We start from the raw sequence: 57,671 nt of genomic DNA, 5'->3' as shown, positions 1-57,671 counted from the left end.
TTTCTTCTGCAGCTTGCCAGGTAGGGGTATCACTAAAGCTGCCACCATTACTGGAGTATGCTAATACGTTCCCACTCCAAGTATCACCTTCAAAGCGAGTTTGATACAAAAATGCCCCACTATTAAGAAAAGTATTGTTAAACACAGGTGAAGTAGATGATTGGTCATCTCCAAATGTACTTTCCAAAGCTTTGCCAATTTGAGCCTCTAACTCTCCAGCATTCGTTACAGGAAAATATGAATCCGGTTCCCCAGAGTTATTTTTGTCCCACTCACCAGCGTCGGGGAAATGGTTAGTGTTGTCTTCTGCTTCTTCAAAGCCCCCCCATTTTGCGGCATACCATAAAGGGGAAGGCAATAGATTAGCCGACGAGCTATTAGGAAAGAAATGCCTAGTCCGAGTTAACTCTAGGTCATCTACATTTGCATTTAGTGTTCGATTTCTGGAATTAAGTGGAAAGGCTGAATCTGACTGCTCTGGTGTATCTAGATAGTAGTTAACTTTGCTGCCACCGATATCTTTAACATCTAAGTAAATACCATCCTTTTCAGTACCAGAGATAACGTACCCAGCGTGCTGGTCAATACTGCCAGCAGCATACAATGAGTCTAAGGTGAGTTTTACCCCAGGAGTTTTGGTGCAATCGTCTTCATCGTCATCCACATTTGGGCAAAGATCTTTAACTTCATAGGTATATTGAACAATCATGTCCATATCATGATCAGCCCCCTGCTCTACATCTTCGAAGTTAATCCTAAATATCCCTTTAGTACTAGAAAACTCTTCCACATAATAGTCAACAATTGTGTTTGTTGGCTGAAACTCACCTTGAGCGCGATTAATACTGTATCCACCTACAGACTTAGCGAAAGGTACTATTTTAATAACATCGTCACCAACCTCAACTTCCACTTCTGGTAATGGAGAGGAAATTGCTACAACCATAGTATTAATATTCTGCTTACCTTCTTTAGTAGGAAATAAGTCAGTTTTATGCCCATAATAAGCCACCCCGGCTACGGAATAGCTCCCCTCTTTAGTGGGTTCAGCGGGTGACAAACCTCGAATAGCAGACAACGAGCTAACTGTTTTGGCCGTAGGGGCACTCTTAGTATCTGAGATATCTCCGACTGACTCACCTACAAAATAACTACCAGAAATACCTTCTTTTGTAGAAATAGTATCGAGCAAATCGGTTATATCGAAATCAGTAAGTTCGCTACCCTGGTAAGGTAAAGAGTTACCTGAAGCATCAAGTTTAATGAAATCATTCAGAGCTCCAGGAAGCTCATCAGAGTCATAAGAAGGGTTTATATCACTAATAACTAAATTATAAGGCGCCGCACAATAAGAGCGCTTCGCTATGGCGGGATCAGCCCAATTTTCGTAAGGATCATCCCAAGTTGCATACGGCAGGCCTAAAGATGCATCGATAGTTCCACTCCCTGCAGAGTAACTAGAGCTAGCACTATTTTCACCATGAAAATAACGAACACTTTCATAAAGCATTTCACCGATTGGGTTACCCCAGGATGTACACTCCCCATTGGCAATTGCTCTAGTTGCTACCCAACCACAACCATACTCTTCCGAACTATAGTTATAGCCGTAAATCTTGAGCTTGTTGATCGTACTCACAATGCCATTAACTGCGCTATCAAATACTCCAGAACTTGGATCAACTTCAGTCGAAAAATCTCCAACAGCTTTACGGAGCACACCACCAGATAAGTTTTTATCGTAACTTCCGGTGATTAGACCAAATTCGATACTGCCATTCTCGCCGTAATCGTGAAGTACACCGGTAGGTTTATAATTACCTTCTGAGTATTCCTTACAATTGTCTTCCAAGCTATCTGCCACACACACCTCAACTCTAACATTAAAAGTGTTGTGAATAGTTCGACCACTGCTGCTTAATACTGGGCGTTCAGTACTCGCCCACTCCCAAATGTTACCTGTCGGTTCTTTAGGGCTAGTTGCGCTAGGAGCCACCTCTTGTCGCACTCTTAACTGAGGAGTTCCTCCATCGGCAAAAGATGCGGTTCCAAAAAAGTGTTTAGTACCATCACTAGGTAAAGAGAATGGTGAATACATTCTAATGTTGTATTTATCAACCGCAACTGAGGTATACATCTTTCCCCAACTGTGAGCATCTTGAGGGATGAACACTCTCTCTAACACCGTTTGACTATTTTCAGTTCCGCTAGCGGCGGTATCGGTTGAGCGATAGCCGCCATACAAAACTTTTCTTAAAACATCCATACGCGACATAGTCAGATAGTTTAAAAAGTCACCACTCCAAGAGCCAACACCAGATTGAGCACAGGTTTTGTAATTAGTTGTATCGCTATCTGATTGAGCAATACCAGAATGAACAACAGATTGTTCGGGGGAGAACTTGCCCGATGCGTAGGAGTAGCAGCGATTACTATCGAAGTAACCCGCATAGTTAATCTTGTTAGGCGAGTAACGAATATCAAGTTCACCGTCACCATCTAAGTCCGAGGCATCATTATAAGCTTCGTAATAAAGTGTATGGTCTCGCCCCATTACTAACATTACCAGTGGAGGTGGGGAGCTTGCAGTATATAAAGGCGCATCAGCTAAATCTAAATTGGCCGCTTGTGAAAGCAAAGACACTGAGCTAAAGGCTAATGAACTAATGGTTGTTTTTAATAAAAATTTCATTACCAACACCCTCCAGTTGCAGCTGTAGTGCTACCAGTACTAGATATAGTGAGCGCACCGCAAGAGTCCCCACTTTGAGGACCTTTAGGGGTAGCCGTTAGCGTATAAGAAGTACCAGTAGAATTAGCCACTGCAGTTAAAGTATAAATTTCGCTAAAATCGCTACTTGGCGTATAGATACTTAAGGATGTTGAGCTTACTGCACCGCTATAATTAAGGTGCATCGCATAGTAACTTTCCATATGCTGAGCGGCTTCGACTAAAGTTCGTTTACCTTCTTCGCGCTTGGTGCTTTGCACATGGCTTAAATAACTCGGGTAGGCAATACCCGCTAGTATGGCTACGATGGCGACTGTTATCATCACCTCTAGTAACGTAAATCCTTTTACTTGTTTCACTCTATTACTCCATGAACGCTACATAAGATTGTAAATAAGTTACTGCTCCACCAGTACCTTCTGCTTTCGAGGTAATTCTTAAGAAACGACGTTTAGGTACGTTTACCCCAAGAACTAAGCCAGAATCGACACCACCATCCTCAATGATATAACGAGGTTCTCCAGCAAGAGAACTCCCTGCAGAATCAGTTACTGATGTCATTTTATTACCAACAACCCAATTATCTTTGTCTTGCCACCATTCGTCATTACTAACCACTACACCACCTTGAGTATGAGTAAAAGCAGGAGTAACCAAATTGTTTGCTGTATCTGGATTCAATAGAGCATCTTCGTGGTACGCCTGCTGGCGAACAACGAACTCCGCCTCATGAATACCAGAGGTTGCACGCGAAAAACTCATTGAATGATCTTGGTGAACGGCAGAACTTTTTCGCCCACTGGACACCTGCTGAGCAATAGCAATACCGATCATTGCGATGATAACCACCATCACCAAGGACATAATCAGCGCCATTCCACGCTGCGGAATATTGGTAGGCATTTCTAGCTTCCTTGATTGAGTAATAAGATGGTTTCGTTCACCACTTGACGAAGCCGCTTGTCATTCGCAGCGGCTATCGTTTGATCAAGTACGTTATAGCTCTTTGTATTGCTTAAGTTCCCCATAGAAACTTCTTGCGAGACCAATAAGCCTACTTTTACACGGTTAACCAGATTCCAATCAGGTACTTCATTGGCTTTATAATATTTGAACGTAGTGTCATCAACACTGCCGTAAAGCAGTTGTAGATTATCCATATCTTCATCAAATATAGTGTTGCCACTGCTGTCACGACACATCAGTTGGTTACTTGTAGAAATGTAGAAAATAATGGTTGTAACTGTATCGGCAGCCAATACTTCGCCGTCGCATTTATAGATACTTGCATTGGGTGCAGCCGCGCCATAAAAGCGAATACCGACGACATCAGTACCAGCCTTAGCGTCGGTGAAAGTACCCCGATTATCGATCCCTTGAACCATTTGACCTTCTTCCCAGGTAAACCCAAAAGCGTCAGTATTAGGCACCAAAGGTAGTAAGGTATTCTGGTAGAGTTGGTTATAGTCTCGAAAACCTGCCTGCTGTAAGTAAAGGCGCAGTGTTTGTATGCTCATACGATTTTTGCCCACTAGAAGATGGCTAGCTCTAGTGGCTTCATAGCTTTTTTGATCGCCAATTAGTGCCGCGTACAAACCGCCAACGACAATCAGAGACAGTATCAAAGCGATCATTAACTCAACTAAGCCAAAACCGGCTTGTTTTCGTATTATCTTACCCATACCGCCACCTCGCTGCATTGATGAGCGTTACCACTAGCGTCGGCTGTACAATCTTCGGCTCCTACACCACTTAAATTTGCATCCCAGGTCATTTTTACAGTGACTAAATTACTGACGTGTTGAACAGAGAAACGTAATTGGGGAATGTAAACTTTATGACTCATGAACCATTCTCGAATTTCATATTTAGCAAAATTTGAACGAGAACAAGCAGATGTAAGACAATCCATATCATCAGGCGCACTGCCATCAGCCAAATTGCTAAAATTGAACTCATTATTAATAGTAGCTTCTGGCATCGCGCTAAAACGCTGCACTAAATCCAACATAGCAACGTTAGCTGTTTGCGCAAAACGAGCTTGATGTGCAGTATTTACAGACTGAATTTGCAAAGCAGCGTGACCAAGCAAACCAATGGCAACGATAACCACCGCAATCAATAGCTCAATTAAAGTAAAACCTTGCTGTCTATGGGCAATATGTTGTTGATGGCGCAGCATATTCAATCCTCCCCATTCGTGACACAGCGATACGCTGGTCGTCATAATCATTTGAGGGGGCGCAAACGGTTAGTTCGCCCGCTAAAGCATGGCCTGTCGGAAAAAATCTGACCAAGGTACTGGTACTGCCACTGGCCGACGGGCTGTACTTGAGCTCCGCAGATTTAGGGCTAGGATATGCGACAATAATGGTATCATTAGACTCTAAACTTCCGGAACGAGTCTCATCTAAAAACACTAACCAGCCTTTATTTGCACCCCAAGCAGTTTCGCATGAAGAGCCATTTGTTGTAGGGCAAACATAAGTTGAGAGGTTACTTCGAATAGCTTCTTGCTGAGCCACCATTAGACTGTTAGCCAACAAGTCACGGGTGACTTTTTGCTTATTGTCTTGCATAAAGCCTTGAAGGGAGGGTACGGCCACCACCATCACAATTACCAATATGGCAACGGCAATCATTAACTCGATTAAGGTAAAACCTCGAGCGGTATAGCGTTGTTTGGGTATACCAAGCATTGCTTATCATCCATAACAGCGAATAATCTCACTTAACTTCCGAAAAGCAAGATGCATAGCAACTACTTAGAAACCAGTAAGATTATATATAAAAAAATCAATATATAAGCCGAACAGTTTGACAAACATCAATGACTTACACAATAAGCAAACAGGCAATAGTTGACAGATATCATATTTCCAACTACCACTTCTGTAATGCTAGCTTGACAGCAAAATTTTTTGTCTCAAATACCCAACACTTTTTCGCATAAGCATCGGCTTTAACTGATAATTATTGGCCAATAATACGCTAAAACCATTGGTGAAAAATCGTTAAAATGTGTACTCTAAATTCACGATTAATTACCGCTACTTTTTATGAAACTTCAGTCCTTACCCAGCTACGTTGATGACGCTTATGTTAATGATGTTGTCAGCGAGTGCATCAGTTTTATGAAAGGTGCTGCCCCTTGGTGGGTGAAGCAGTCTTGTTTGGAATGTCGCGAATCTAAACGCCTATTACATATCTTCTTAATTGCTTTTAGCTCTTGGCGAAAGCGACAGGCTCAACCTTCTCATAAACGAGGCGCTGGCCCAAATAACCGCTTTGACCTAGGCCCGCTTATTTATGATTTAAGTTACACGATCAATCAACTGGTCAATCAAGATATTAGTTTACTTAACGATCAACTAAAAATGTCTCTCACTGCAATTTGCCATGACTCTCAGCAATTCCTTAAAGACTGGCACAACTTAGACGTTGAGCAGTTTACCGAGACTCCTCTGTCTAACGTTTCATAACTTAACAATACACAGGTACTATGCGCTTATCTTTTCAGGCCATTGAAAACTGGCCACTTTACAGCAACGACTTAGCTAAAATCTCACCAAATGTTGAACAGGAGCAATGGCTTAGCTGGCAACAATCTAATCAACTCTACGTGGCTATTTTTAATCAGCGAGTTGTCGCATATTGTGTCTTGAGCGAAACCGATTCTTTACTGCAAATCAGCAAGTTTATTGTGCGGGATGTTACTCAGCGTCGCGGCATTGGTTTGTTTATGTTCCAGCAGTTATTACAAGTCTCTAAAAATCGCCAACTAACAGGTCTACAGTTTCCTCATAGTAACGACCCAGTGGTGCTGAGTTTTTACCAGCACTTAGGTTTAAATAATCAGTTCATATTTCAGCTATAAAAAAACCAGAGCCTAGGCTCTGGTTTTTTTAATCGCATATTCAGACTTACAGAATAATCGACTTAAGGTTGTCGTTCTTACGGTCTAAATAGTGAGTTGATTGAATCTTCCGGATAGTACGCGTTTTACCACGAACCAATAATGTCTCTGTGGTCGCAATGTTACCTTGTCGATTAATCCCTTCGAGTAAATCGCCTTTGGTAATACCGGTAGCCGAGAAAATTACATTGTCATTTTTGGCTAAATCACCCAGCTGTAATACGCTGTTCACTTGAATGTCTTCAGCTTCACAACGGCGAGTTTCTTCTTCGCCAATAGCACGGTTTTCTGGCGTATCTTCTTTCACTTGATGACGAGGAATCAAACGACCTTGCATGTCGCCACCTAATGCGCGAATAACTGCCGCAGAAATCACCCCTTCAGGTGCGCCGCCCACACAGTACATCATGTCCACTTCACTCAATGGCATACACGATAGAATCGAAGCTGCTACATCACCATCAGGAATAGCAAATACACGCACACCTAAGGTTTGCATCTCTTTAATCACGGCGTCGTGACGCGGTTTAGCCAAGGTGATAACCGTCATATCACTCAACTCTTTGCCTAATACCGACGCTACCATTTTGATGTTGTGTTCTAAAGGCATATTTAAATCAATACAACCCTTAGCTTCTGGGCCAACAACCAGCTTTTCCATGTACATGTCTGGGGCACGTAAAAACGCGCCTTTTTCACCTACAGCGAGCACAGCCACTGCGTTGTTTTGACCCATCGCGGTCATGCGAGTGCCTTCAATAGGATCAACGGCAATATCTACGCCTTCGCCGCCGGTGCCTACGTGCTCACCAATGTACAGCATGGGCGCATCGTCGATTTCACCCTCACCAATTACCACTTCGCCATCAATATCAATATCATTAAGCATGATACGCATAGCTTCTACTGCTGCATTATCAGCAATATTTTTGTCGCCACGGCCCAACCACTTGTAGCCAGCTAATGCTGCGGCTTCAGTTACGCGGGAAAAACGAAATGCCAGATCTCTTCTCATCGGAAACGCCTAATCAACTTAAAATCGTGGCGAATTCTAGCACACAATTACGTTTTATTCAGCCGAGATACTAAGCTAAAGCTTGTTGCACCAAGCTAAGCGCCTCGTCAGATAAATCCAAGGCTAATGCGGCTTGCTGCCCTTCTGGAGACATTTTCCCCCAGGTTTTTTGTACAATGCTAATGATTTTTTCGTGCTGGTGTTTGTTAGCAAATTCTACGAAGTAAAACTTCAAAAATACCAAACAGATAACATCTTCTAGAGCTTGAGTTAAGGGGTTACGTTTTAGCTTTTCTTTACGTAACAAACTGCAAGTATCGTCAATAAAACTTTCTGCCAGCTCATGTTTGCGCATAATCTCGGCAGTCAATTCTGCATGTTTCTTACCTAAATCTGTGCGCCATTTCAGATAACCCGCTCTTCCTTCGGGATAATCACTACGTAACGATAACCAACGACCAATATGCTGGGCACGAGCGGCAATTTGCAACTCTGCGGGTGGGTTTAGCATGAACTCATGTAAGCAATTGGACATTCGCTTGCCATACAAAAACTCCTTGGCATGTTCATCGCCGAGCTCATCAAAGTCTTTATTTGGGTCGTAGAGGTTAAATTGATCAATATCGTTTAATACTTGATTCAGAATATTTTGCTGCATGATTCCGGTGTTTCCCATAACTTTGTTTTATCCTTTAACATGCGCACAACATATCCTACCAAAACCACAAAAACAACACAGACAGTTACACCAAAAAAATATTGTAAAAACAGCTTATTTAACTATATGTTAAATAACGGAGCGGCATATATGACCAACATATATATCAATAAAGGAGTTAATCGCTATGCTGATTGGTGTACCTAAGGAAATAAAAAATCACGAATATCGTGTGGGCATGACACCCGCTAGTGTTAACGAGCTGGTTCAACACGGGCATCAGGTTATTGTAGAAACCCATGCCGGCGAAGGCATTGGTTTTAGTGACGCTGATTACCAAGCCGTTGGAGCGAATATTTCTAGCACCGCTGCTGAGGTGTTTGCCGCCGCCGACATGATAGTTAAAGTGAAAGAGCCGCAAGCGGTTGAGCGCGCAATGCTGCGCGAAGATCAGCTGTTGTTCACCTACCTTCACCTTGCCCCCGATCCAGAGCAGACCCATGATTTAATAAAATCGGGCGCAGTGTGTATTGCCTATGAAACAGTCACTAGCCCGCGTGGTGGCCTACCATTACTGGCACCGATGTCAGAAGTAGCAGGGCGTATGGCGATTCAAGCTGGAGCCTTGGCGTTAGAAAAATCTAAGGGTGGCCGTGGCGTATTACTGGGCGGTGTGCCCGGTGTAGAGCCAGCTAAAGTGACAGTAATTGGCGGAGGAATGGTGGGCAGAAATGCCGCGCAAATGGCAGTGGGCATGGGCGCAGACGTGACCATACTAGACCGCAGCATTGATGTGCTTCGTAGCATTGATGCAGAGTACCATGGCAAACTCAAAACCGTTTACTCAACCAGCTCGAGTATTGAGCAGTATGTACTTGAAGCAGACTTAGTAATAGGCGGGGTATTACTACCCGGTGCAGCAGCACCTAAGTTAATCACCAAAGACTTAGTCAAGCGTATGAAAAGTGGCAGCGCCATCGTTGATGTAGCCATCGATCAAGGCGGTTGTGCAGAAACATCTAAAGCAACTACTCACCAAGATCCTATCTACATTGTTGATGAAGTAGTGCATTACTGCGTAGCCAATATGCCAGGCGGCGTGGCTCGCACCTCAACCATGGCACTAAACAATGCCACCCTGCCCTACATTATCACCCTAGCCAACAAAGGTTACAAGCAAGCCTTGTTAGATGATGAGCATCTACGTAATGGCTTAAATGTTATGCACGGCCAGCTAACCTGTGCCGAAGTAGGAGAAGCTTTAGAGTTAGCTACGGTAGAACCACTCACTCTATTAGCTTAAACCAAGCAGAAACTAAAAAAAGAGCGCTTAGCGCTCTTTTTTATGGTGTACTCATTAAGTCTAAATAGGCTTAACGCTTTTTGCCGTAGCCACGATCTTTAAGACTGCGACCCCATTTATCAAGCCAAGCATCCAAACCGCTACGGGCATTGCCGGCGATTAAGCATGCCGCCGAACTAGGGCTAGAAAATTGATAATCACGCATAAACTCGTAACCTTCGCCTTGGCGACACACTACATGCTCTTCGAGTAACTGCTCACGCAATGCCAGCACTGCCGGGCGTAATGACTCTGCACCGCCGCCGTTAGCGGTTGACCCCTTCACTACCATAAAACCTGGTTTGTTTTTCGCACCTACCGGATAACCATGCGCCACTGCTTGTTTAACACTAAAAGAATAATCAGCAGTAATGGTATGAGCGCTACTCTCTACCACCAATTCACGCAGCGAAAGCAATTGTTGGTATAATTCAATAGGCAAGATAGCAGCGGTTTTTCGACCATCACTGTCTATAACAAAGTTAACTTTAGAGAGTTCGAAAGGACCGTCCATGTCAGACCTAGTGTTGAAAAGTTTGTGCAAATCTAACACAAGCAACGGGCAGATTTGAATATAAAAAAACCTCGCTAGGCGAGGTTTTTAATAAGTTTCTATTCCATGGCTGCTTTGAGCTTCTTCATGGCATTTTTTTCTAACTGCCTAATCCGCTCTGCTGAAACTTGATACTGGTCAGCCAGTTCTTGCAAGGTGGCTTTATCTTCATCTAACCAACGGCGTTGCACAATATGCGCATTACGCTCGTCTAAGGTCGCTAAAGCAGAACGCAAGCGATTTGCCGCGGCCACTTCCCAGTTCTCTTTCTCAACAAACTGGGCAACATCTGAAGACTTATCTTCTAAGTATTGAATTGGCGCAAAGCTGCCTTCACGTTCATCATCGTCGGCGGCCAGATCAAAGGCTTGATCTTGGGCACTCATACGAGATTCCATTTCCAATACATCCTTAGTGGTAACACCAAGGTTTTCTGCCACCATGTTCACTTCATCGTTACTAAACCAACCTAAGCGCTTTTTAGACTTACGTAAGTTAAAGAACAATTTACGCTGCGCTTTAGTGGTGGCAATTTTTACCATCCGCCAGTTACGCAATACGTATTCGTGAATTTCCGCTTTAATCCAATGCACAGCAAAAGATACCAAACGAACGCCTACATTAGGGTCAAAACGTTTTACGGCTTTCATTAAGCCTACGTTGCCCTCTTGAATCAAATCGGCTTGAGGCAGGCCATAACCTGCATAGTTTTTAGCTACGTGGGCCACAAATCGCAAGTGCGACATCACTAATTCACGTGCGGCCTTTAAGTCACCTTCTTCAAACAGGCGAGTAGCTAATGCTTTTTCACGCTCAGGCGTGAGCATCTCAATCCGATTAACTGATTGGATATAGGCTTCAATGCTCCCTTGTGGGACTAGCGCCATAGATGCATTTACTTGATCCATATCAACCTCAAAATATTACTCGATTAGCGAGTCTATCATAGCGTTTAGCCAAGATCTAACCCCTTCATTACTGGACCCAAGGCCTATGCGTTGGCTCACTGGCTTCCACTTGTATGACGCTCTAAATAAGAGATAGTTCACACTTTTAAGCACTTTCTAGGTGCGCTATTTTACCAAATAGGTGCAAGTTATCCCTTAAGGAGTATAGAGCGTTAATCTTCAACAAAAATTTCAAAAAGGGCTAAGTCGTTGAATAAAAATGACTTTGATCAACTTTTAAGGTTTTTTTTGCTACTGGCATCATGATTGCGTCATAGCTGACATAAGCAGTTTTAGGGTAGTGACATGAGCATACAAAGAATTAGCCAACATCCAAATAAGCACCACAATCAACAGGTTAAAGCAGCCATGGTTGATTTAGTAGGCGCTGGGCCTGGCGATCCGGAGCTGCTCACACTCAAGGCTTTACGCAGTATAGAGCAAGCCGACTTAGTGCTTTACGACCGCTTGGTAAGCCAAGACATCTTAGCGTTAATTCCGGCGACCACTAAAGCGATATACGTGGGTAAAGCCAAAGCCAATCACTGTATTCCGCAAGACCAACTTAATTTATACATGGTAGACAAAGCCAAACAAGGTTTGCGTATTTGTCGCCTTAAAGGCGGTGACCCTTTTGTATTTGGCCGCGGCAGCGAAGAATTAAGTGTATTACATGAACACGATATCCCTGCTCGAGTCATTCCTGGTATTACTGCCGCATCTGGCTGTACCAGCTATGCCGGTATTCCACTAACCCACCGCGGGTTAGCCACTGGCTGCAGCTTTATTACCGGCCACAAACAAGATGGCAAATTAGATATTGATTGGGCTCAACTCGCCCAGTTAGACCACACCTTAGTTTTTTATATGGGGCTGAGCAGCTTGCCTGAAATCAGCCAACAGCTACAACGTTTTGGTAAGAGTGCCCAGACACCCGCCGCACTAATAGAAAAAGGCTGCCAAAACGATCAACGCGTTGTTACCGGCCAATTAGACCAGTTACCTACGCTCGCCAGTGAACATCAATTGCAATCCCCTACATTAATTGTAATTGGTGAAGTTGTATCACTGCGCGAGCAACTCAATTGGCTAGCCAAGTTAGACGCGAATCAGAACCAATTTGAATTAGAAAATAGCGCTGCTTTAAGCGCATAGGAGAGAGTACATGGAACGTATCATTGTTGTCGGCAACGGCATGGTGGGTCACCATTTTATTGACCAACTGATACAGCAAGACAAGCTAGGCCAAGTTCAAGTAACAACGTTTAGCGAAGAGTCACGCTTGGCTTACGACCGAGTGCAGTTATCAAGTTACTTCTCGGGTAAAACCGCAGATGACTTGATGATGACCTCTCCTGAGTACTACGACGAACACGGCGTGCAATACTTTGTAAACGACAAAGTGATTGAAGTCCTTCCTGAAGAAAAGATTGTGGTAACCGCTAGCGGTCGTCGCGAAAGCTACGACAAATTAGTATTAGCCACTGGCTCGTATCCATTTGTACCGCCAATCCCTCGCCCAGAAGACAAAGCCGCTGAAGAAAACATTCTGGTTTACCGCACCATCGAAGATTTGGAAGCAATGACCAAATCTGGCGAGAATTCAAAAGTAGGTGTGGTAGTGGGTGGTGGTTTATTAGGCTTAGAAGCCGCTAAAGCACTTAAAGACCTAGGCATGGAAACTCACGTAGTGGAATTTGCCCCTCGCCTAATGGCCGTACAAGTATGTGACGGTGGCGGCGCAATTCTTCGCACCAAAATTGAAGAGCTGGGTGTAAAAGTTCACACCGAGAAAAATACCAAAGAAATTGTGGCAGGCGAAAATACCCGTTACCGCATGAACTTTGCCGACGGTAGCAGCCTAGATACCGATATGATTTTGTTCTCTGCTGGTATTCGTCCGCAAGATCAGTTGGCTCGCGAAACAGGCTTAGAGCTTGGTCCTCGCGGCGGCATCGTTATTAACAATCAGTGTCAAACCTCTAACCCAGACATCTACGCAATTGGCGAATGTGCTTTATGGGAAGGTAAAATTTTCGGTTTGGTCGCTCCAGGTTACAGTATGGCAAAAGTCACTGTAGACCATATTGCGGGTGAACAAGCTAAAGAGTTTGCTGGTGCCGATATGAGCACCAAGCTTAAATTAATGGGTGTAGACGTAGCCAGTATTGGTGATGCACATGCCAATACCGAAGGCGCATTAAGCTACAGCCTAAGTGACGAAGCCCGTCAGGTATACAAAAAAGTAGTCACCAATGCTGCTGGCGACCGCTTATTAGGTGCCGTGCTAGTCGGTGACGCCGATGACTACGGCAACTGGTTACAATTGTTCTTAAACGACATGCCACTGCCGGTTGCACCAGAGTATTTATTAGTACCGTCTTCAGAAGAAGGTGCCGCCGCGGCAATGGGCGTAGATTCGCTGCCAGATAGCGCTCAAATATGTTCATGTTTCGACGTCACCAAAGGTCAAATTTGCCAAGCAGTACGTGATGGCGCCACCACCATGGGCGATATTAAAGCCACCACTGGTGCAGCCACAGGTTGTGGTGGTTGTAGCGCATTAGCGGTGCAAGTAATGAACGCCGAGCTAGAAAACTTAGGCGTAGAAGTGAGCAACGACATTTGTGAGCACTTTGCTCACTCGCGCGCCGAGCTCGCCGACATTGTTCGCGTGAAAAAGATTAAAACCTTTGAGCAGCTACTTAGCGAACATGGCAAGGGCCACGGGTGTGAAATCTGTAAACCAGCAGTGGGTTCAATCTTAGCCACCTTCTGGAATGACTACGTTCTAAAAGACGACCACATTAGCCTGCAAGATACCAACGACATCTTCTTAGGTAATATGCAAAAAGACGGTACCTACTCTGTAGTACCACGCATTGCCGGTGGAGAAATCACTCCAGACAAATTGATTGTGCTGGGTGAAGTTGCCAAAGAATACGATCTTTACACCAAAATCACTGGTGGTCAGCGGGTAGATTTATTTGGCGCGCAACTGCACGAGCTACCAAAAATTTGGAGCAAATTAATTGATGCCGGTTTTGAAACAGGCCACGCCTATGGTAAGTCTTTACGTACCGTTAAGTCGTGTGTTGGTTCAACCTGGTGTCGTTACGGCGTACAAGACAGTGTAGGCATGGCGATTCTATTAGAGAATCGCTACAAAGGCTTACGCGCGCCACACAAGATTAAGTTTGGTGTGTCAGGGTGTACTCGCGAGTGCGCTGAGGCACAAAGCAAAGATATCGGCATTATTGCTACTGAAGGCGGTTGGGGTCTTTATGTATGTGGTAATGGTGGTATGCGCCCTCGACATGCCGACTTATTCGCCACCGATTTAGACGACGTAACCCTAATGCGTTACATCGACCGCGTATTAATGTTTTACGTGCGTACCGCAGATCGTTTACAACGTACTTCTGTTTGGCTAGAAAACCTTGAAGGCGGCGTAGACTACCTAAAAGAGGTGGTTATAGAAGACAAGCTACACATTTGTGAAGAGTTAGAGCAGAACATGCACCACGTAGTTGAAAGCTACCAGTGCGAGTGGAAATCAACGGTAAACGATGAGAAGAAACTTGCCCGCTTTAGCCAGTTTATTAACGCCGATGAACCAGACAACAATTTGCAATACGTTCGTGAGCGTGGCCAACGTCGCCCTGCTACCGAAGAAGAGCGTATTCAAACCATCGAAATTGTAGAAGCACCATAACAAGGAGAGTAATGATGAGTGAATTAGCAACTGAAACATGGACAGAAGTTTGTCGCAAATCGCAGCTTAGCCCAGGAACTGGTGTGTGTGCCTTGGTCAAAGGCAAACAAATCGCCATCTTCTGGGAAGGCATTAGCGACCAAATATTCGCCCTGAGTAACTACTGCCCATTTGGCAAAGTAAACATGTTGTCACGCGGCTTAATTGGTGATTTCAAAGGCGAATTAATGGTGGCATCACCGTTATACAAGCAACGCTTTAGCTTGCAAACAGGCCAGTGTTTAGACGACGAAAGCGTCTCTATCCCCACCTACCAGGTCAAGATTGAAGGCGATGCGATAAAAATCGCCGCTTAAAAAACACCATAAAAAAACAATGATAAACCACGTCGAATATCGACGTGGTGAGAGACGCTTTAACTTTTTTTACGAGACATTACTATGAGCGCAGAACGATTTAACCTGTTTTCCTTCACCGGAAAAATGAAGATTCTCCACATGAGCTGGGTAGCTTTTTTCATTACCTTTTTGGTGTGGTTTAACCACGCACCGTTAATGGCCAGTATTGCGGCCAGCTTGGGTTTAACCTCTAGCCAAGTAAAAACGCTACTCATTTTGAACGTAGCCTTAACCATTCCAGCGCGAATTGTGATTGGCATGTTCACTGACCGTTTTGGTCCACGTATCACATACTCAACCTTGCTTGCGGTATGTTCCATCCCTTGTTTCATGTTTGCTTTCGCTAACAGCTTCGAGCAAGCCGCCCTAGCCCGTTTTCTTTTAGGCTTTATTGGTGCAGGTTTTGTTGTAGGCATTCGTATGGTATCAGAGTGGTTCCCAGCTAAAGAGCTTGGCACCGCAGAAGGTATTTACGGCGGCTGGGGTAACTTTGGTAGCGCCGCTGCGGCAATGTTACTACCAACTCTTGCAGTGATTTTTGGCGGTGAAGACGGATGGCGCTACGCGGTAGGCCTTACCGGTTTAATTAGCCTACTGTTCAGTGTAGTTTTCTATAAGAACGTGACCGATACACCAAAGGGTTCGACTTACTTCAAACCTAAAAATGTTGGTGCAATGGAAGTCACTACAAAGGCCGACTTTGTACTACTGCTAATCATGAAAGTGCCTATGTATGCCACCTTAGCACTACTGGCATGGAAGCTTTCGCCAGCGGGTGTAAGCATGTTAAGCCAAGAAGTCGTGTATGCATGTTACGCAGGTTTAGCAGCGCTTTACGTACTGGACTTTTGGAAAACCTATCAAGTAAACAAAAACATCTTTGTTACGCCAGTTCCAGAGATTGAACAGTACAAATTTAAACAGGTAGCCGTACTTAACGTATTGTACTTCGCCACCTTTGGTTCAGAGCTTGCTGTAGTGTCTATGCTGCCACTGTTTTTCAGTGACGTATTTGAATTAGACATGGTTTACGCGGGTTTATTAGCCTCTGCTTATGCCTTCATGAACTTAGCGTCACGCCCAGGTGGTGGTTGGATTTCTGACCGCGTAGGCCGTAAGAAAACCCTATTAGTATTAACTGCTGGTTTAGCCTTAGGTTATTTCGGTATGGGCCAAATTGATGGCACCTGGCCACTATTCTTAGCGGTAGGTATGGCTATGGCATGTTCGTTCTTTGTACAAGCCGGTGAAGGCGCAGTATTTGCTGCAGTGCCACTTATTAAGCGTCGCTTAACCGGTCAAATTGCGGGTATGACAGGCGCATACGGCAACGTAGGTGCAGTATTCTACTTAACCGTGCTTAGCCTAGTGAGCTACCAAACCTTCTTCTACGTGATTGGTGCCACTGCGGTACTGGGTTTCTTTGCCTTGTTGCTTCTAGAAGAGCCGAAGGGCACTATTGCAGAAGTTGGTCCAGACGGCGAAGTAACGCTTATCAACGTAAGCTAAGCCAGCCCCGTAAGGCAGTGTGTGCCTGCAAGGGCCACATTGCTTTTACCCAAGGAACGCAAGCTTAATGACAGCAAGTCAACAAACTACAGTGGCAACACCCACCACTGAAAACCGAGTTAGTAACAGCGAAAAAGCAACCACCTCTGTGGCTAGCAATAAGTTAGAGGCGTCCTTTGGGGGCGCCTCTATCTCTGGCCCCAAACCAGAGAACCAAGATGCCTGTGTAGCCAAAATACCCGAGCCTTGGACTCGCTATTACAAAGGTGTTGTCGCCATTTTGGCCGACGGCTTAAGCAGCGCCGAACACGCTAAAGTAGCCGCACAAATCTCGGTCACTCAGTTTGTACAAGATTATTACGCCACGCCCGAGAGTTGGTCGGTAAACAAGTCCACAGCCAAAGTCGCCAAGTCACTCAATAACTGGCTATTTCAACAAGGCAAGCAAACCGGCTCTTACGCCTGCACCCTTTCTACACTGATTATTAAATCTCGAGTTGCTCACTTGTTCCATGTTGGCGATAGCCGTATTTATCGCTTCAGGGAGGGTAAACTTCGCCAACTCACCCGCGACCATGTACAAATTCGTGGCAAGCAAAAAAACCACCTCACTCGTGCCATGGGAGTGGATTCAAGCTTAGAGTTAGACTATTCCACCCATGCTGTAGAAACCGGTGATTTATTTATGCTAACCAGTGATGGGGTGCATGATGCATTAAGCGAACAACAGCTGATCAAGTTACTCAAACTTGAATTTGATAGCTTAGAAGAACACGCCAACGCCATCGTAAACGCCGCCGAATTTGCTGGCAGTGATGACAACATCAGTGCAATGTTAGTCAAGGTAGATAATGTACCCGAAGCAGAGTTAGACGAGAGTCGTGCTCAGTTACTGCATCTACCCGTGCCGCCGGTAATGGCCATAGGTAACAAAATTGACCGTTATCGAGTTAGCGAGATATTGCATACCTCGCCGCGCAGCCACGTTTATTTAGTCGAAGAGTTAGACGAAGCGGGCCTTAGCACCAACAAGGTTCGAATACTCAAAGCCCCCGACAGCAGCATGAGTGGCGACCAGGAATACTTTGCTGGTTTTGCCCGCGAAGAATGGGTCGGCCGCGTGGTAAACAACCCCAATATTATGCGCACCTTTGAACCCGCCGGCACGCGTCGATTCTGCTATTTAGTGGCCGAATATGTACCGGGTATCACGCTGCGCCAGTGGATGGACAAACATCCTCATCCGCCAATAACGCAAGTGGTGCGCATGCTTGAAAAGCTCGCCAAAGCGCTACGAGCCTTACGCCGTTATGAAATGGTGCACCGCGACTTAAAACCTGAAAACATTATTATTACCCCCGACGACCAACTTAAACTGGTCGACTTTGGCACCGTACAATCAGCCGAACAACTAGAGCAAAACGAAAAAACCACCACGCCTGTAGGCTCGGTGCAATATATTGCACCAGAGTATTTAGTGGGAGAAACCGGCCGACACCGCAGTGACATTTTCTCTTTTGCAGTGATCGCCTACGAAATGCTCAGCGGCAAATTGCCCTACAAAACTGCTCGTCGCGAACAAGTAGCACAACGAACCTATAGCGATTGGCATTACCAAAACATTCAGCATTACCGTAACGACATGCCCGATTGGCTAGACGCCGCGTTAGAGCAAGGCTGTAACCCCAAACCCCAGCTGCGTTACCAAAGTTTGTCGGAGCTAATTCACGACTTACAACACGCAAACCCCAAGCTCAAGGCCAGCTACGAAGCCAAACCCTTAATTGAACGTAACCCAGTACGTTTTTGGCAATCAACCAGCCTGCTATTGCTGATAGTGGTGATTTGGCAATGGGTCAGCCAACTTAGTTAATTTTCATTAACAAAAAGTTGATTTACATAAAAGCCGCGATGGTGTGAAGTGCCTAGTATAAGCTCAGTTTCTTGCTAGCTGGTGGTCAGCATGCCTTCTACGACTCAAAGTAAAACCCTACAAAAAGGCCTATTTGGTATGGCCTTGCCGATCTTTGGCGAGTTTATGCTAAACATGTCGGTACCGGTGTTTGACGCACTCTTTCTTAGCCAGGTATCAGACCAAGCTGCGGCTTCGGTAGGCGCGATAATGCCGTGGTTTTCCATGGCCATCGTGTTCTTTTCCGCCACTGGCATTGCAGGTGCCAGTTTAGCCTCACAATACATGGGCAAGCAAAACTACCTTCGCGCCAATTTAATGCTGGCAGGCCTGCTTATCTTAGGAGTGTTAGCGGGTTTACTGTGTGGCCTATTTTTTGTTACTCAAGCCAATAACATCGGTCATTGGATGAGCCTACCACCTGCAATGAGTGACTTGGCCGCAGAGTACTTGGTGTTAGCTGGCGCAGGTGTCGGCTTTATGGGCCTACGCATGACGCTGGCCAATATCTGTAATAGTTACGGGCAATCCCACTGGAACACTATCTCCGCAGCGCTGATGCTGGTCACTAACATCGTGGGTAACGGCATATTAGTGCTGGGCTGGTTTGGTGTAAGCCCAATGGGCGTAACCGGGGTGGCCATTGCGAGTTTAATTGCTTGGGTACTTAGCTTAAGTTTTAGTTTAGTGGTGGTGCTATTTCTGATTAAAGTGAAATTGCCATTGGCTGACGCCTTAAAACAGCCCAGCCTTAGCTTAAAGCCTATTCTAAAAATTGCCGTGCCCTCGGCGCTAGAGCCATTTTCTTACCAAAGCTTTGTTATGATTATGAACTTGATGATTGTGCAACTAGGCGAAACCTCTCTCACTGTGCGCATTTACGCACTCAATATCTACGTTTACTGCACCATGATGCTAGTGGCATTAGGCATTGCCAATACCATGCTGGTGACCCAACTGGCTGGTGCTGGCCATTTCGAACGCTGCCACCAACAAATGCGCCAAGGCCTGCGTTGGGGGCTTATTGCCGTTAGCATTGTGGCCGCTATTATTTTTGTTTTTCATCAACCACTGCTGGGTATTTTCACCGATAACCCGGAAGTATTGGCCTTAGGCCTGGTGGTTTGTTTGATTCACAGTATCAACGAGCCCTTAAGAGGCATTAACATTATCAGCGGTAACGTATTGCGTGGCTGCGGCGACGCAGTATTTGTGACCAGTAACGCCATTGCAGTTACCTGGCTATTCTCGGTGCCCCTGGCCTACTTTACAGGGATTTATCTAGGTTGGGGCTTGTATGCCATTTTACTAGCAGGCGTGGCTGATGAGTTTATTCGTAGCCAAATAAACTGGCGACGCTGGAAGAGCGATAAGTGGAAGCGAAAGCTCGCGCCAGATTAGGCTTTGTGACAGCTCTCAATAAAATTTGATCGTTTTAGTGGGGCTTTGATTGATGCCAAAAAGTAACGATACACTAATCACTTTCTAATTCATCATTGGACATAAACGAGTTAAGTTTTGAATGTAACGTTTAGGGCACGAGCGAGCGGAGCGCCCAAGATATGAGATGGGGGACTATTTTCATTTTTACCACATTTTCCACCACGGTTTTTCATTGCCTTCACCGTGACTAATATCGTATTCAATTGCCTGCGATATAGCATCGGACAGAAAAGGCTCTGGAGCATCCCAACGGCCTACTTCTTTGCCATTTTTGAGTAAAGCGACAAAGTCGCCTTCAGGCGTCACAAAATAATTAACGTTTTCTTTGCTGCTCCAATGCGAGGAGGCAAAACAAAAGTATCCGTTTTTTCTATTAGTCTTGTTCTGAATGTGCAAGTCCAAGCACATAGGCCTAACAGATCTATCTAATGTGGGGGGGTCATTAAGCATCGATTTAGACAACCCACAAATACGTAAGCTAAGAACTTCAATTCCGTTAGCAATAGCTAAAAGTTCTTTAATTGCTATAGGTATCTCTATCTCATGAATTTGTTCGTACCTAGCTATCGAGTGTCTACTGGTAGGAGGCCAGATTATAGCTTTGTAGAACAAAGGGGCTACAGAAACGTCATTCCCGATAAGCAATACGTTTTCTTCTTCTTTTGATGGGTATTGCTCTAAAATCTCGCCTGCATACTCTTTAAACGCCGACAAGCTATTTGGTAAAGATTCCAGTTTACTCTTCATCATAGGCACCTTCATGCAACGCCATAGCCACGACCGAAGGTAAGCGGTTTTCCGCAACATAGTCTTAGAACCAACGAACGATACGATGAGTTAGCGGACTTCAGTTTTATAATTCCTATCTCCAAAACTTCCACCAAGGTCGCTTTTGAGAAAAGCTGCGCTCTATAGCAAGGTCATAACAGGCACCACAGAGCAGCGATACACCTGCAAAAGATTCACTTTCTTCAGTCCACTCGCCACCTGTTTCTTGAACTTTCATCTCACAAGCTGAACACCAAGCATTAGGTCTTTGGTTATCAGGATCGTTAGCCCACCAGAAACCACGAGGAACTCCGTCCTTCACCGTTTGAACAATATGCTGACAAACAAAAGTTTCTTGCTGTAGACCATGTATGCTGCATTCGACACGCTTCATTTTGGATTCCGACACTTAAAATTTACAACACCACAATTTGCAGGCAATTGAAGCGAAGCGTAAACCGTTCCCACAAGATTGTTTTGCTAAGCCTCATATGATTCCCGATACTTATCAAGATACGGTAAAAACTCATTGTACTTACTTGCCGTCGTTTGAATGACATCATTGAATAGTTTATTTACTGTGCTGCTTTGCTTAATTTCTAATTGCTCAGAGAAGTCGTTGATTTCAAAGTCGTTCAACATATAGTAGAAATAGTCGCAATCTTCCCGCGCATAGTTTCCATCCGTATAGTCTCCACTCTTTTGGAGGAAAATAGCCCAAGATATTTCTTTTCTCTTATATCGAAGCCATTGACTTGCAACAAACTCGTCGTTACATGACTCGGAATTGAATTGTTCAAACGGCTCTGAATAGGCATAAGAGTTCAAATGACCAATAGCTGCCTGAGTATCCTTAGTAGCTGCTAATTCTATGACCCACAAATCAGGTTCTTCCTCAAGCAACATCCGCTCATCTACCCAGCACATGTAATGCTTATAGTCTATTAGCCCTGCTTCAAGCATCGTAGCGATTGATATTGCATCCCTTTTACAAATTGCTTTATCTAGCACGATAATTCCCTGAGGCTTGATAACTGACTAAGAGAAAAGCTCCTTGCTTACACTAGGTTTTTCCTCTTTATATACACTTGTAATAATCAGTGGGTTGCTATAACACGTAATGGAGCATAGCCACAACGCTGCTCTGGTAAGCTCCATTACGCTTAACGCTTAGCTAGGCTCAATTTGTTTAATATGGCGATTAACCGAAAACCACGAAGCGATTAATCCTAGCAAGGTTGCAAACAACATCAGCGAGCCGAACTCTTGTAGATCTAAGCCTGATAGGTAAATGTCTTGCTGGTATAACAAGCCTATTTGTTGCAAGGCATATTCTGTCCAAATCAACAAAATGTTGCACAGTACCCAAGCCATTAAGCCGCCCACTAAACCAAACCAAAAACCAGTGTATAAAAATGGCCGTTGAATAAAGGCATCGGTGGCCCCTACTAGCTTCATCACTTCTATTTCACTGCGTCGGCTGAGAATATTCAGCCGTAGTGTATTACTTACAATCAACGCTACCGCGGTAAGCAGCAGAATAATCAGTAACCAGGCAGCTTGTTGCAACATGCTTACAATGGTGTCGAGGCGTTGCAGCCATTCAACGTCTAAACGGCCTTCGTCTACTAGGCTGTGCTCTTGCAAGCTATCGAGTAACGTTTTGGCAGCACTTGCGCTGTTAAAGTCTTGGCTGGGTAGCACTAACAATACATCTGGTAGCGGGTTGTCTGGCAACAGCGCTAACACATCTTCAAAGCCGCTATTTTCTTGAAATTCGACTAAACCTTGTTGTTTAGTGACTAGCTCAACACTGGCCACTTGGCGCATGCTAGCAATATTTTTTTGCAGGGAATCACGCTGTGCTTCACTGATATTTTGCTTGAGGAACAAACTTATCTGCGCATCACTTTTCCAATAACTGGTGAGTTGCTGCACGTTCTTGGTGGCAAGGTAGAAACTGGCAGGTAGCGCCAAACAAACACCAATAACTGCTAAGGTAAGCATAGAGCTGGCAGGTGTGCGCCACAATTCGCCAAGGCTAGCAATGCCTTGTTGCAAGTGCCTTACCCAAAACATCATGAAGCGTACATGTAGGGCAACTTTAACTTGCGGTTTTGCTCCGGCCATTATGGTGCCTCCGCAGCTTGGTGAGGGGAATCAAGCAGCTGACCATTTTTTAGCACTAAGCGCTGATGGTGCAATTTGGCAATCAAGCTTAAATCGTGACTCGCAATAAGAACCGCCACACCCACCCGATTAAACTCTTCAAACAAGCGGAAAATATCTAACGATAAAGCAGGGTCTAGGTTACCGGTTGGTTCGTCGGCGATTAAAATAGCGGGTTTGTTTACCACTGCGCGAGCAATGCCCACGCGTTGTTGTTCACCACCAGAGAGTATTTCTGGGGTGCAGTTAGCTTTATCTAACAAGCCCACTTTATCTAGCGCGGCGGCCACTCGGCGTTTGATGTTACCCATGCTGTAGCCTTCAATAACCAGCGGCAGGGCGACATTGTCAAACACGGTGCGGTCCATAAGCAGTTTGTGATCTTGGAAAATCACGCCCATCTGGCGACGTAAATAGGGAATTTTACGGTGGCTGATACGGCTAATGTCATCGCCATTTACCCATACTTTTCCGTCACTAGGCCGTTCCATGGCGGTAATCAATTTGAGCAAGGTACTTTTCCCCGCACCAGAGTGGCCGGTTAAAAATGCCATTTTTCCCTGTTCCAACTGAAAGGACACTTTTTGCAAAGCGCGCTGACTGCCGGGGTAAATTTTACTTACTTGCTCAAACCGGATCATTCCTAGACCTTTTATTACTTTCTAAGCAGTGTTGATTTATTTCTCGTTGCTATCTTCGCTGTCATCATTGCTAAATAGCGCATCTACAAAAGGTTGAGCTTCAAACTCTCGTAAATCGTCAATCCCTTCGCCCACACCAATGTAGCGGATCGGCAAACCAAACTTGTCAGCCAAACCAAAAATAACACCACCTTTAGCAGTACCATCTAACTTGGTTAATGTTAAACCGTTAAGTCCAACCGCTTGATTAAACAAGTTAGCTTGGCTAATGGCGTTTTGCCCGGTGCTTGCGTCAATGGTTAACATAATTTCGTGAGGCGCTGCATCGTCGAGCTTTTTCATTACGCGTACAATTTTTTTCAGCTCTTCCATCAAGTGCGCTTTATTTTGCAAGCGGCCTGCTGTGTCGGCAATCAATACATCTACGTTTCGTGACTTAGCTGCTTGAAAAGCATCAAAAATCACCGAGGCGCTATCGGCACCCGTATGTTGAGCAATCACCGGAATCTGGTTTCGCTCACCCCAAACTTGTAGCTGTTCAACCGCAGCAGCACGGAAGGTATCACCCGCAGCAAGCATTACCGATTTACCTTGGCTTTGATATTGTTTGGCTAGCTTGCCAATGGTGGTGGTTTTACCCACGCCATTTACGCCAACCATTAAAATAACAAAAGGCCCCTCTGCACTATCTAAATCTATTGGCGCTTCTACTTCGCTTAGAATACCCGCCATATCTAACTTAAGCTGCTGATAGAGCGCTTCGCCATCTTGAAGATCGCGGCGTTTAACGTGGCTAGTGAGGTTTTCGATAATTTTGAGTGTGGTGTCCACACCCACATCTGCCACTAACAACTGCTCTTCTAGCTCTTCAAACAGCTCATCATCAATTTTTCGCCCTTTGAACAGCGAAAAGAAGCCCCAGCCTAAATTTTTACGGGTGCGTTTTAAGCCTGCTCTTAAGCGCGCAAACAGTCCCATTTTCTTCACTGGCTCTGCGGCTTCAGAACTAACTTGCTGTTCGGCTTCGACGGTTGCCTCAGCGTCTTCTTGTTGCTGGGCAGCTAACTCGGCTTGCTCTAGAGCATCACGCTCTGCTTGAGCTTCGCGTTCTGCTTGGGCTTCACGTTCTGCTTGAGCTTCGCGTTCGGCTTGAGCTTCGCGTTCGGCTTGAGCTTCGCGTTCGGCTTGGGCTTCGCGTTCTGCTTGAGCTTCGCGTTCTGCTTGAGCTTCGCGTTCTGCTTGAGCTTCGCGTTCTGCTTGGGCTTCGCGTTCGGCTTGCGCTTCGCGTTCTGCTTGAGCGGCTAACTCAGCATTTTGCTCGTTGTTTGTTTGTTCTGCGGCGGGATCGCTGGATTGTTGTTGCTCATCGTCTTTTTTTCGGCCAAACCAAGAAAATAGGCCCTTCTTTTTTGCCATTACTGCAAAACCTTTTTTACCAGTAAACGACGTTGGCTGTTACAATGCCAACGTCCAGTCAATATTGCTCGGATATTATCACAGTTTCACAATGGTCTAAGTAAATGGCACGGCTTTCCTCAAGAAAACATGCAAATCAAAGCAACAAATCCTCCAACGGTAGTGGCCAAGTGCGAATTATCGCGGGTCAGTGGCGCGGTAGAAAACTTAAAGTACTGAATAGTGAAGGCTTACGCCCGACTACCGACAGAGTAAAAGAGACCGTTTTTAATTGGTTAAATCCCTACTTAACTAATAGCCACTGCTTAGATTTATTTGCTGGTAGTGGCAGCCTAGGTTTTGAGGCCTTATCACGCTTTGCTAGTTTTACCACCTTTGTGGAAAAAGATGCACAAGCAGCGAAACAATTGAAGGCAAACTTACAACTACTCGATTTGCCTAGTGAGCGCGCCAAGCTGGTGAATGGTGATTCCTTACAGTGGCTTAAACAAACGCCCAGCGAAGGCTACAATATTGTGTTTATCGATCCCCCTTTTCGCTGTGATTTATTAGAACCAAGCTGTCGTTTACTCAGTGAAAACGGCTGGTTAAAAGCCGATGCTTTAGTTTATATAGAGTTTGAGAACGAAGGCGCTGAGCCTGAGTTACCCGCCAATTGGTCGTGCATTAAAAGCAAACAAGCCGGCCAAGTAAATTACCGTTTATATCAATTAAGTTAAGAGCCCCAGATTATGTTCATTAAAATTGGCAAAGCCTTTATGGCTGCTATGTGGCTAGCTATGTTACTTAGCCCGATGATTTTTGTACCTCCCTACAATTGGATTTTACCTTTAGTCGGTGCATTTTTATTACTACTGCATGGCGTGCAATTGCTGGCTATTCGCGGCACCTTGATCGAAGCCGGTGTACTGCAAAAAGGTGATAACCTGCGAATACTATTCTTCGGTTTTTTTGCAATGTGGCAAATACACAAGCGAATGAAGAGCAAACAACCTTGATACTACGCCAGCTGTTTTTGCTTAGTGTTTGTGTACTAAGCCTACCCACTTGGGCGATGAGCGTTACCATTATTGATGACGCTAAACATCAACGCAGTGGCGCATGGACTCAAGTTTTACCTTACGCCTATTACACTGAGAATTTGCAATGGGGAGTGGGTGTTGGTGTTGGTGCCGCCGGGCATATTCAACCTAGTTCCAGCCTGGTTGCCACCGCAACTGTCACCTCCAACGACAGCTGGATGGTTTTTTTGTATAGCGGTGACTATCAACTACCGTTTGCCGATCGGGTATTTTTTGATACCACCTTGTACCAAACCAATTTTACCCGTGACCCGCAATATATTAACGGCAACGAGGAATATTCTGGCGAGCGCGCAGGCAGCAATGATTCTAGCCAGAGCAACCGAGTTTACACTCATTCAAAAGGCCAAGAATACCGTTTTAGGTTTCGCTACCTACTGCCTATAGGTCACGGTAAAGACTCTCCGGTACATACTTTTAGAGTTAAGCGCGGTGAAGTAATGGAAGGTTATGAAGCGGGCGCTAAAGAATGGAATCCGCTCACCAGTGGGCGCACCATTATCCAGTTAGAACCTTTTTATTGGAAACAAGACGTTGGTGAGTATAACCAATTACAAGATTCAAATACTTCAGCGGGCTTAGCCTTAGAGCTGGAATACGACAACCGTAACTACCATCAAAACCCCACAGCGGGCAGTCGCCAACGTTTCAATGTGACGCGAGATTGGGGAGACTCAGGCCGGCCTTCTTGGACAATGTGGGAATTTTCGGCATCTAAGTACATTAGCTTGCCACAAACATCTTGGGCACAAAGCCAAGTATTAGCTTTTGGTATGGCGACTTCAGATACGCCAACCTGGAATCACAGCTCTTACAACAATGGCGAACAGCAATACCATCGCCCGGCGTGGTTTGCTGGTTCTCGTTTAGGCGGAATGGACAGATTAAAGGGTTACGAAACCGCTCGTTACCATGATCGCTCAATGATCTATTACTCTGCAGAATACCGCTTTACCCCTAACTGGAACCCGCTGCCTAAAGTGCCCGTTGTGAACTGGTTTAACGTGCCAGCGTGGTACTGGGTTGCCTTTGCCGAAATTGGCCGAGTAGCCGATGAATATAACTTAGCCACGCTTCACCAAGATATGAAGTACAGTATTGGCGGCAGTATTCGAGTGATGATGGAAGGCATTGTATTACGTGGTGATTTTGCCACCAGTGGAGACGACAGTGTATTTCGCCTAGGTATCAATCATCCCTATTAATCTCACACCTGTCGGCTATCGTTTGCTAACAACATAACTAGCTAGGGTGACTTTGCGATGACCAATAGCGACGACAGCATATTTAGCCTAAGCATTAATCACCCTTACCGATTAACTATATTTATAGGTTGCCAAGCAAGAAAGCCACCCAAAAATCCTTACAAAAGATAGAAACAAAAAGACCGACTATTGAGATTACTCCTGATAGGAGAATAAGAAGCCAAACGCCTTCATTTGTCCAACTATGTTCGATTTGAGCATACGCAGCGACTAAGGTTCCAATAGTCATTGCCACACTTAAAATCTGTAACGTTGGTCTTTTCCAGTCTGCTATTTTCGGGTCATAGGTTTTCCTAACCCATTTTTCGAATTTATCCATAATCCATTACTTCGTATCAACAGCTTTAACGTGAGTGACCCTATCTACAGAGCAATCCACAATTATTTTTATCTGAGCTTATAGCGATTGCCAGTAGTCGGCAATGCCATCTAAGAACATTTGTACCGCCAGCATAATCAGCAACATACCCATTAAGCGCTCCATAGCTTTTAAGCCTTTCTCGCCAAGCAGTTTTAGCAATACACCGCTACTGAGAAAAATAACGACACTGATTCCCCAAGCAATTAGCAAGGCTAAAGACCAATCAAGCATACGAGTATTGTCTTGGTTCGCTAACAGCATTAACGATGCGAGTACCGAAGGCCCAGCGATCATTGGAATGGCCATTGGCACTAAAAAGGGTTCTTCGCCTGCCGCCAAACCTGCCACGCCACCGGGTTGAGGGAAAATCATTTTCAAGGCAATCAGGAATAGGATTACACCACCGGCAATACTCACCGCTTCTTGGCGCAGATTAAGGAAACCAAGGATTTGCTCGCCGGCAAATAAAAAAGCGAACATGACACTTAAGGCAAACACCAGCTCACGCAACAACACAATGCGCCTGCGTTTAGGGTCGAGGTGTTTTACCATGCTTAGGAACACGGGCATGTTTCCTAGCGGATCCATAATCAAAAACAGCATCACCGCTGCCGACAACATATCCATTTGTTAACTCGCTAACTTACGACAATTTTGTCTGAGAAATAAAAAAGAGCCAGAGCATAACACCCTGACTCTTTTTAAGCTTAGCTTTATTTACGGTTTATAAACCACTTTAACCGCATCAGTCACATCAGCTTCGTCAACGTATGCCACGGCTGCGGCATTGCCTGCCACTTCCGATACTGCTACCGATGGAGAAGCTGCTGTTTTAGGTGGCTTAGCTTTACCTGTAAAGATCAACTTAGACCAATAAGCCTGCAGTTGAGCTTCACTTTTGCCGGTGGCAGCATCATGAAAGCTAGCGCGTAAAGGGTCGCCCTCTTTATACTCAATAACCACAGGAGCAGTGCCATTAGGCAATTTTTTAAGCTTACCTAAAAATAGCTTTTTCACTTCCGCTTTAGATAAAGCATCAGGGCCTGATGGGTTAGCAATAACCACTGGAGCAGCCAAGCTGCTAAGACTAAATACGCTCAAAGAAAGAGCCAATAATAGATTTTTCATATGACTCCCTCCTAAAATACGCCGTCAAATACGATGCTATAAACTGTAGTACTATCTTCAGTGGCACCCGCTACTTTACTTGCCATTAGGCCGTTAGTATCGCCAAAACCATTGACTAAGGTAGCGTCAAACTTCACGGCTAAATTAGACAATAAGTCATAGCGTAAACCTAAAGAGTAAGAGGTACGTTTACCGCTGTAGATGAATGATGAATCAACTGGTACCAAAGCACCATCTGGCCCAACAGGTAACATGATGTCTACGCGCTCATCATCATCTTGAGTTTTCATGCCAGCTACTGTGCCGTAAGGCATAGCCTTACCAAAGCGGTAACCCAAAGTGAGGTAACCTGAGTCTACATCTGAATAGCCACCTTCAACGGTTGCACGCGTTACTTCAGATACCACTAACAAGGAACCATTGTCATAGCTAAAGCCCGCGCCTAAGAAATCAGACTTGTTCTTCTCTGCTAATACTTGCGCATCAGGTTGATTAGTTGGAGAAACGGTAATCTTAGTTACGCCATAAACTGCTCGTACAGTGAAATCGTCAATTGCCCAAGTAAGGTTGGCGCCTAAAATATCATCGTAGTCAGTGCCATCTTCTTCCGACTGTCCCCAAAAACCTTGTAGCGTTAAAGTTGAGTTATCAAACTCAAAGTCGTAGCTACCGTCTACACCCACAAAAGAGTTAAAGGGTACAAAACCATAAACTTCTTCAGGCGGACGAGCCCACGGCTGAGCGTAACCTACTTCTAGGTAATCTGAGTACATGTACATAGGTAGGCGTAATTTACCGCCACGCACTGTAATGTAGTTGTCAAAGGTATGTTTTAGGTAAGCCCATTCAACGTCTGGGCTAAAGTCGTCTTCACCACGCGCCACTAATTGCACTGTTACACTGGTGCTATCGGCTAGGGCAAAGTCACCTTGCAAACCCACTAAAGTAAGATTATTAAAATCATACTCGTCGGTAGAGCCTGCGTAACCTAAGTTGTTGTTTGCTTGATTAATACCCACGCTGTAGAACCCGTTAAAGCTGATTCTATCAAAGGCACTATCCTGATTTTGTTCACGAAGAACCTGCACCTCTTGCTCGAGATCATTTACTCGTTGCTCGAGAGCTTCGTCTGCCATTGCTGCGCTACTCAATAAGCATATTGGTAACATCTGCCACGCCCTTAAATCCATGGGGCATCTCCTTTATTTTTTTATTATATACAATTGGTTTTATTACACTTTAAACTGGCTAATAACCTCGCTTAAACGCTGAGTTACTTGCCTTACATCCTCGCTGACGTTATCTATTTCACTAGAGCTTTTCGCCACTGCGAGAGATATCTGTTGAATATCATTAACACTGTTATGAATTAAGTCAGAGGTTTTGGTTTGCTGCTCTGTTGCCGCTGCAATCTGTTCATTAACTGCATGAATTGATTCTACTTTGCCAGTAATATCCATTAACGATTTACCCGCCTGTGCTGATTGCTCAACACTTAAACCGGCTTGCTCAATACCACGGTTCATTGCTTCTACCGCAGAGCCAGAGCCTTTTTGAAGTTCTTCAAGTACTTGCTGAATCTCTTGGGTTGAGTCTTGTGTACGAGACGCTAGGGTGCGAACTTCATCTGCCACAACCGCAAAGCCACGCCCTTGTTCGCCTGCACGCGCCGCTTCAATCGCGGCATTTAGCGCTAGCAAGTTGGTTTGCTCGGCAATGCCACGAATTGCATCAAGAATAACCCCCACGTTACTGGTGTATGCTTCCAGCTGATTAATGGCCTTAGCGGTGCTGTTCACTTCTTCTGCTAAATCATTAATGACCGAAATGGTATTCTCTACAACTTGGTTCCCTTCTTGAGCCGTTCCATTAGCCGACGAGGCTTCTTCCGAGGCTTGCGACGCAAAATCTGCAATATGATGAACACTGCTAGTCATTTCTTGAATTGCAGCACTTACCGCATCTACCGAGTGATTTTGCGACTCAATGCTAGACGCCGTATGTTTACTGGTTTCCATTAAACGGGTAGACACATCTTGTAGGGCTTGAACGGTTTCAGTGGTAGTGGCAATGCTTATCTGCATTTTGCTAATAAACTGGTTAAACCAATGCACTAAAGTAGCAATTTCATCTTTACCGTCGTAATCCACACGCACCGTAAGATCACCCTCTCCCTCTGCAATTTCGCGCAAAGAAGAGGTGACTTGAGCAATCGAGTTAACAATGCTTTTGGTGGTCATAATGCCAACAAAAATCACTATCACTATGGTGACTACACCCAGCATAATACCTGTAGTAACCGCCGACTGAGAGCTAGAGATAGTGCCATCAATGGTTTGATTAAAAGCTTGCTCGGTATTAGCCCTTAAGTTAGCAATACCTGTGGTTAGTTCTTGCAATATGGCTGCTGAGCGCTCTGCTTTAGCTGGCAAAGTGGCGAAATCAGCACTGCCATCGACCAAACTTAATGCAATCGACCTTGCTTGGCCGTAATAGTTATTAAGCAAGCTTTGCAGGTGCGTTACCTCTTTTCGAGCACTAGGCAAGATCTCAAGTAACTCATTCAGCTTACTTCTAAGTAGCTGTTGTTGTGTATCTGCACTTTCAAGAGACTCTTCCTCTCCTGTGGTTACTGCAGTTTGCAATAGCTGATCAATGTTATATAGAGTGTTTTGAGCAACAGTGGCGGTATCTAGAGCAGGGAAGTATTGATCTCTAATTTGTTCAATGCTGAACTGGCTCTGTTGCTGAACCAATATGTTATTTATAAGGTAAGCGGCGAACCCCAGTACAGCGATGGCTGCAAGAATTCCTACCTTATGGCTTATTTTTAGACGTCGAGCCAAATCCATTTATACCACTCCATGTGAATACAAGTATCGATAGCTTATATATCGTCACTTTTGCGTTTTTATTTAGATAACAATCTAGTTACGTAAAAGAAACCTGACACAATTAAAACACACGTTTAACTAATATCAGAAACCTTAATAGATTAAATGATTTGTTTTCTGTTCCGACTAAAAATCTAGCTGCCTATGCAATTATAGGTGTATATGTCGATTCAATAGCGAAAATAGCAAAGAAAGATGAATTAAACACCATAGCAGGGATGCATAGCAAGTTATTTCAGCTATAACTAAATTAATAGTGATTAATATAGATAAAGGGCCTGAGTAGGCCCTTAAAAAGAGGAGGCTATTTGTGCGAGCAGATTTTAGATTCACAAGTTGTGAAGCCTTGTTTGGCTTCAACAAACTTTCCGCGTTCAGCCAAAAATACAATTAGCTCTTGGGCGTTCATCTCTTTCTGGCGACAGGTATGGTATTTACTGTCTGCGCCAAAAGTAGTTTTCATTAATTCTTCAAGAGAAGCTGACGTAAAGCTACCACCTTGTTCCAACATCAACTGCATCACTTGATGCCCATGAATCGACTCACTCATTACAACCTCCATAAAAAAACGGCGCTCACTGTAACAGTGTTGCGCCGTTTAGATGTTGAGTTAGAACAAGCTAGATAAGCTTCTCGACATTCTTAGCAGCTAACTGCTGTTGGTAAGATTGTATAGAGCTTTGTAACAGGGCATCGTTTTGCGCTTGTTGGGAGGTAGACTGTGCATAATTAGTATCGAGAATACGAGAACGAGCGGCACTTTGCGCTTCAATAGCTGCTTGGGTAGAGCGATAAGCCGATTCGGCAGCGTTACTCGAGGCCCCTAATTGTGCTTGGTTAGCATCGGTAGTTTGCTGACCCCCTTGCAAAGCAGCTTGCGCAGTAGCGGGATCGTTCAAATCAATATTGTCTACGCCCAAATCACCAGCGTTAGGAATAGCCGCCGTGTTTGCATCAACTTGCGCCTGTAAAGCGGCAATATCATCAGAGTTGTATATACCGTTGCCGCTTTGCACAACCAAGGCCTGGTTTTGTTGCAGCAGGTCAGTAGTCCCTTGCAACTGAGCAGATTCAATGTTGTTGATACTTACCTGGTTTTGGTAAATATTTGCATAGGCTTCTTGCTCACTAATACCAGTGGTTAAGCGATTAGAGATTTGCAGGCCAGCAGGATCGTCAGCAGCGCTGTTTATCTTTTTGCCAGAAGCGAGCTTTTCATCTTGCTCTTCTTGGCGTTTTTTCGCCTGTTCCATATAAAAATCAGAAGGGGCGACAGAGCTGTTAACTTGACCAATAGCCATTGGATATCCTCACACAAACATGAATTAGAGCAGCCATCCTAGCTGTTTACTTTTTAAGCATAACATTAGTTGACTAAATCTGCATCTTTGAACGCTCATTTTGCGGAGAATTCATGCTGACAAGACCAGCAATATTCAAAGCTACCGGGATTGCCCTCTCCGCAACTAGAGCACGTCCATTCTTGCTTATGATTGACTTCATAGTCTCTTACTGCTTGTTTAGCCTTATCCCAATGAGCAAGATCGACTTTTAACGACACCTCCACCACATCCATGGGTAATTCACCCGCACCAGCCATCGCGTATTCGCCATCTACACGACTATCAATTCCCATTTTTCCTAGCATACCTTGTAACAATTTAGCCTCTACAAAATTGGCTGCTCGATAAAACTCATGCCATTGGCTCATTCATTCTCCTTAATCCGTCGTATTAACACTATTATAGGAAACTTGTTTGTAACTGCGTTACCTTCTAAATGCTTCACTTTGCCCCACTCTTTTTAACAGACCTATAAAGGCTCGATAAACACTCAATTAAACTAACTTTTCATTGTTGGCTTCTATCATCGCCCAACAGCATTCTCTACCAGCGAACAAGCCACTCCAACAGTTCTGAATAGCGCTTACAAAACAGGATGCCTTAATAGCTTACTGGTACTCATTCAAAACCAAGCACCAAAACACAGCGCTAGCGCACCAATATAGATCAAAGCAAATATTGATCACACTAATTCGCGCACCAAACCAGAGCCCAAATATGTAACCCCATTGTTATCATCAAGTTAAAAGCCTTGAAATGCATCAACTTAGTGCTTTAGCTCAATATGAAATTAACAAAAGGCCTGAAAATTGCTTCTTTTTGGCGCAAACCATATTAAAAGAAACAATTAGGGAGATTTTTTAATGGATAATATTAGTGACGCTATCGACGTATTGTCGCAAAGCGCAAACACTTTATTCATTTTGTTGGGCGCTATAATGGTGCTGGCAATGCACGCCGGTTTTGCCTTCTTGGAAGTAGGTACCGTGCGCCACAAAAACCAAGTAAATGCCTTGGTTAAAATTATTACTGACTTCGCTTTTTCCGGCGTCGCGTACTTTGTTATCGGCTACTACCTAGCTTACGGCAATCACTTCTTTAATAGCGCAGAAGTGCTAGCAGAAGGAAATGGCTATGAGCTGGTTAAATTTTTCTTCCTACTGACCTTTGCTGCGGCTATTCCAGCGATTGTTTCGGGTGGTATTGCTGAACGCGGTAAGTTTTATCCTTTCCTGATTGCTTCTTCACTGATTGTTGGTTTTGTTTACCCGTTTTTTGAAGGTGTTATCTGGAACGGTAATTTCGGCTTTCAGGCTTGGTTAGAAGTGCAGTTTGGCGCAGCCTTCCACGATTTCGCGGGTTCGGTAGTTGTACACGCCATGGGTGGCTGGTTAGCCTTAGTTGCCATTAAGATTCTAGGTGCACGTAAGGGCAGAAAACCAGGTGTTGCATTTGCACCGTCAAACATTCCTTTCTTAGCGCTTGGTGCTTGGGTACTCACCGTAGGTTGGTTTGGCTTTAACGTTATGTCGGCTCAAACCATGGACGGCATAAGCGGCTTAGTTGCAGTAAATACCTTAATGGCCATGGTTGGCGGCACAATTGCCGCATTAATTGTAGGCCGTAATGACCCAGGTTTTGTTCACAATGGTCCGCTAGCGGGTTTGGTTGCCGTGTGTGCAGGCTCAGACTTAATGCATCCTATTGGCGCATTAATCACTGGCGGTATAGCTGGCGCATTGTTTGTTTGGGTATTCACTTGGTTACAACAACGTTCAAACCTAGATGACGTATTAGGTGTTTGGCCACTACACGGCTTATGTGGTGTGTGGGGCGGCGTAGCTGCTGGTATCTTTGGTAGTAAAGCCTTAGGCGGTTTAGGTGGCATCTCACTGATGAGTCAAATAGTGGGTAGCTTAGCGGGTGTAGTGGTAGCACTAGTGGGTGGCTTTGTTGTTTACACCTTAGTAGACAAACTCGCTGGATTGCGTTTATCAGAAGAAGATGAATTCCACGGTGCTGACTTAGCAATTCACAAAATCAGCGCAACTAATAAAGACCGTTAATCCATTCTATTTTCGCCCTAGCGTACTAGGGCGAACCTCGCTCTATAACTCGATAAGATCTAATTTGTAATCAATCTGGCTTAGGTACTGCTGCTCGTTTTCTAAATCAGCACGAGTAAGAGGGTTGTTTTGCAGCCATTGTTGATCCAACAATAAGCTCATCTGTTGTCCCGCGGCTCTAAATTGCAGTTCAGGCAAGGTTTGTCGGCGCTTACCACGATTGAAAATAACCGATAAGCGAAGAATCAAACAGGCTTTTAGTAAATCAGTATTTTGTAATGGGAATTGCTTTACCGGAAAACGACGGCGATGAGCCAACACTAATGCAGCTAGCTGCTGTTGCTCTAAACGAGAGAAACCGGCTAAATCAACATGCTCAACTATGTAAGCGCCGTGTTTATGATAGTCACTATGCGCCACATCTAAACCTACAAGGAATAGCTGAGACGCCCATGTTAGTAGTTTGTTGGTTTCAACTTCATCCAACGACCAAGTCTCAGCAACTTGGTTTAGCAGTAACTGACAGGTAGTGTCTACTCGTCCACTAAATTGGCTGTCTACATGGTAACGCTCGGCCAAACGTTGCACACTGGAAGGGCGAATATCGCTATGCTCTAAACGACCTTTCAGTTCGTATAACAAACCTTCGCGCAGAGCCGACTCAGCGGCGTGCATAGACGTAATACCTAAGGCCTGAAACAAAGCTTGAAGCACTAAAACACCGCCTAAGAACACCGGCTGGCGTTCCTCAGACAAACCTTTAAGTGGCAAGTTGCATTCGCCCGCTTCAAGGTAATGCTCAACAATGGCGTCTAGTCCGCTTAGCTGAATCTCATTTTCACAGAAATTGTTGTCTACACATACTTTAGCAACCGCTTTAATCGTGCCCGAGGCACCTAAGCATTCGTTCCAGCCATGTTCAAGGAAATCGTCGGCTACCGGCAATAGTTGCTGAGAGCAGTATACGCTGGCTTTAAGTAAGCGGTTTTTGGTCACTCGGCCACTTTTGAAAAAACGTTTGGTGATTGATACACAGCCCATATCTAAGCTTTCTTTAAGCTTAAGATCCATGCCTTCGCCTAAGGTCACTTCGGTACTGCCGCCGCCAATGTCTATCACCATTCGAGGGCCATTGGTTGGCGCTTTGTAATGCGCAACGCCAAGGTAAATTAGGCGAGCTTCTTCTTCACCAGAGATCACTTCTACGGGGTGCCCAAGCCGCTGTTCAGCGGCTTGTAAGAAAACATCTGCGTCAATAATACTGCGGAGGGTTTTAGTGCCGACAACACGCACGCTGCCGGGCTTAAACTCACGTAAACGTTCGCCAAAACGTTCTAAGCAAGCCTGGGCGCGATTCCAAGCAGCGGCATCTAAACTGCCATCATCTTGTAAGCCCCAACCCAGACGAACCATTTCTTTGACTTTATCGCGAACTTTTAACTCGCCATCTTCCCAATCAGCAATAATTAAGTGAAAACTATTACTGCCTAAATCGAGAGCAGCCAGTTGTTGAGACTTAGGACTCAACAAACGCGATAAATTGAACATAAATTAACCTCAGCGATTTACTCGCAAAAGACCAAGCCAAAAGGCTCTCTAATTTACTTCAATATAAAACGTTTTAACATAGTTTCGATGTCATTTACCTGTTGTTGCAACTCTTCACTTGAATGCGCCACTTTACCAATTTGCTCAAAGTTATCTTCAGCAACTTCGGCAATCACATTCACGTTTCGAGTCACTTCACTGGCAACGTGATGCTGCTCTTGCGCTGCCACACTAATTTGATCGGTCATTTCACGCATCTGAGTCATGTCGGTACGAATGGTCATAATCGCTTCGCGTGATTTCTCAGCGAGGTCTTTGGATTCGCTCATTTGTTCACGGCTAGAGGCCATTGCATTATAAACTTGAGTCGATTCACGTTGCAGGGTTTCAATCATCGCCCTTACTGACTCAGTACTTTTGGTGGTTTGGCTGGCTAAGCTTCGTACTTCATCTGCTACCACAGCAAAGCCTCGGCCTTGCTCACCTGCTCGCGCAGCTTCAATCGCCGCATTTAAAGCAAGTAGGTTGGTTTTTTCAGCGATACCGTCAATCACTTCAATAATAGAACCAATTTGCTTGCTTGCATCAGCCAGTTTATCCACTTGGCCAGAAGTACTTTGCAAAGCACTATCCAAACTTTCGATAGTTTCAATATTTTGATTCATCACCTGCTGGCCTTGATCAATATTGCTCTCTACCGACATCGACAACTCGCGGCTACTTTCAGTATTAGACGCCACTTCTTTAATCGCCGATTCCATTTCAGTCACAGCCGTAGCAACACTGCTAAGCTCTGCCGTTTGTTTATCTAACTTAGTTTTAACTACGCTTGCAGCTTCGTTATTTCGAACCGATACGTCACTTAATTGATGAGCGGCAAGTTGAATTTGGCTAAATACCTCTCGCGCTTGTTCAATCATTCTATTAATCGCCGCCACCAAAATCGCAAATTCACCAGAGTATTTGCCTTGCATAACTTGGCTATAGTCACCTTCTGCTAAACGCAGAATATGTGATTGAGTGTGCTCTAGAGGCTTACGAATTAAGCTGGCCAGCCAATACGCAACAGCAATAGCAAACAGTATTACGATAGGCACCACCACCGCGGTAGTCGCCCGCGAATTTTTAATAAGGCTTTGACCTTGAGCGCTAGCGGCATCACTTTGCTGGTTCGCTAAGTCAACAATCTTAATAATAATGCCATCTAAGGCTGACAACTGACGGTTAATTTCCGTCGTTTGTTTGCTAATGTTGGCAATGGTTTGTTGGCTTCCTATGTAACGCTCAACAATGCCCGAAGAGTCATTTACTTCGCGGTTAAACCAAGTTACTAAGTCTGTCACTTTAGGGTCAGCTAAGCCTTCCACCTCAAATGTCAGTGACTCAAAATCATCATTAAATACCTTGCTGTTATATTGAATCTTTTTAACTAGGTCAGCGACTTTTTCCGGGTCGCGAGTGTTTACCATGTTTGAAAGCAAAAATTCGATTAAACCAAAGCGATCCATTACCATCGTTAAAACGTCTTGAATATAACTATCTTCTGCGGCGCTAGGGCTGGAGACTTGGTTAACCATGCGCTTTAAATCAGAGAGCTGAAACAAGAAGCTACTAACATCATCACGAACTTTTTGGTCTTGTTGTAAAAAGATCCCTTGTTGCACAGCTAAGCCTTGTCCTTCTGTAGACAAGATCTTTTCAACTTGCTCTACGTTTTTTAGGTGCTGATTCAAACTAGTGATGTTAAATGCAGCAGCGTGCTCAGAAAGTGCCTTAACCTGATCTTCTAAAGATTGAATAGCAAGTTCTGCTTGGCTATTTATCTGTTGTAGCTCTTCAAGGTTAGTTGAATTGGGGATGCTGAGTAATTGGATTCCGGATCGAAGCGCTTGGCTACCGACACCGTTGGCCAACAGCTGCGTTTTGGCGCTGTTTTCCGTCAACATATTAAAGCTTGAGTTTATTTTTTGACCGAGTAACAACGCGCCGCCGCCGCCAAGTGCAATCACTATAGTGAGAACGGCAAATCCAATGTATAGCCGATGAACAACCGAGATCTGACTGATATTTTTTCCAAACATGCCTTGTTACCTTTCCCAAAGTTCGACATTACACCCACTAGTAATCCTAGTAAGGTTTTCGTTGATTAGCTTTTTTAGTAATTATTGTGAGATGTCCTGCACAATTAATAGGCTAAGCCATTATTAGATTTGGCTTTTTGGCTCACTACTTGTGCAAATTCATACGTAATAAAAGAATAATCTAATGGTTATATTATGTTTTTATAAAACATTATAGCAAGGAAGAAAACATGACCATAAGATTGATTTTGCCGATAACTGTGCTGGCTCTCACAAGCCTGCAAACACTCGCTAACGAGGTTAATACTTCGGCGACATTGCCTTATCAAGTATTAACCACATTAACCAACGGTACCGAGATCCGTAACGGCGGTTATGGCTCCGCAATGACCGCTCACCCAAGCTTCGGTGATCACTTTTATGCGCTTACCGACCGTGGACCCAATGCAAAATATCAAGGCCCAGAAGGTAAAGGGAAAATATTCCCTACCCCCGAATACACGCCACGAATAGGCTTATTTCGCTATTCAAATGGTCAAATCACTAAAGTAAAAGAAATTTTGCTAAAAGATCCACAGGGTAACGCCGTTTCTGGACTGCCTAACCCTAAAGGTATGGGTGATACTGGCGAAGTAGCTTATGCCAATGACAAATCAGTACTCGATACAGACCCTTACGGTATCGACAGTGAAGGTTTAGTGGCCTTAAAAGACGGTGGTTTTTGGGTGAGTGACGAATATGGCCCACATATTGTGCATTACAATCAAGAAGGCCTAGAGCTAGAGCGCATCAACCCATTTGGCACAGGAACCGGCGGCCGCAAGCTGCCCGCAGTATTTGCTAATCGCCGAGCAAACCGTGGCATGGAAGGCTTAGCCATTACTCCAGACGAGAAAGTGCTATTTGGAATCATGCAATCTACCTTGTACAACCCCAGTAAAAAAACCATTACCAATAAAAACCTTACTCGCATCGTAAGCTTTAATATTGAGACTGGTAAAACCCAGCAGTTTATTTATCAGCAAGAAGCCAACAACTTGTCTAACTCAGAAATTGTTGCTCTCAACCAACAACAATTTTTGGTGATTGAGCGTGATGGTGGTTTTGCCGGCGGAAAAGGAAAAAAACAAGCTAAATACAAACGCATCTACAAAATAGACTTACACCAAGCCACAGATGTGAGCGGCGATGTTACTTCACCGAACGGTTTACGCGTTAACGGTAAAACGCTAGAACAAATGAGCTGGCAAGAGTTGGCTAATCAAGGCATTAAACCGGTAACCAAAATCCTGGTCAGCGACTTATTGGTCGATATGCCTACACCTTACCCTCACGACAAACTAGAAGGGCTGTGGATACGCAATAATAATCAACTAGCGGTACTTAATGATGACGATTTTTCGGTTGCAGCCAAAGGCGAACATGTGATTCAAAAAGTACTTCCAGCCAACCAAAGTATTGACCAAAACACCTTGTACATCCTAGAACCCAAATAGGCCTATTTAAGCCATTCCGCGAAGCATCTTGGTGTTTCGCTGCTTCGCAATTTAATCACCATCTACATAATTCAATTTGTATAAATAAAACAGGCATCTACACTATTGTTGTAGCAATAAGGAAATCGCTCGTTAATGGTTGTTGATGGACTCACCTATTTTATTCTCACCACTTTAGTGACGGTGGTATCCGCTGTGGTACTCACTCTCATTCGACTTTTTCATGGGCAGAAAAAAGAGCTAGATTGCTGGATCATCGCTTCATACGCTCAGGTATGCGGTTTAGCATTAGTAGTACTGGCAGATATGCCATCGGCCACCGAGTTGATCTTACAAAACGGCCTGTTTGTAGGGTCTTTCTTATTAATTTTAGCTGGTCACCATCACTACCTTAAACAACGTTTCAACCGAACATTACTGGGTTTAGTGCTCGCAGTGTATTGCGCCTTTACCTTGTATTACATCATGTTTGAACCCTCTAGCAAACACCGTATTATTTTATTTTCTAGTACTTTAGCGCTGTGTTGTTACTACTGTGCTTATCTATACTTTCGCTATTGGCGGCAACAAGACAACAACGCTTTGTGGTTGGTTATTAGCCTCTACCTGTTCTTTGGCAGTTGTCTCATGTTACGCATGTATATTACCTTGCAAGGCACTCCAGAGAATCGGGGCTTACTGCTAGGCGTGCCTACCCTATTGTCTTTGGCCATTTTTGCCGGTAATGCCCTGCAAACCTACGTATTTTATTTTTTGCTGCATTGGCGACAAATTATCCAGCTGGAACAACTCGCCAACTACGACATAACAGGGGCTATGCGGCGCAGTTACTTTCTTAAGCAGCTAGATAAAATGACCCAACGTGCGCAGTTTTCTGGAGGAGTGGTAACGGTAATCTTTATCGACTTAGATCGCTTTAAAAGCATCAACGATGTGTATGGGCACGACATTGGCGACAAAGCTTTAATGCATTTTTCCCAGATCGCCTCAGACAATCTGCGAGTGGGCGATTTATTCGGCCGCTTTGGCGGCGAAGAATTTGTGATTGCGCTAAACAACGCCAATGCCGAACAAGCTAATACCCTCGCCAATCGCATTCGTATTCAACTCAACCAACAAGAGTTAGCCACCAGCAAAGGCAAGCTATTTATGAGCGCCAGCTTTGGTGTGGCCAGTAATATTGATACTCCAGATTTGTCAGAGCTAATTAAGCAAGCCGACGAAGCCATGTACCAAGCCAAACATCAGGGGGGAAACAAGGTCAGTATGCATACCATGTTAGAGGCTACTAATTAACAAGCCATTCATTCTTCTAGTTATTAGTTAATATTCCACTTTACCTACTGCCCTTTTGTTCTTAATCTCTAGCAAACGCTGAGTAAGCTCATTATCTCAGCTAATCATGCAATCAAGGATTATCCATGACCATAGGTGTAGGTGGCAGTAACGCCAGTGAACAATTAGCCCTGCTAAGCAACATGTGTAGCGATGTTGAAAAAATAGGCCTTGCAGAGTATCAACAGCGCCAAGCCAAGGCCTGCCAACTAATGCAGCAACAGGGTATTAGTGCAATTTACCTTAACGCAGGTACCAACCTCTATTACTTTACCGGATTGAAATGGAACGCCAGCGAGCGCATGGTAGGCGCAATACTCAGCGCCAACGGCCAACTGCATTACATTGCGCCTTATTTTGAGCAGGATTCAATTAACGATTTTATGTTAATTGACGCGCCCTTTCATGGCTGGCACGAACATCAAAGCCCCTACCTATTGTTTCAGCAAGTTTGCCAGCAACATAAACTAGAGGGGAAAGTCGCCATTGACCCTAGCGCGTCATACTTCTTGGTAGACGGCCTAGTTAAAGCTAACCCTAAGTTACAGTTTGTAAATGGTGATTCAATAAGCCAAGCCTGTCGTATGCAAAAATCGGCTAACGAAATAGCCTTGATGCAAAAAGCAAAAGACATGACCATGGAAGTGCAAAAAGCGGCAGCAAAAATATTGCGCCCTGGCATTAGCACTAGCGAAGTAACTGAGTTTATTCATCAAGCACACCAAAAAGTAGGCGCTAGCGGTTCCTCGTTTTGCATTGTGTTATTTGGTTTAGCCAGCTCTTTTCCGCATGGAGTAAAAGAGCCGCAAATACTGCAAGAAAATGATTGGGTACTTATCGACACCGGGTGCTTAGTAGAAGGTTATAACTCAGACATCACCCGCACCTATGCCTTTGGCGAAGCCACCGAGCACCAACGTAGCGCTTGGTTAAGCGAACAAAAAGCCCAACTAGCCGCCTTTGAAGCGGCTCAACTTGGCCAAGCTTGCGCCAATGTAGATGCCGCCGCTCGCCAAGCATTAGCCAATGATGGCTATGGCCCAGATTACGACTTGCCAGGTTTACCACATCGCACTGGCCATGGCTGCGGGCTCGATATTCATGAAGGGCCGTATTTAGTGGCTGGCGACAATACTCCATTGGCCGAGGGCATGGTATTTAGTAACGAACCGATGTTAGTGATTCCCGATCATTTTGGGGTACGTTTAGAAGATCATTTCTATATGAGTGCTAACGGCCCAGTGTGGTTTACTCAACCCAGCCCAAGTGTAGATGACCCTTTTGGCTATCATCTTAGTTAAGGCTATTTGTGCTACGAAAAACTAACCCAAGCCACGCGCCAATAAACGCGTGGCTTTCTAGTCACTCACGCTTAGGTTTTGCTGAGCTTAGAGCGGCTTTTTCGAAAATCATTTTCAAGAAAGTTAAATACCTGCACCAAGTAAGGGTCAAAGGCCTTGCCGCTAAGCTCATTAATAATGTCTTTAGACTTCTCAAAGGAAAAAGCCGGCTTGTAAGGGCGCACCGACATTAACGCATCAAAGCAATCCACTAAACTCACAATGCGGGCTTCAATTGGAATGTCTTCGCCAGCAATTTTTTGCGGATACCCTTCACCATCCCAACGCTCGTGGTGGCCACGCACAATATTCTCAGCTACTGGGCTCAACTCAAAGTCTCGCAATAACTGATAACCATTGTCTACGTGTTGCTTCATCACCTCCCATTCCTGAGGATCAAGCTTGCCCGGTTTGCCCAATATCGCATCAGGCGTAGAAATCTTGCCAATATCATGCAGCGATGCAAACTGATGAATATCATCCACCAGCTGTTTATCTAAACCCAAGTGCTCAGCCATTAAGCGCGAATAGTAAGATACCCGTTGCACATGGCTGCCGGTTATTGGGTCGTCATTCTCATGCAAGCGCTCCAACATTTCGGTAACACTTTCCAATACCTTTTGCATCTTGGCTTTTTGTAAGCGTGCGTCTAATTGCTTTTGTAAATGCTCGTAGCTATAACAAACCCCCGCACTTAATAGCAGGCTCACCAACAATACCGCCCACCACAACATACTGCGACTAAGCACCGCAATGGTCGATAAAGGCTGAGTCAGAGCTGGCAAGTAACTCGGCTTATAAGCCACCACCAGCTTGGAGCCACTCACCACAGGCCGAGCGGCACTGTCTAAATTCACCTCTGCCGCTAAAGATTGATCAAAATACACCCGTTGATGGGCTAAATGACTTAACTGAGTTGCGCTAAAAAAAAGCTCACACTCTAATTCAGCGCAATAACGTAGCTCTGGTTGTGGGTGGGCTAAAAACTGGTTTTTATAGTCTACGATGTACAACTGCATATGATCAGGGATCAAGCTGCTCAGCTGGCTAAACACTACATTTACGTCATAGTTAAACATTAGCGAACCCATCACCTGCCCAGTATTTGGGTTAGTAATTTTTTGGGCAATGCGTAACACTGGGCGATAAGGCACTTCCACCACCCCATAATCCATATTTAAATCTACAGCAGACATATATGAGCGGGTGCTGGGTACGTCTAATAGTTGTTTAACGTAATAACGTTCTGATTTATCTTGTAGCTCTATATCGGCTAAACGCATTGGCACTCCGCCCCGAGTCACTAACTTAAATACTTCTCGGCCTTGCGGATCTAATAAACGACTTTGCACAATGCTGGATTTACGTTTCATCAGCTTGCGTAGCAATTCTTCTAACTGAGAATATTGGCCGCTTAACAGCGCTTGCTGAACTAGGCTTAAGTCTGCAAAATATTCCAGCTCTTGGCGATTTTGAGTTTCGGTATGTTTTAATAAAACTGACACCGCTGCGGCTTGTTTAGCAATATCACTGGATAGCGCATTCACCGATACATTTCGTTGATTAAGCAAAGTAATGCTAGTTATTGTCATCACTACCGCCAAAAACACCGCAGTAACAGCAAGGTAGAGCGTCATACGTGACATAACAAATCCTCCTAAGAACTCCTAAAACTATGTGCTAATTTGTCGGTTCTTGCGAGTAATTGACAAAATTATATATAAATTTGTCATTAATTTTAGAGCACTCCCTTCATTTAAGTGCAGTAAGCTAAAAGAAATAAGCCTGAGGAGCCCTAAAATGGAAAAACAAACACTGTGTAAATGGCACTGCTTTGAAGTCGTAGAAGAACCACACCAACTGCCTGATCAACGCCAAGTTCAAGTCACTACCTTACAACACCCAGGCGCAGTGGTTATTTTGGCAATAAACTCGCGAGGTAAAATAATAATGGAACGCCAATACCGAACCGCGATTAAAGATTGGCTAGTTGAATTACCCGCCGGCACCATTGAAGCCAATGAACAATCACCTCAAGGCATATTAGAATGCGCCAAACGCGAGCTTCAAGAAGAGGTAAACTTGGTGGCGGAAGAATGGCACAACTTAGGCAAGCTATACCCCGCTCCCGGTTTTTGCGACGAGATACAGTATCTGTTTGTAGCCAAAGGTTTAAGCGCTAAGGCTGGCCAATGTGACGAAGACGAATTTATTGAAGTATTTGAAATGGGCATAGAAGAGTTTGAACAAGGCATCGTTAACGGAACCATTAACGATGCCAAAACCATAGCTTGTTATAGCCGCGCCAAACTTAGTGGTTTACTAAGCTGAGCATGATTGAGTCTTTGCTTGGTCAAGCACAGGAAACAACTTGTCGTAAGCTAAGTTATAGCCGTAAGCAAAGAATAAGTAATATACAATCATCGCTGCATCCATAATCAATGCTTGCAGCAAGCTCACCTCAAACCACCACGCCATCACAGGAATAGTAATCACCAACAAACCTGCTTCAAACCCCAAAGCATGTATTATTCGTTGCTTCTGGCTCTTTTCGCTATTGCCTTGGCGGCGCTGCAAATATCCATCAAACCATGCGTTGTATTTATAGTTCCACAGCGTAGCCACCACAGAGAAAAACAAGCCCATAGCACCAGAATGCATTGGGTCTACCCCAAACAAAATGCTCATTAATGGCATTGCGCCTAACAAACCCACTAGTTCAAAACCAATAGCATGACGAATTCTGTCGGATGTTTGTCTCATGTTTATCTCCAGCTCAAATCAATAAGGCTATTTTATCGGCTTAATAGTCCTTATACTGGAACGAAACAACAGCATTTTTCCTCAATACGGGAATAGTTATGAGCACCTCTGAATGGGACAACATTGCCACTGGCAGTTTTGAATTTACCGACTGTAACGAACGAGAATACCGAGCAATGCAAATCGAGCGGGTTGAGTCACTAATGGCATATTACTCGTTAAATCGTAACCAGCTGGCAAAGCTAAGCGGCATTTCTAAAACCGCGCTCTACAACAAGTTAGACAAAGACGGTTCAGCCAACTTTAGCCAGATCGACATTTACAAATTAGCCAAAGCCATGGATTTGAGCATGGTGTACTTGCTTCCGCTAAGTCAGCAAGAGCGTGACCTAGTTAAAGGCTCCCCCATTCCTGCCAGTAGCCTTAGATTTGTCGATGATATGTTAGGTGCGCGCCGCGACGACATCGAGTTTTTACATGGGGTACACAAGCTGTTTAAGGAATATATACAGCAAAGAGAGAGCTGATAAGCGTATTTATAATGTATGTACTAAACTACTTTGACTAGCTCACAGCTAATAAGGGAAGTCATATGCCAGTTTTAAACAAAATCAGTTTAACTAACTTCGGTGTAATGGCGGGAAAACTAACAGGAGTATTGGTGGTGACCTCTTCATTGATCAATAGCTCGGTTGATATATATAGAGCGATAAATAATATACCCACCTCTCAAGCTGAGCGAGACAATAAGAATTACTACCAAAGATACTTTGGTGAGAAACCAATATTTCAGGGAGAAGTTCCTTTAGCTACCGACAATGGGAGGGTTACAATTGGCTTAGAAGTTCACAGTAAAGGAGATATATTGGTTAAATATGGTACACGCAGCCAATGGTTTCCATTCCCTACCCCTGATACCGCGAATACGTCTTTGGGTTTTATTTCTTCTGCATACGCTCAGAGTTCATCTGATGATACACCTGAATACCCAACTGCGACTCGAGAAAAGTATATGCAATATGAGTATCAAAAAGATGGAAAAATTATCCGAAGTAAGTTTTACCCTGATGGACAATCACAAACCATCACAATCGACCCCACAACTGGCAATGTCTCGAAATCTAAACTAGCACCCTATATTGAAACTCCACAATACCCGACCTCTCCCGAGAATATTGATGTATATAGGTTTCCTGAAATTGATGTTAGTACAAAATAGAATCAACTAATGACCTACCTGTTAAAAGCTAGTTATGAGATTTAATTGCTATATCTAAACGATTTAGGCCTCAGTAAAAATCAAAGGATGGCGAACAAAAATGCTAACTTTCTTGTGAATTCAACAATCTTTCTTCTATTCTGCAAGACGCTCCACCAAACCCGAACGCCGCTGAGTCTTATTCCTGCACGCAGCACTAATACTTTCAGCATCGGCATACAAGCTAAACTGACTTTTCGCTCGAGTAATCGCAGTGTATAACAACTCTCGATTCACCAAACCTTGTTTAGCCGGCGGCAGTAACATGGTGACATGTTTAAACTCACTGCCTTGGCTTTTGTGCACCGTCATCGCATAAACGCTTTGGTGAGCAGGTAGGCGGCTTGGCAGCAGCCAACGCAAACCATTGGCCGATTCAAACGCTACCATTAGCTGGCCGTTTTCATCACTGGCACAAATACCAATGTCCCCGTTATATAGCTGCTGTTCGTGGTCGTTTTGATCAATCATTACTGGCCTACCGGCATACCACAGGCTCTCGGTATTAGTAGAGCGCTCAATCAGGCCGTGTTTTTTAAGCAAACTCTCTATGCGCTGGTTTAAGCCACTGACCCCTAGCTCGCCATTTCGCAAAGCCACCAAAAGCTGGAATTCGTGAAATAATTCAAACACCTGCTGCATGTTTTGCCCTTGTTGCAGCGCGGTTAAATAAGGTTGATAACCTTGCACTACAGTATCAAGCAAGTCTTGATACGCCTCTTGGCTGAGGCTTTGATAAGGCAAATCTGAGCGTTGTGAGTTAAGTAGCTCTAAAGCGTGATCAGCGCGCCCTTGGTTTACCGCCTTAGCTAACAAACCAATACCAGAGCGCGCATCAAAGCGGTAGCTTTTGCGCAATAAACACAGCTTATCGGCAATCGCCAAAGGTGCTTGGGTTTGTTGCTGAGATAAATCAAAGCCACTACAGGCTTGTAAAAATTGGCTTAGCTCAGCGCTATAGCCGTGGTCGATAAAGGCACATAAATCTCCTAATACTGCACCCGCTTCTACCGAGGCCAGCTGATCTTTATCACCCAACAATATGATCCTCGCCTTGGCGGGCATCGCGGCCAACAGCTTAACCATTAAGGGCATATCAATCATCGAGGCTTCATCAACCACTAACATATCTAAGGTGAGGGGGTTGTCTGCATGATGACGAAACTCCGCTCGACCTGGAATAACGCCTAGCAAACGGTGAATGGTAGACGCTTGCTCAGGAATGGTAGCAATGGTTCGCTCACTGGCATTGAGCTGGTGTTTGGCACCAATAATCGATTCACTTAAACGTGCTGCCGCTTTACCTGTTGGCGCAACTAGCTGAATATTAAGCGCGGGTTTGCCAGCACTTAATTGTAAATCTTGTAATAACGCTAACAAGCGAGTCACAGTGGTGGTTTTGCCAGTACCTGGCCCACCGCTTATCACCAAGCGAGCTTGATAACAGGCCTGCAAGGCTGCCAATTGCTGCCAATTTATTTTGCTAGCGTTTGCAATACTATTTACAAAGTCCGCCAATGCTTGAGCATCGGTAATAGCCGCTAACGCTTGTAACCGCATTGTATTGTTCAGCAGGGCTACATCGTTTACATCGAGAAATTGCTCGGCATACAGAGCCATTTGCTGAGATGAATAGTTAGCTTTTGCCTTCAATAACATCTGCCAATTTGGGCTAAATAATTGCTGCACTCGCTGGGCAATCTCACTGGCCGAGAAATCACTCGGTGCTTGAGCTTGCGAAAAGTAATGGGCAATTTGCTGCTCATAACGCCAATAGCGGTATAAATATACCCGCTGATATTGCAACACTAAGGGTTTAGCACTTTGCTCAGCGTTATCGGCTTGCTGAACAGCCTCGGATTCACTGAGCACCTTCAACCAAAAATCACTATTTTGATATTGCTCGAGTGGGCAATGGCCTAACATTTCACAGCGCTTGGCGATGCCTGCGAGATCAATGCACACGTGCCCAGCATTTAACTCGTTACTCACCATGGCGGCGGCAATCATTAAAGCCTCAGCATTGTTATTGCTGGCGAGGGTCTTGGCAAAATGAAAATCTAAAGCACTAATGGCACCATCTCGCTTAAGGTTCTGTAACCAAGTTAGGGCTGGCGAAGTGGCCAAGCTGGCTAAATTACTCATCGGCTAGTTCCTCGCAGCTTGGCAATATTGGCAACTCGGCAGGCAAGCACTCACCGGCAAATAGTTGGTCGAGGTGTTCAATAAACTCTGGCTCTGGGCGACTAAAATACACCCCTTGGCGATCTGCGATTAGTGAGGCTTCAGCGCCACTCATGCCACGTAAAAACAAGTAATACACGCCACCAAAATGCTGCTGGTAATCATAATTCGGCAGGCGTTGGCCTAACCAACGGTGTAAAGCCAAGCTATAAAGCTGATACTGAAAGTCGTAGCGATGCTCAATCATGGTATTCTTCATTGCTTGCTGTTGATATTCGGCGACATCATCACCCAAGTAGTTAGACTTATAATCCAGCATGTAATAGCGGCCATTGTGTTGGTACACTAAATCAATAAAGCCTTTAAGCATGCCTTGCACGCTAGCAAAATCGAGTAAGTTAGCTCGGCGACTTAAAGGGTCAAAATGACGAATAAGTCGATTTACTTGGTTAGCTTGCAGATCGGCAATTGGTAAGAAAAACTCCATCTCAACCAAACATTGTGGCTCGGGCAAGTGGCTTAAACTATAGGCCTCAATACTGCCTGCATCATCGAGTGGTGTTGCACACACTTGCAGAAACATTTGTGCCAAAGGCTCTAACCACAATAACTCGCCTTGTTCATTTAATTGGTTATAGCTTGACGCTTGTAACAAGCTGGGTAGCTGTTGGCGGACTTCATCAATCTCCGCTTGAAAATCCAGCTCTTCAAACAACAAATGTAAAAAGGTACCCGCCTCTGCACCACGCGGAAAATCAAAAATAGTGAGTGTTTGCTCTGCCTGTGGCTGGCTGTTTTCCACGCTTAGCCCTTCTGCTTGGTCTAGCCAAGCCATGTCGCTGCTGGCGTCAAAGCCGGAATGGTGACCTTGATGACGACTCAGCGCTGAATAGCTAGTTAACCACCAGTTTCGATTGATTTGGCTAGTAAACTGCCTCGCGGCATAGCTCTGTTCACCCTCATCAATCGCTTGATAAGGTGTGAGTGTTTGCTCACTCACGGTTTGCCAGGCAATGTCTTTGTGCAGGGCAAGATTATCTAATATCGCTGCTAACGCTCCCGCAGGCTGCGGCTGATTTTGTTGTAGTAAGTAACCCAACGCACTTTGGTGTACGTCGGTATCGCCTTTTTTGGCATTGCCTTTTTTAAGATCTGCCACGCCTAAATAACAACAATACACTGCCCGCGTAACCGCCACATACAACAAGCGTAAATCTTCGGCTAAACGTTCTTGGCAAGCCGCTTCCATGGCTTTTTCGCCAGCGTCCAAATCATAAATAAAGCGCTCGCCTTCATGATACAACGCTTCGCTGGCTTCGCGAAAACCAAGAATAAATGGCAACATCACTATTGGATATTCCAAACCCTTACTTTTATGAATAGTGACAATTCGCACTAAGTTCGCGTCACTTTCTAAACGCAATTGTTGGTCGTCGGCATTGCCGTCTGGCTCTAATAGTTGCTCGGCAAACCAACGCATTAAGGCGGCTTCACCATCTAGCTCGGCACTTTGGTTTTGTAGCAGCTCAGCTAAATGCATTAAGTTGGTGAGTAAGCGCTCACCGTAGTTATCACTTTGGTTTATCCAGCGCTCGCTAATACCACGTTGGCTCATCCAGCGATAAAACATCGCCAGTACGCCTTGGCTTAGCCACAGTTGTTGGTACTCGGAAAATTCTTGCGAATAACGTTGCCAACAAGCTTCGTCGGTGTTCAGTGCATCCAACTCTTGCAAGCTTAGGCCAAGCATTTTACTGGCGAGGGCGGCACGTAATTTACGATCGTTATGCGGTTCTTGGCAGGCTAATAATTGCAGGTAAAATTGATAAGCCTCTGGGCTTTCAAACACGCTATCGCGGTTAGACAAACTCACGCTGGCAATATTTTGTTTGGCCAATGCCGCAGCAACTTTGTCGCCTTCGCGGCGGGTTCTTACCAATACCGCAATGTCTCCCGCTTCAACGGTTTTACCCTTGTCGCCCAAGGTGGCTGCGCCGCTTTGTCCGGCTTCTAATAATTGTTGAATTTGCTGAGCACACTGCAAAGCTTGGCCATTGATATAGTCTTCGCCACGCACAAACTCACTATTTTGCTGATACAAAAACTGCATCGCAGCTTGTTCTTGGCCGTTGATTTTTAAACCGCTAAGCTGGTCTTTAGCCGCGTTAACCGGAATAAACTGAATCGCATCGTCAAAAATAAATGGCCGCGCATGGGCTTCAAACAATAGGTTACAGGCATTCACCATCGCCCCGGTCGAGCGCCAATTGGTGGGCAAGTTATAACGTGCAGCAACATTGTTACGTGCTTGCATGTAGGTGAAAATATCGGCACCACGAAAGCCGTAAATGGCTTGTTTAGGGTCACCAATCAGCATTAATGCGCTATCGGCTCTGCCCATATAAAGCTGCGAAAATATTTGATACTGCTGCGGGTCGGTATCTTGAAATTCGTCAATCATTGCCACTGGATACAACTGGGCAATTTGCTCGGCGAGAACACCACCTTGAGGGGCATTTAGCGCCTTGGCTAAACCCGCCAGCAAATCATCAAAACTCAATAATTGTTGCTGCTGTTTTAGCTCAGCGAAGCGCTGGCGAATTTGCGGTAATAACTGCGCTAACAGCAGGTTTTTAATGTTCTGTTCGTCATCAAACAAGGCTTCAATAGCATTGAACGCCTTATGCTCTGGCGGCGCACCTTTGGCTTTGACACCATTGGCTAAATTCTCTGGGGTAAACTTGCCTAAGGCTTCACGCAAAGGCTTGCTTAAAAAATCGCTCTCGGTAGGAGCGTCGGCAAACTGATTAATCAGCCCTAGCCATTTCTCTACCGAGGCTTTGCGAAACTTGTTGCCGTTCAAAGGCGCAGTGGCAATTAGCTCGGCAATGTCGGCTGCTGCGGGTTTCCACAGCTGTTTAAAGGTATCTATACGTGCAATTTGCTGGGCAAAAAAGGCTTCTAGATTTTGCTCATTTGGCACACCTTGCAGCTCAAAATGGCTTTGATTAAGCAAGCTGCCAATTTCTTGATGCAGCTGATAAGGCCCCGGCCAACATTGCACAATGCGCGAGATAAGTGGCACAGGCAGGGGATAAAAACGCTGTCGCCAGCAGTCTTGCACCGCTTGCAAACGTAAATGGATTTCGTTAGTGAGAAACTCCATCTCAAAGGGTAAGCCAGATTCAAAAGCATGTTGCTTTAACATGCGCTGACAAAAACCATGAATGGTGAATACTGCGGCCTGATCCATGTTTTGCTCAGCCAGCAGTAAACGCTGAGCCGCTTGTGGGTGATCGCCTACTTCATCTAGTAGCCTTTTCAAAGCCTCATTTTCATTCTCAACTTTGTCTTCATTTTCACTACGTAAAAAAGCAATGCGTGCTTCATGAATTTTTTCTCGAATACTGCCTCGGAGTTCTTGGGTGGCCGCTTCGGTAAAAGTCACCACCAATATCTGGTCGATAGTCAGTGGCTTAAGCTCACCTTGCTGAGAAAAGCCTTGCCCTTCTACTCGCTGATGCCCCAGTAGTAAACGCAGAACCAAAGTTCCAATAGTAAAGCTTTTCCCCGTTCCCGCACTGGCTTCAATTAGGCGCGCTCCGTTCAGCGGAAGGGTAAATGCATCGAGATTATTAGTTCTTACTGCCTGCTTAGGCTGAGCTTGCGCGTTTATATCAGACACTGGCAAACTCCTCTATATGTTGTAACAAGGGCTCGAATAAACGCTGAGTATTGGCTTCGAATTCCGGCCATATTGCTTCTAAATCAGCTAGTTGGGCTTGAATATACGGGTCATCACCTTCGGCTTGTGCAAAGGGCCCACCCGCAAACTGGATGCGTGCAGCGCGGCGTGCCTTGTCGATATTGGCTTCGCTAAACTCGATTGCACCAGTCTTTTTATCTTTGCACTGGCTTATCCATTGCCAAGCGCTTTCGATAGGTAATAGCAAAGGTTGCTGTAAACCTGCGTGCAAGCAAGTTAGCCAGTCACTCAAACACTGAGTGGCAAATTCACTATCAATAGGCGCGAACTGCCAAGCATTTTTGCGGCCAACAATATAACTAGCTGACGCTTGAGCTGGCTGCACCGCATGAAAAACCAAATGCCATAACCAGGCAGCCACTAAGTCTTTACCACGAATGCTGCCAGGGCGATAAGACACCAACCCTTGTGCATACTGATGCTTTAGCCAAGCCGATAAACGGGTTTGCAATACGCTAACTTCCGAATGGTAGCCCACCTGCAGCATTAATTGTTGGCGCTCTAACAAACCACCCGCTAGCAAAGGAAATAGCATATCTGCCAATGGTTGTGTGTCTTGCCATTGCTGCTCAAACGATACTTCACCAAACCCACCATGGGGCAAAGCGCCAGCGGCATGTAAGTGTTCAAACTGCTGGCGTTTATCGGCATTATCTAATTGCTGTTCCAGCAAGTGTTGCTTCATGGTGTAACCCGATAGGCCTTCAACTAAGAAAGGTTCGGTTTCTTCTAGTTGGTCACTTAAGCGAGGAAAGCTCACTTTTAAGCGTCGCTGATAAAAATAAGCAATTGGCGAGCGGCTAAACGCTAGCAGTTCGTCCATTTCAATATCTGCCAAACCACCCTCGTTGATTAACGGTTCTGCCAATGTGTGCTCAGATTTATTCTGCTGCTGAGCCGCCACTGCGGGCAACCAGCGCTGCGCATAGCTAAAGATCCGTGAGGAATGCTGATAATACTCGGGCGAGAATGGTTGCAAGGGATGCTGATGAGTGAGCTGAGCAAGCAACTGCTTGCCGGAGTCATCCACATTGAGCTGTTCATCACCGTCCAAAACGCAGCTTTGCGCTAAATAATCAGCCAGCTCGGCCACTAATACCGAGGGAGTTTGCTCACTATTATCTTTAGCGCTATGCGCAATATACGAAATGTATAATCGCTGTTGAGCAGCCAGCAGCGCTTCTAAAAACAAATAACGGTCGTCATCTCGGCGGCTACGATCGCCGCGTTTTGGCGGATTAGCCGCCATAAGATCAAAACCTAAACTGGGCACACTGCGTGGGTATTCACTGTCATTCATTCCCAATAAACACACGACTTTAAAAGGTATGGCGCGCATTGGTAGCAAGGTACAAAAGTTGATTTGTCCGGCTAAAAATCGCTGACTGCCGCGTTGGGCATTCAGCTGGTTTCGGCAATAATCCAAAATTAGTTCTGGGCTTATTGGCTCGTGATATTCGGTTGCGGTGCACTGCTCCACCAAGGTTTCAAACAACTTTAACAAACGTAATTGCTCGGCTTCGTCGTCACTATCAAAGTGATAAATATCGTTTAGCAAAGCTTGCAGGCGCTCTCGCCACTGTGCTGCAGGAACTGCTTCTAAGAGCTGTTGCTCTAGCTGCATTAACACATCAATAAAGTCGGCCAACTTACCCACTGCAAGAGCGCGTTTACCTTGCACTTCATCATAGCCCAGCACACCTTGGTAAAGACCAGCTTCGCCAGGCATGGCATAACCCAACAACATACGTTTAATGCCAAATAACCAAGAATGGGTTTCATCGTCTGGCGCTTGCCAGCGGCTACGATCAGCACCATCTAAGCCCCAACGAACTCCCGCCTCTTTCACCCATTGACGTAGCGGTTTTAGCTCATCTTCACTTAAGTCGAAACAGCGCATAATGGCTGGCACTTCCAATAGAGCGAGCAACTCGGCGGCTGACTTTCGTTTTTGTGGTAAGGCCAGCAGCTCTAAAAAGCTGAGCAATACCGGGTTCTCTTGAGTTGCACTGCGATCAGAAATAGCAAACGGCAAACGAGTCTCACGACTCGCGCTGCCAAATACGGCTTGAATCATTGGCCCGTAACGGTTTACGTCGGGCACCATCACTATTACGTCACGCGGGCTTAAGTCTGGATCTTGTTCAAACATTGCCAATAACTGGTCGTGCAGTACTTCTAATTCTCGACGAGGGCTATGGCACAAATGTAATTGAATACTACTGTCATTAACGGCAATAGAACGTTTATGTTCGCTGCTATCAAAGCGCTGATAATCAATAGGGTCTTGCAGCTGCAAAATATCATCTTGCACTAAGGACAATAAACTTGCGGCGCTGTGTTCATTGAGGTTGCTAGCAAAAATGTCGGTTTCTTGTTTGTTAAGCGGGTGCAGCATTTCAATGTAGTCACGCCCTAATTTACCCATTGAGGCTAATAGCGGGTTACCGACTACTTCAATGTCGGCTTGCTGCTTAAGCACAGTGCTAACGTCGCGTACATCGCCCCAATACTTCTCTGATGGATTGGTGAGAAACAGATGAATATCAGTATGTAAGGCCAGTGCATCTAAGGCCTCAACATAGGCTGGTGGCAAAGCCGATATACCAAAAATAAACACTTGTTCTGGCAGGCCTTGCGGCGCCGTTTTTGCTAGCCGCAGTTGCTCAACAAAATCGATATACAAATTGCCGCGGTGGTAAGGCGAGTCCATAGAGCCAACGGTATCATCAACCAAATCTCGCCAAAGGATCGGCTGCCAAGGTTGGCTTTCACTGACTTCAATCAGGTCTTCGCCATCTTCCCAAGCACTGGTCCACTGGCTACGATACACCAAATATTGGTCGTAAATGTCAGCAATTTTCTGAGCCAGTTGCCATAACTTACGGCTCTCTATCTCAGTCGTATCATCATCACCTAGCAAGTAGTGTTTTAGCGCACTAAATTCTTCTTCGGCCAACCGTTTAGGTAGCAAACGCATTAAGCGCCAACTCATGGCTTCTTTATTGAAGGGACTTTGTTCGGGGACGTCTTGCAAGACCAAATGAAACATTTGCCAAATAAAACTAGCAGGGAGCGGGAAGGCCACATTCGCCACAATGCCCTGTTGTTCGGCCAGTTGTAGCTTTAGCCACTGCGCCATGCCGGGACTTTGCACCAACACTTGTTGCTGAACAAAAGGATTAGCAGGTGCCTGTAAGGACATTACCTTACTTAGCAGTATTTGCAGGGTATCTAAGTGGTTGCTTTGATAAAGATATAACAAGAAGGCTGTTCCCTTGAACTAGGCAGCCTTTATTGTGCCAGAAAAAACCTCTTAAAAAAGTGTTGCTTAAGCAATTTTAATTAAGCGAAAGAGGTTCTTTCTAGACAGAATGAGGAAACTATTTAGAGAAGATAATTCGACGTAATGCCGAGTAGTCAAAGGTGGTGTATCCACCAAAGCCATTTTTAGCCACAAACATACCTACGTCATCATCTTGGCTTGGCAAGCTAAACTTAGCGCCGCTGTGGGTTACTGCAATATATTGATTAGATACATAATAGTACTGATTATCTGCTTGAATGAATGCCAACTCACTTAGGGGCATAAACAAACGTTTTCCTTTGCTATCTAAAGCTACTATGCGGTTTTTTAAACTGCCATCTGTATTCTGTATCTGTAAATCACTTAACTCCATCCATTGCGATTCACTACCTGATTGTAACCAAATTCTAACTTCTTGAGCGCTAGCGCTCGCAGCAAACAATAGAGAAATGCCTATCACCATCCATTTCATCATCGTAATTCCTTCCTTTTTTATTAGCGCGATAACCTCTTTATGCGGGTTATTCACGTTTGCACTTTAAGTAGCAGCTATCACCTTGTAAACACCCGTTTAACGATTTTTCGGTGAAAGTCATGTTTCTGACCTTACTGCCTTTCTTTTTTAATATTTCATTTACTCTTTAAAAGAGCTTGAACACCCGTGGTTCCTATAAACAGCTATCAATAACTCTATGTTTATAACTCACATAGTACTTCAAAAACAGCAGCTTATGAAAACGTTATCTTTCTTTTCATTCTAATTAAGTGTCAATAAATTGAACACAGATAGCTATACAATTTCTGCGCCATTTTGTTGTATTCATTTCTTTACGGAACAAAAAAAGGCGCTCAAGCAGCGCCAGCACTGTGACAAAAAGTTTATAGCCACTAGAGACTCAACAGAAAATAGTCAAAATAAAGTGAATATTAGTAGCTTAATTGTTTTAACAATCGATCCATAGCACGATAACTTAGTGCTTCCACAAGATCACTGCGTTTAACATCTGATTGTTGTTTCAGATCGGCAATGGTTCTGGCCAAGCGCCAAACACGATGAAATGCTCGTGCAGAAAGCCCAAGCTGGCGAATACTGCTTTCTAAAAAGTCGCTATTTTCAGCACCAAGAAAAGCATGTTTATGTAACTCTTTACCCGAGAGTTGGCTATTGAGTTTACCGCTGCGCTGCATTTGTAATTTACGGGCTGCAATAACCCGTTGTTTGATTGCCTCGCTAGACTCACCACTAGAGTGTTGGCTTAAACTGCCTTTCGGTAACTCAGCCACCTCCACACTTAAATCAAAGCGATCTAGAAATGGACCC

At 44.8% G+C, this 57,671-nt stretch carries 52 protein-coding genes (2 of these 52 cut by a window edge); 19 read left to right on the top strand and 33 right to left on the bottom strand.

The genetic code is table 11. From position 1 onward, the window contains the following. The 6 genes in view from FFR00_RS10990 to FFR00_RS10965 are tightly spaced (at most 4 nt apart) and all read right to left on the bottom strand, a layout consistent with a single transcriptional unit that may run on beyond the window. A protein-coding gene (locus FFR00_RS10990) for a pilus assembly protein (RefSeq protein ID WP_137673444.1) crosses the window boundary here: on the bottom strand, positions 1-2,692 show its 5' portion. 1,781 nt of this gene lie to the left of the window's left edge; 2,692 of the gene's 4,473 nt are visible here — the first part of the coding sequence; it begins with the start codon at positions 2,690-2,692; its stop codon lies beyond the left edge, outside the window. Next, positions 2,692-3,090, bottom strand: coding sequence for a type IV pilin protein (locus FFR00_RS10985; protein WP_137673443.1), 399 nt, complete (start codon positions 3,088-3,090; stop codon positions 2,692-2,694). The genes FFR00_RS10990 and FFR00_RS10985 overlap by 1 nt, the downstream gene beginning before the upstream one ends. Before the next feature lie 4 nt (positions 3,091-3,094). Further along, positions 3,095-3,634, bottom strand: coding sequence for a hypothetical protein (locus FFR00_RS10980; RefSeq protein WP_137673442.1), 540 nt, complete (start codon positions 3,632-3,634; stop codon positions 3,095-3,097). 2 nt (positions 3,635-3,636) lie between these two features. Next, entirely contained in the window at positions 3,637-4,413 is a 777-nt protein-coding gene (locus FFR00_RS10975) for a PilW family protein (RefSeq protein WP_161985149.1), read from the bottom strand. Further along, positions 4,401-4,913 (bottom strand): type IV pilus modification protein PilV, encoded by a 513-nt coding sequence (gene pilV, locus FFR00_RS10970; protein WP_161985148.1) that lies wholly within the window; start codon positions 4,911-4,913, stop codon positions 4,401-4,403. Before pilV ends, FFR00_RS10975 begins: the two co-directional genes overlap by 13 nt. After that, complete coding sequence (locus FFR00_RS10965) at positions 4,882-5,430, bottom strand: GspH/FimT family pseudopilin (RefSeq protein ID WP_137673460.1); 549 nt, start codon at positions 5,428-5,430, stop codon at positions 4,882-4,884. The genes pilV and FFR00_RS10965 overlap by 32 nt, the downstream gene beginning before the upstream one ends. 360 nt (positions 5,431-5,790) lie before the next feature. Between FFR00_RS10965 and FFR00_RS10960 the strand changes: the two genes are divergently transcribed. Then, on the top strand, positions 5,791-6,213 hold the full coding sequence (locus FFR00_RS10960) for a hypothetical protein (protein WP_137673440.1): 423 nt from the start codon (positions 5,791-5,793) through the stop codon (positions 6,211-6,213). A 20-nt stretch (positions 6,214-6,233) separates the two neighbouring features. Continuing rightward, a complete protein-coding gene (locus FFR00_RS10955) occupies positions 6,234-6,608 on the top strand; it encodes an acetyl-CoA sensor PanZ family protein (protein WP_137673439.1) in 375 nt (124 codons plus the stop codon). A 46-nt stretch (positions 6,609-6,654) separates the two neighbouring features. On the opposite strand, the gene glpX is transcribed toward FFR00_RS10955, so the two are convergent. Both glpX and FFR00_RS10945 read right to left on the bottom strand, forming a co-directional pair. After that, the gene (gene glpX, locus FFR00_RS10950) at positions 6,655-7,662 is read right to left on the bottom strand and encodes a class II fructose-bisphosphatase (RefSeq protein ID WP_137673438.1); all 1,008 of its coding nucleotides are present in this window, start codon (positions 7,660-7,662) and stop codon (positions 6,655-6,657) included. Between the two features lie 70 nt (positions 7,663-7,732). Further along, complete coding sequence (locus FFR00_RS10945; protein ID WP_201798733.1) at positions 7,733-8,338, bottom strand: DUF4202 domain-containing protein; 606 nt, start codon at positions 8,336-8,338, stop codon at positions 7,733-7,735. A gap of 169 nt (positions 8,339-8,507) precedes the next feature. On the opposite strand from FFR00_RS10945, the gene ald reads away from it, so the two are divergent. Beyond that, a complete protein-coding gene (gene ald, locus FFR00_RS10940) occupies positions 8,508-9,623 on the top strand; it encodes an alanine dehydrogenase (protein ID WP_137673437.1) in 1,116 nt (371 codons plus the stop codon). Between the two features lie 70 nt (positions 9,624-9,693). Here the strand turns inward: ald and FFR00_RS10935 are convergent, their stop codons facing one another. Together FFR00_RS10935 and rpoH are read right to left on the bottom strand one after the other, a co-directional pair. Then, the gene (locus FFR00_RS10935) at positions 9,694-10,176 is read right to left on the bottom strand and encodes a DUF4357 domain-containing protein (protein WP_137673436.1); all 483 of its coding nucleotides are present in this window, start codon (positions 10,174-10,176) and stop codon (positions 9,694-9,696) included. Between the two features lie 98 nt (positions 10,177-10,274). Beyond that, entirely contained in the window at positions 10,275-11,123 is an 849-nt protein-coding gene (gene rpoH / locus FFR00_RS10930) for an RNA polymerase sigma factor RpoH (RefSeq protein ID WP_137673435.1), read from the bottom strand. A gap of 345 nt (positions 11,124-11,468) precedes the next feature. Here rpoH and cobA point away from each other — a divergent pair, with 345 nt between their 5' ends. The 6 genes from cobA to FFR00_RS10900 all read left to right on the top strand — a co-directional run bounded on the left by cobA (position 11,469) and on the right by FFR00_RS10900 (position 20,097). After that, entirely contained in the window at positions 11,469-12,317 is an 849-nt protein-coding gene (gene cobA, locus FFR00_RS10925; protein ID WP_137673434.1) for a uroporphyrinogen-III C-methyltransferase, read from the top strand. 10 nt (positions 12,318-12,327) lie between these two features. After that, the gene (gene nirB / locus FFR00_RS10920) at positions 12,328-14,877 is read left to right on the top strand and encodes a nitrite reductase large subunit NirB (RefSeq protein WP_137673433.1); all 2,550 of its coding nucleotides are present in this window, start codon (positions 12,328-12,330) and stop codon (positions 14,875-14,877) included. An 11-nt stretch (positions 14,878-14,888) separates the two neighbouring features. Continuing rightward, positions 14,889-15,233 carry a nitrite reductase small subunit NirD gene (gene nirD, locus FFR00_RS10915; RefSeq protein ID WP_137673432.1) on the top strand — a complete coding sequence of 115 codons (345 nt, stop codon included), beginning with the start codon at positions 14,889-14,891 and terminating at the stop codon, positions 15,231-15,233. Positions 15,234-15,317: 84 nt separating this feature from the next. Further along, positions 15,318-16,784: a NarK family nitrate/nitrite MFS transporter gene (locus FFR00_RS10910; RefSeq protein ID WP_137673431.1), complete on the top strand. Its 1,467-nt coding sequence runs from the start codon at positions 15,318-15,320 to the stop codon at positions 16,782-16,784. Between the two features lie 67 nt (positions 16,785-16,851). Continuing rightward, entirely contained in the window at positions 16,852-18,657 is a 1,806-nt protein-coding gene (locus FFR00_RS10905) for a bifunctional protein-serine/threonine kinase/phosphatase (RefSeq protein ID WP_137673430.1), read from the top strand. Positions 18,658-18,747: 90 nt separating this feature from the next. Then, a complete protein-coding gene (locus tag FFR00_RS10900) occupies positions 18,748-20,097 on the top strand; it encodes an MATE family efflux transporter (protein ID WP_137673429.1) in 1,350 nt (449 codons plus the stop codon). A gap of 186 nt (positions 20,098-20,283) precedes the next feature. Here FFR00_RS10900 and FFR00_RS10895 read toward each other — a convergent pair whose 3' ends face one another. From FFR00_RS10895 to ftsY, 6 genes are all read right to left on the bottom strand, one after another. Beyond that, positions 20,284-20,889, bottom strand: coding sequence for a hypothetical protein (locus FFR00_RS10895; protein WP_137673428.1), 606 nt, complete (start codon positions 20,887-20,889; stop codon positions 20,284-20,286). A gap of 112 nt (positions 20,890-21,001) precedes the next feature. Continuing rightward, the gene (locus FFR00_RS10890; protein ID WP_137673427.1) at positions 21,002-21,301 is read right to left on the bottom strand and encodes a hypothetical protein; all 300 of its coding nucleotides are present in this window, start codon (positions 21,299-21,301) and stop codon (positions 21,002-21,004) included. A gap of 86 nt (positions 21,302-21,387) precedes the next feature. Next, positions 21,388-21,918, bottom strand: coding sequence for a hypothetical protein (locus FFR00_RS10885; RefSeq protein WP_137673426.1), 531 nt, complete (start codon positions 21,916-21,918; stop codon positions 21,388-21,390). 159 nt (positions 21,919-22,077) lie between these two features. Beyond that, entirely contained in the window at positions 22,078-23,037 is a 960-nt protein-coding gene (gene ftsX, locus FFR00_RS10880; RefSeq protein ID WP_137673425.1) for a permease-like cell division protein FtsX, read from the bottom strand. Next, positions 23,037-23,717: a cell division ATP-binding protein FtsE gene (gene ftsE, locus FFR00_RS10875; protein WP_137673424.1), complete on the bottom strand. Its 681-nt coding sequence runs from the start codon at positions 23,715-23,717 to the stop codon at positions 23,037-23,039. The genes ftsX and ftsE overlap by 1 nt, the downstream gene beginning before the upstream one ends. Positions 23,718-23,753: 36 nt before the next feature. Continuing rightward, complete coding sequence (gene ftsY / locus FFR00_RS10870; protein ID WP_137673423.1) at positions 23,754-25,133, bottom strand: signal recognition particle-docking protein FtsY; 1,380 nt, start codon at positions 25,131-25,133, stop codon at positions 23,754-23,756. A gap of 104 nt (positions 25,134-25,237) precedes the next feature. Here ftsY and rsmD point away from each other — a divergent pair, with 104 nt between their 5' ends. From rsmD to FFR00_RS10855, 3 genes are read left to right on the top strand one after another with little or no spacing between them, the layout of a single operon-like run. Further along, entirely contained in the window at positions 25,238-25,852 is a 615-nt protein-coding gene (rsmD, locus tag FFR00_RS10865) for a 16S rRNA (guanine(966)-N(2))-methyltransferase RsmD (RefSeq protein WP_137673422.1), read from the top strand. 12 nt (positions 25,853-25,864) lie between these two features. Beyond that, on the top strand, positions 25,865-26,131 hold the full coding sequence (locus FFR00_RS10860) for a DUF1145 domain-containing protein (RefSeq protein ID WP_137673421.1): 267 nt from the start codon (positions 25,865-25,867) through the stop codon (positions 26,129-26,131). Next, entirely contained in the window at positions 26,092-27,420 is a 1,329-nt protein-coding gene (locus FFR00_RS10855; protein ID WP_161985147.1) for a hypothetical protein, read from the top strand. Before FFR00_RS10860 ends, FFR00_RS10855 begins: the two co-directional genes overlap by 40 nt. A 121-nt stretch (positions 27,421-27,541) precedes the next feature. On the opposite strand, the gene FFR00_RS10850 is transcribed toward FFR00_RS10855, so the two are convergent. From FFR00_RS10850 to FFR00_RS10815, 8 genes are all read right to left on the bottom strand, one after another. Continuing rightward, positions 27,542-27,799 carry a hypothetical protein gene (locus FFR00_RS10850; protein WP_137673419.1) on the bottom strand — a complete coding sequence of 86 codons (258 nt, stop codon included), beginning with the start codon at positions 27,797-27,799 and terminating at the stop codon, positions 27,542-27,544. Between the two features lie 78 nt (positions 27,800-27,877). After that, the gene (locus FFR00_RS10845) at positions 27,878-28,468 is read right to left on the bottom strand and encodes a YhgN family NAAT transporter (RefSeq protein ID WP_137673418.1); all 591 of its coding nucleotides are present in this window, start codon (positions 28,466-28,468) and stop codon (positions 27,878-27,880) included. 90 nt (positions 28,469-28,558) lie between these two features. Further along, complete coding sequence (locus tag FFR00_RS10840) at positions 28,559-28,969, bottom strand: phosphate ABC transporter substrate-binding protein (protein WP_137673417.1); 411 nt, start codon at positions 28,967-28,969, stop codon at positions 28,559-28,561. A gap of 11 nt (positions 28,970-28,980) precedes the next feature. Continuing rightward, positions 28,981-30,159: a hypothetical protein gene (locus FFR00_RS10835; protein ID WP_137673416.1), complete on the bottom strand. Its 1,179-nt coding sequence runs from the start codon at positions 30,157-30,159 to the stop codon at positions 28,981-28,983. A gap of 42 nt (positions 30,160-30,201) precedes the next feature. After that, positions 30,202-31,821 (bottom strand): methyl-accepting chemotaxis protein, encoded by a 1,620-nt coding sequence (locus FFR00_RS10830; protein WP_137673415.1) that lies wholly within the window; start codon positions 31,819-31,821, stop codon positions 30,202-30,204. 346 nt (positions 31,822-32,167) lie between these two features. Further along, positions 32,168-32,413 carry a YecH family metal-binding protein gene (locus FFR00_RS10825; RefSeq protein WP_137673414.1) on the bottom strand — a complete coding sequence of 82 codons (246 nt, stop codon included), beginning with the start codon at positions 32,411-32,413 and terminating at the stop codon, positions 32,168-32,170. A 70-nt stretch (positions 32,414-32,483) separates the two neighbouring features. Then, positions 32,484-33,164: a flagellin gene (locus FFR00_RS10820; RefSeq protein ID WP_137673413.1), complete on the bottom strand. Its 681-nt coding sequence runs from the start codon at positions 33,162-33,164 to the stop codon at positions 32,484-32,486. A gap of 95 nt (positions 33,165-33,259) precedes the next feature. Then, positions 33,260-33,574, bottom strand: coding sequence for a DUF2007 domain-containing protein (locus tag FFR00_RS10815; RefSeq protein WP_137673412.1), 315 nt, complete (start codon positions 33,572-33,574; stop codon positions 33,260-33,262). Between the two features lie 495 nt (positions 33,575-34,069). On the opposite strand from FFR00_RS10815, the gene FFR00_RS10810 reads away from it, so the two are divergent. Next, a complete protein-coding gene (locus FFR00_RS10810; RefSeq protein ID WP_137673411.1) occupies positions 34,070-35,272 on the top strand; it encodes an ammonium transporter in 1,203 nt (400 codons plus the stop codon). Positions 35,273-35,314: 42 nt separating this feature from the next. Here FFR00_RS10810 and FFR00_RS10805 read toward each other — a convergent pair whose 3' ends face one another. Together FFR00_RS10805 and FFR00_RS10800 are read right to left on the bottom strand one after the other, a co-directional pair. Then, positions 35,315-36,820 (bottom strand): Ppx/GppA phosphatase family protein, encoded by a 1,506-nt coding sequence (locus FFR00_RS10805; protein ID WP_137673410.1) that lies wholly within the window; start codon positions 36,818-36,820, stop codon positions 35,315-35,317. A 53-nt stretch (positions 36,821-36,873) separates the two neighbouring features. Then, positions 36,874-38,901, bottom strand: coding sequence for a methyl-accepting chemotaxis protein (locus tag FFR00_RS10800; RefSeq protein ID WP_137673409.1), 2,028 nt, complete (start codon positions 38,899-38,901; stop codon positions 36,874-36,876). A 230-nt stretch (positions 38,902-39,131) separates the two neighbouring features. Here FFR00_RS10800 and FFR00_RS10795 point away from each other — a divergent pair, with 230 nt between their 5' ends. From FFR00_RS10795 to FFR00_RS10785, 3 genes are all read left to right on the top strand, one after another. Next, positions 39,132-40,397: an esterase-like activity of phytase family protein gene (locus FFR00_RS10795; RefSeq protein WP_137673408.1), complete on the top strand. Its 1,266-nt coding sequence runs from the start codon at positions 39,132-39,134 to the stop codon at positions 40,395-40,397. 135 nt (positions 40,398-40,532) lie between these two features. Continuing rightward, positions 40,533-41,693, top strand: coding sequence for a GGDEF domain-containing protein (locus FFR00_RS10790; protein ID WP_137673407.1), 1,161 nt, complete (start codon positions 40,533-40,535; stop codon positions 41,691-41,693). Between the two features lie 125 nt (positions 41,694-41,818). After that, on the top strand, positions 41,819-43,033 hold the full coding sequence (locus tag FFR00_RS10785; RefSeq protein ID WP_137673406.1) for a Xaa-Pro peptidase family protein: 1,215 nt from the start codon (positions 41,819-41,821) through the stop codon (positions 43,031-43,033). Positions 43,034-43,104: 71 nt separating this feature from the next. On the opposite strand, the gene FFR00_RS10780 is transcribed toward FFR00_RS10785, so the two are convergent. Continuing rightward, complete coding sequence (locus FFR00_RS10780) at positions 43,105-44,718, bottom strand: HD domain-containing phosphohydrolase (protein WP_137673405.1); 1,614 nt, start codon at positions 44,716-44,718, stop codon at positions 43,105-43,107. A 154-nt stretch (positions 44,719-44,872) separates the two neighbouring features. Here FFR00_RS10780 and FFR00_RS10775 point away from each other — a divergent pair, with 154 nt between their 5' ends. Then, on the top strand, positions 44,873-45,403 hold the full coding sequence (locus FFR00_RS10775) for an NUDIX hydrolase (protein ID WP_137673404.1): 531 nt from the start codon (positions 44,873-44,875) through the stop codon (positions 45,401-45,403). Here the strand turns inward: FFR00_RS10775 and FFR00_RS10770 are convergent. Then, complete coding sequence (locus FFR00_RS10770; RefSeq protein ID WP_137673403.1) at positions 45,395-45,835, bottom strand: PACE efflux transporter; 441 nt, start codon at positions 45,833-45,835, stop codon at positions 45,395-45,397. The two genes, FFR00_RS10775 and FFR00_RS10770, sit on opposite strands and share 9 nt — an antisense overlap. A 98-nt stretch (positions 45,836-45,933) precedes the next feature. Between FFR00_RS10770 and FFR00_RS10765 the strand changes: the two genes are divergently transcribed. Together FFR00_RS10765 and FFR00_RS10760 are read left to right on the top strand one after the other, a co-directional pair. After that, a complete protein-coding gene (locus FFR00_RS10765) occupies positions 45,934-46,362 on the top strand; it encodes an XRE family transcriptional regulator (protein ID WP_137673402.1) in 429 nt (142 codons plus the stop codon). A gap of 65 nt (positions 46,363-46,427) precedes the next feature. After that, positions 46,428-47,054, top strand: coding sequence for a hypothetical protein (locus FFR00_RS10760; RefSeq protein WP_137673401.1), 627 nt, complete (start codon positions 46,428-46,430; stop codon positions 47,052-47,054). Positions 47,055-47,189: 135 nt separating this feature from the next. On the opposite strand, the gene recD is transcribed toward FFR00_RS10760, so the two are convergent. From recD to FFR00_RS10735, 5 genes are all read right to left on the bottom strand, one after another. After that, positions 47,190-49,238: an exodeoxyribonuclease V subunit alpha gene (recD, locus tag FFR00_RS10755; RefSeq protein WP_137673400.1), complete on the bottom strand. Its 2,049-nt coding sequence runs from the start codon at positions 49,236-49,238 to the stop codon at positions 47,190-47,192. After that, complete coding sequence (gene recB / locus FFR00_RS10750) at positions 49,231-52,962, bottom strand: exodeoxyribonuclease V subunit beta (protein ID WP_201798732.1); 3,732 nt, start codon at positions 52,960-52,962, stop codon at positions 49,231-49,233. The genes recD and recB overlap by 8 nt, the downstream gene beginning before the upstream one ends. Beyond that, positions 52,955-56,308, bottom strand: a complete 3,354-nt coding sequence (recC, locus tag FFR00_RS10745; protein WP_137673399.1) for an exodeoxyribonuclease V subunit gamma — start codon at positions 56,306-56,308, stop codon at positions 52,955-52,957. Before recC ends, recB begins: the two co-directional genes overlap by 8 nt. Before the next feature lie 118 nt (positions 56,309-56,426). Next, positions 56,427-56,825 (bottom strand): hypothetical protein, encoded by a 399-nt coding sequence (locus tag FFR00_RS10740; protein ID WP_137673398.1) that lies wholly within the window; start codon positions 56,823-56,825, stop codon positions 56,427-56,429. 452 nt (positions 56,826-57,277) lie between these two features. After that, positions 57,278-57,671: the 3' portion of a YifB family Mg chelatase-like AAA ATPase gene (locus FFR00_RS10735; protein ID WP_137673397.1), read on the bottom strand. It continues 1,121 nt past the right edge of the window; only the last 394 of its 1,515 coding nucleotides appear in the window; its start codon lies off the right edge, out of view; it ends in the stop codon at positions 57,278-57,280.

Source organism: Agarivorans sp. Toyoura001 (genome assembly GCF_005405585.1).
Lineage (GTDB): Bacteria > Pseudomonadota > Gammaproteobacteria > Enterobacterales > Celerinatantimonadaceae > Agarivorans.
The sequence above is the reverse complement of the archived record's forward strand: the minus strand, read 5'-3'. Positions and strand labels throughout refer to the sequence as shown.

Bases quoted from the DNA above. Each gene is read 5' to 3' on its own strand.
- FFR00_RS10980 (WP_137673442.1), bottom strand. From the start codon at position 3,634: ATGCCTACCAATATTCCGCAGCGTGGAATGGCGCTGATTATGTCCTTG.
- FFR00_RS10975 (WP_161985149.1), bottom strand. From the start codon at position 4,413: ATGGGTAAGATAATACGAAAACAAGCCGGTTTTGGCTTAGTTGAGTTA.
- pilV (WP_161985148.1), bottom strand. From the start codon at position 4,913: ATGCTGCGCCATCAACAACATATTGCCCATAGACAGCAAGGTTTTACT.
- FFR00_RS10965 (WP_137673460.1), bottom strand. From the start codon at position 5,430: ATGCTTGGTATACCCAAACAACGCTATACCGCTCGAGGTTTTACCTTA.
- FFR00_RS10960 (WP_137673440.1), top strand. From the start codon at position 5,791: ATGAAACTTCAGTCCTTACCCAGCTACGTTGATGACGCTTATGTTAAT.
- FFR00_RS10955 (WP_137673439.1), top strand. From the start codon at position 6,234: ATGCGCTTATCTTTTCAGGCCATTGAAAACTGGCCACTTTACAGCAAC.
- glpX (WP_137673438.1), bottom strand. From the start codon at position 7,662: ATGAGAAGAGATCTGGCATTTCGTTTTTCCCGCGTAACTGAAGCCGCA.
- FFR00_RS10945 (WP_201798733.1), bottom strand. From the start codon at position 8,338: ATGGGAAACACCGGAATCATGCAGCAAAATATTCTGAATCAAGTATTA.
- ald (WP_137673437.1), top strand. From the start codon at position 8,508: ATGCTGATTGGTGTACCTAAGGAAATAAAAAATCACGAATATCGTGTG.
- FFR00_RS10935 (WP_137673436.1), bottom strand. From the start codon at position 10,176: ATGGACGGTCCTTTCGAACTCTCTAAAGTTAACTTTGTTATAGACAGT.
- rpoH (WP_137673435.1), bottom strand. From the start codon at position 11,123: ATGGATCAAGTAAATGCATCTATGGCGCTAGTCCCACAAGGGAGCATT.
- cobA (WP_137673434.1), top strand. From the start codon at position 11,469: ATGAGCATACAAAGAATTAGCCAACATCCAAATAAGCACCACAATCAA.
- nirB (WP_137673433.1), top strand. From the start codon at position 12,328: ATGGAACGTATCATTGTTGTCGGCAACGGCATGGTGGGTCACCATTTT.
- nirD (WP_137673432.1), top strand. From the start codon at position 14,889: ATGATGAGTGAATTAGCAACTGAAACATGGACAGAAGTTTGTCGCAAA.
- FFR00_RS10910 (WP_137673431.1), top strand. From the start codon at position 15,318: ATGAGCGCAGAACGATTTAACCTGTTTTCCTTCACCGGAAAAATGAAG.
- FFR00_RS10905 (WP_137673430.1), top strand. From the start codon at position 16,852: ATGACAGCAAGTCAACAAACTACAGTGGCAACACCCACCACTGAAAAC.
- FFR00_RS10900 (WP_137673429.1), top strand. From the start codon at position 18,748: ATGCCTTCTACGACTCAAAGTAAAACCCTACAAAAAGGCCTATTTGGT.
- FFR00_RS10895 (WP_137673428.1), bottom strand. From the start codon at position 20,889: ATGATGAAGAGTAAACTGGAATCTTTACCAAATAGCTTGTCGGCGTTT.
- FFR00_RS10890 (WP_137673427.1), bottom strand. From the start codon at position 21,301: ATGAAGCGTGTCGAATGCAGCATACATGGTCTACAGCAAGAAACTTTT.
- ftsX (WP_137673425.1), bottom strand. From the start codon at position 23,037: ATGGCCGGAGCAAAACCGCAAGTTAAAGTTGCCCTACATGTACGCTTC.
- ftsE (WP_137673424.1), bottom strand. From the start codon at position 23,717: ATGATCCGGTTTGAGCAAGTAAGTAAAATTTACCCCGGCAGTCAGCGC.
- ftsY (WP_137673423.1), bottom strand. From the start codon at position 25,133: ATGGCAAAAAAGAAGGGCCTATTTTCTTGGTTTGGCCGAAAAAAAGAC.
- rsmD (WP_137673422.1), top strand. From the start codon at position 25,238: ATGGCACGGCTTTCCTCAAGAAAACATGCAAATCAAAGCAACAAATCC.
- FFR00_RS10860 (WP_137673421.1), top strand. From the start codon at position 25,865: ATGTTCATTAAAATTGGCAAAGCCTTTATGGCTGCTATGTGGCTAGCT.
- FFR00_RS10850 (WP_137673419.1), bottom strand. From the start codon at position 27,799: ATGGATAAATTCGAAAAATGGGTTAGGAAAACCTATGACCCGAAAATA.
- FFR00_RS10845 (WP_137673418.1), bottom strand. From the start codon at position 28,468: ATGGATATGTTGTCGGCAGCGGTGATGCTGTTTTTGATTATGGATCCG.
- FFR00_RS10840 (WP_137673417.1), bottom strand. From the start codon at position 28,969: ATGAAAAATCTATTATTGGCTCTTTCTTTGAGCGTATTTAGTCTTAGC.
- FFR00_RS10835 (WP_137673416.1), bottom strand. From the start codon at position 30,159: ATGGATTTAAGGGCGTGGCAGATGTTACCAATATGCTTATTGAGTAGC.
- FFR00_RS10830 (WP_137673415.1), bottom strand. From the start codon at position 31,821: ATGGATTTGGCTCGACGTCTAAAAATAAGCCATAAGGTAGGAATTCTT.
- FFR00_RS10825 (WP_137673414.1), bottom strand. From the start codon at position 32,413: ATGAGTGAGTCGATTCATGGGCATCAAGTGATGCAGTTGATGTTGGAA.
- FFR00_RS10820 (WP_137673413.1), bottom strand. From the start codon at position 33,164: ATGGCTATTGGTCAAGTTAACAGCTCTGTCGCCCCTTCTGATTTTTAT.
- FFR00_RS10815 (WP_137673412.1), bottom strand. From the start codon at position 33,574: ATGAGCCAATGGCATGAGTTTTATCGAGCAGCCAATTTTGTAGAGGCT.
- FFR00_RS10810 (WP_137673411.1), top strand. From the start codon at position 34,070: ATGGATAATATTAGTGACGCTATCGACGTATTGTCGCAAAGCGCAAAC.
- FFR00_RS10805 (WP_137673410.1), bottom strand. From the start codon at position 36,820: ATGTTCAATTTATCGCGTTTGTTGAGTCCTAAGTCTCAACAACTGGCT.
- FFR00_RS10800 (WP_137673409.1), bottom strand. From the start codon at position 38,901: ATGTTTGGAAAAAATATCAGTCAGATCTCGGTTGTTCATCGGCTATAC.
- FFR00_RS10795 (WP_137673408.1), top strand. From the start codon at position 39,132: ATGACCATAAGATTGATTTTGCCGATAACTGTGCTGGCTCTCACAAGC.
- FFR00_RS10790 (WP_137673407.1), top strand. From the start codon at position 40,533: ATGGTTGTTGATGGACTCACCTATTTTATTCTCACCACTTTAGTGACG.
- FFR00_RS10785 (WP_137673406.1), top strand. From the start codon at position 41,819: ATGACCATAGGTGTAGGTGGCAGTAACGCCAGTGAACAATTAGCCCTG.
- FFR00_RS10780 (WP_137673405.1), bottom strand. From the start codon at position 44,718: ATGTCACGTATGACGCTCTACCTTGCTGTTACTGCGGTGTTTTTGGCG.
- FFR00_RS10775 (WP_137673404.1), top strand. From the start codon at position 44,873: ATGGAAAAACAAACACTGTGTAAATGGCACTGCTTTGAAGTCGTAGAA.
- FFR00_RS10770 (WP_137673403.1), bottom strand. From the start codon at position 45,835: ATGAGACAAACATCCGACAGAATTCGTCATGCTATTGGTTTTGAACTA.
- FFR00_RS10765 (WP_137673402.1), top strand. From the start codon at position 45,934: ATGAGCACCTCTGAATGGGACAACATTGCCACTGGCAGTTTTGAATTT.
- FFR00_RS10760 (WP_137673401.1), top strand. From the start codon at position 46,428: ATGCCAGTTTTAAACAAAATCAGTTTAACTAACTTCGGTGTAATGGCG.
- recD (WP_137673400.1), bottom strand. From the start codon at position 49,238: ATGAGTAATTTAGCCAGCTTGGCCACTTCGCCAGCCCTAACTTGGTTA.
- FFR00_RS10740 (WP_137673398.1), bottom strand. From the start codon at position 56,825: ATGATGAAATGGATGGTGATAGGCATTTCTCTATTGTTTGCTGCGAGC.